Genomic DNA, 54318 nt, shown 5'->3' on the forward strand with positions numbered 1-54318 from the left:
TTTCGAGATGGTCATTCATGCTTCCTTTCCGTGAAGCATGAACCGGATCAGTCATACACAGAAGACCTGACACTCTCGCCTAATCTTTCTCGTCAGAGAGGGGCAGGAACGATCTTACATACCGCTTGCCTGGGCACTGAGTGCTCGGCATGAAGGTTGGGAGTCACTCACACGATCTATGAATTCAGGAAACGCCCGTGCGATGGCTGAAAGAGCCGGGCTCACCCGGATTTCCAGGGACGATCCCAAGCATGAACTGTTCTGGGAGGAGTCTGTTGCAGAATGTGTCGAACTTGCAAGACGTATATTGAAGCCACACCAGCAAAAGTTTTCCAAACATCTTGGGCGACCCAGACAGAGAGAAGACAACGATTACTATCTCCTGTCTTTGTCGACCGACTCGAGCTCAAATATCGCGGTGACGCCGGAGGAAGCCTTTTTGCAGCCCTGTTTCGAGGGCGCGCCGCACCAAGTCACGACAAATCGCTACGAACGAAAAGCAAAGCTGCGAGAAGATTTCATGGCCTTCTTCCGCTCAAAAGACGCCGGCAGACTGCTTTGCCAAGCCTGCTATCATGATTTCGAAGCAGCTTATGGCGCGATTGGTGGAGGTTTCATTCACATCCACCACAAGCACCCACTTGGCAACAAGCAGGCAGAGCACGAAGTGGACCCGACTCGTGATCTCGTCCCGGTCTGTCCAAACTGCCACGCGATGATCCATCGCGGGGGACAGAACCGCTCGATCGCCGAAATTCGCAAGTTGCTGGGGAAGGTCGAGTGAGAAACGTAGGGTGGGTATCCACCCCACCTATCCATCGTCCTGATGCACTTGGTGTCCACTAAAGGTCGGAAGCCCCTCACCCGAGCACGCACACGCCCCTGAGGGCCACTTCCCGAACAAATCCCAAAGTGTCCTCCAGAACCCCCTGACTTCATCGCCCCGCCAACCACGTCCACACGTCCCTCAATCCAGCTCCGTCCAGGGCCAGGGCTTCACCTCGCTCGCCCCGGTCTGATAGCGCGCCGCCTTGGCCATCCAGATCCCCAGGTCCGTGCCGAATTCCGCCAGCCTTTCGTTCGGCTCGTGCTTGTTGACCAGCAGGATGATCGCCTGCACCACGGTCGCCACCGTCAGCACCGTCTGCGCCAGGCTCAGCATCACCCAGATCAGCACCATGTAAAGCAGCCGCATCCCCATCGGCTCCGTCTCGACCTCTGGTTGCTCTCCGTGCAACCGCCCCTCGATCCTGTCGTCGTCGTTCGCGTCGTCGTTCGCCATGACACCCCCACTGTACCGGCACGTTGCGCAAAGCCTAACCACGCCGCGCCCTGCCGCCAAGGGACAAGGATCACCCTTGCCAAACCCGCCGCCCATCGGGTCAGATCGCGGCCATGTCCCAGCCCGAAAGCCCGCACATGCCAATCCCCTTTTTCGACGGCCACAATGATTTCCTCTTGCGGCTGATGAAATCCCCCGCGCCCAGAGAGGACACCTGGCTGGGCACCTCAGCCGGGCACATGGACCTCACCCGCATGAAACAGGCCGGGTTCGCGGGCGGTCTCTTCGCGATCTTCGTGCCGCCGGTGCCGGATGGATCGCCGCCGCCGGACTTCAGGAAACTCATGGCCGAGCCGCCCTATGCGCTGCCCCTGCCCGCCCTGATGGACGACAAGACCGCCCAACCCACGGCGCTGGAGATGGCGGGCCTGCTGCACTGGATGGCGCGTGCCGCGCCCGATGACTTTGCCCTGTGCCGCGACACGCAGGAGATCCGCGTGGCAATGGACAGTGGCCACATCGCCGGCGTCATGCACATGGAGGGCGCCGAGGCCATCGGGCCCGATCTCGACGCGCTGTATCTCTTTCACGACATGGGGCTGCGCTCGCTGGGCCCGGTGTGGAGCCGCCCGACCATCTTTGGCCACGGGGTGCCGATGGCCTTTCCCGGCACGCCGGACACGGGCCCCGGCCTGACCGAAAGGGGTCGCGACCTGATCCGGCTCTGCAACGAGTTGAGCATCCTGATCGACCTGTCGCACATGAACGAGGCCGGGTTCGACGACATCGCCCGCCTGTCGACCGCGCCGCTGGTGGCCACGCATTCCAACGCCCACGCGCTCTGCGCCTCGCCCCGCAACCTGACAGACCGGCAGTTGCACGCGATCCGCGATACCGGCGGCATGGTGGGCTTCAACTATGCCACATTCTACATCAACGCCGATGGCAGCGCCGATCCCGGTACGCCTTGGGACATGATGCTGCGTCACCTGGACCACCTGATCAACACGCTGGGCGAGGATCACGTCGGGCTGGGGTCGGATTTCGACGGATGTGTCCTGCCCGACCTGATCGGCGACGTCACCGGCGTGCCCAAGCTCCTCAGTGCCATGTCGGCACATGGCTACGACGACGCCCTGCTCGCCAAGCTGGCCCGAGACAACTGGCTGGCCTGCCTGGAGCGGACCATAGGCTGACTCACTTCAGTTGGCTGTCTTTCGAGCCGCGCCGGTTGATGCCCCCACGCTGTGCCGACCGGTCGTCGCGTTCGCTGGCACAGTCGATGCACAGCTTGACGCCCGGGATCGCGAGGCGGCGCTTTTCGGGGATCTCCTCGCCGCAGTCGGCGCATTCCTTCAGGCTTTCGCCCTGCGGTCCGCGGCGCTGCTTCATGCGTTCCAGTTCCTCGGCGATGCTGGCCTCGATCTGTTCACTGACCGCGCCGTCCCGGCTCCATCCACCTGCCATGTCACACCTCTTTGCCGCCAAAGGCCCCATCGCATCAATCCAGCACAAAAGCCCCGACCGGCGCAAGACGGGGATGCGGTGTCGATCACGGCCTTGACCGCCCCGCCCCTGCGCTATCTCCAGTGCAAAAGGAGTGCCCCGTAATGATCCGCCTCGCCGCCCTGATCCTGTCCGCCGTCCTCACCCTGCCCGCCTGGGCCGCCCAGGGCTTTACCTTTGCCAGTATCGACGGTGGCACCCTGTCGATGGACGATTGGCAAAACCGTCCCGTACTGGTGGTCAACACCGCCTCGCGCTGTGGGTTTACCCCGCAATACGATGGTTTGCAGGCGCTCTATGACCGCTATCGCGACCAAGGCCTGATCGTCCTGGCCGTGCCCTCGGACGACTTCCGGCAGGAGCTGTCCTCGGCAGAAAAGGTCAAGGAGTTCTGCGAGGTGACCTTCGGCCTCGACATGCCGATGACAGACATCACCCATGTGCGGGGCGCGCAGGCACATCCCTTCTACCGCTGGATCGCGGATCAGACCGGGTTCAGCCCCGCCTGGAATTTCAACAAGATCCTGATCGGCGCCGATGGCACGGTCCGCGCCACCTTTGGGTCGACGACCCGACCGATGTCGGCAAAGATGACACGCGCCATCGAAGAGGCGCTGAAATGAAACACGCCCCGGCCATCGACCGGGGCGCATCTATTCTAGCAAGGCCAAGCCCGGGGATCAGGCGCTCAGCAGCGCGTAGATCTCGTCCTTGAGAGCGGCGCGTTGCTTGCGCAGCTGCTCCTCCGCCAGTTGCTCCATCGGTTCGATGTTGGTTTCGGCCCGGTGCACCTGACGATTGACCTCGTGGTACTCATCCGCAAGCTTGGCAAAATGCGCGTTGGACTGTTTCAGCGCGTGCATCTTGTCGGCAAGCTCCGGAAATTCCTCCGTCAGTTCATGCGGCGTGTGGGACATTGGCGTCTCCTTTATTTGTGTCCGACCACCAAGTTGCACAGCCAGCGGGCACAAACTTTGACGCGGATCAAACCTGATCGCCGCATGCGCTTTTTACCGACGCACCCCTGTCAGCGCAGCGCCCGGCGCCAGCCAGCGGCCTGGGCTTCCTGCTCGGAGCAGAACCAGCGTTCGCCCTTGTCCATGCTTATCCTCGTGGCCTCGTACCAGGACTGCCCGGGGACATGATAGATCCGCGCCCCGGCGTTGGACGAGATGTTGCCCTTGATCGTGCAGCCTTCGGGCGCAGAGGCCAGCCGCTGGGCAGAGTGGCCCCTGCGGGTATCGGCGCGGAAGGCGGCGGGGGATTTCACGCCCGTCGCATGCAGCCCGGCCTTGCGCCGCGCAGCAATCCGTTCCTGTGGCACATAGGCTTCGGAATACCGCTCATAGGCAAAGGCAAGACCGCTTTCCACCAGCGTTTCGCCAAGATCCTTGCCATCGACCCGGCAGCGCGCCACGACGCGGCCATAGCGATCGCGGTCCACCTCGACGCAGGCGGCGATGCGGCCTTGGTAGCGGGCGCGGACCTCGCCGCTGACCCAGGAGCCGCAGCCCCACATCGGTGCCCCACCTCCGCCGCATCTCTGGCCGTTCTCGGGCGCGTCGATGCCGTGCAGGCGAATACTGGTCTGGCCGATGGCAACCGTGTCGCCGTCGATCACCCGCAACGGGCCGCTGAGATCGGCAGAGGCGGCAGTTGCGGAAGCCACAAGAACAAGAGCGAAACAAAATCTTAACATTCCGTTAAGATCGGCACGCTCCTGTCCTGTTTCAAGCCAAAAGTTAACGAAAGGTTAACCGCGGATGAGGGCGGTTAACATGTCCTAACGCTGCGCGCTCTCCCAGTCCGGGTGCACCCAGGGCTGCGCGTTGTCCGGTGGCAGGCGGCGGCCCAGCACATGGTCGGCGATCTTTTCGCCCACCATGATCGAGGGCGCATTGAGATTGCCGTTGGTGATGCGCGGAAAGATCGAACTGTCCGCCACCCTTAGCCCCTCCACCCCGATCACACGGCCTTCGGGATCGACCACGGCGCGCGGATCGTCGGCCCGGCCCATGCGGCAGGTGCCGCAGGGATGATAGGCACTTTCCGCATGTTCACGGATCACCGCGTCAAGATCCTCGTCCGTCTCGGCCCCGGTGCCCGGCTGCAGTTCCTTGCCACGATAGGGGGCAAAGGCCTCTTGTCCAAAGATTTCGCGCGTCAGGCGGATGCAGCGGCGGAAATCCTGCCAGTCTTCCTCCGTGCTCATGTAGTTGAAGAAGATGCGCGGCGCGTCCTCGGGATCTTTTGACCGCAGCGTGACCTCCCCGCGCGAGGGCGAACGCATCGGCCCCACATGGGCCTGGAACCCGTGCCCCTCGGGCGCCACCTGCCCGTCATAACGTACGGCTATGGGGAGGAAATGATACTGGATGTCCGGGTATGGCACGCCCGCCTGCGAGCGGATAAAGCCGCAGCTTTCGAACTGGTTCGAGGCCCCCGGCCCGCTGCGCGCGAACAGCCATTGCGCCCCGACCCAGGCCTTGCCCGCAAGGTTCCAGTATTTCGCAAGGCTCACCGGCTGCGTCGCCGACATCTGGATATAGAGCTCAAGATGGTCCTGCAGGTTCTGGCCCACGCCGGGCCGGTCTGCCCGCACCTCGATGCCCTGATCCGCCAGCTGCGCCGCAGGTCCGATCCCCGACAGCATGAGCAGCTTTGGTGAGTTGATGGCGCTGGCCGCAAGGATCACCTCGGCCCGCGCGCGGATCACCTCAACCTTGCCGCCGCGCGTGACCTCGACCCCCGTGGCGCGCCCCTCATCGAACACCACGCGACGGGCCAGCGCGCGCACCAGCTCCGCCCCTTGTTTCAGCGCAGGCCGCAAATAGGCTTTGGCCGCCGACCAGCGTTCGCCCTGCCAGACGGTCATGTCGAAAGCGCCGAACCCCTCTTGCTGCTCGCCGTTGTAATCGCCGGTGACAGGATAGCCCGCCTGCCGTCCGGCCTCGACAAAGGCTTGCACCAGCGGGTTGTCCCGCTGCCCGCGCGTGACATGCAGCGGCCCCCCCTGTCCGCGCCAGGCCGGATCACCGCCATGCCCGCCGTCGTGCCAATCCTCCATGCGCTTGAAATAGGGCAGCACATCCGCATAGCCCCAGCCATCACAGCCTTCGTCGCGCCAATGGTCATAGTCCAGCGCGTGACCGCGCACGTAGATCATGCCGTTGATGCTCGACGATCCGCCGATCACCTTGCCGCGCGGACAGACCAGCCGCCGCCCGCCCAGGTGCGGCTCCGGCTCTGTCTGGTAGCCCCAGTCATAACGCGCCATGTTCATCGGGTAGCTGAGCGCCCCCGGCATGTTGATGAAAGGCCCCCAGTCGCTGCCGCCGTGTTCGATGACGATCACCGACTTGCCCGCCTCTGTCAGCCGCCCCGCCACGGCACATCCGCCAGACCCGGCGCCGACGATCACGTAATCCGCTTCCATATCCCTCACCGCTGGTGATTTTGCAGGGGACAGGTGCGCGGCGCCCACTGGACAGACGCACCGCCCCTCCCCTTATTCCGGAACGCCCGCCACTGGCCGGCACATGTCTTTCGCCGCATGACCGCGCGCGCGGTCCATGAGCGACCTCTCGAAAGTCCGACCCGATGCATGAGACGCGTTTTCCCTCTGGCGGGCCGCAGGCCGACAGGCGTGCCGGCCTGACCTTCCCGACGGGAGGACAGGCGACATCACGCCCCCCTTGGAAAGCGTTTGCTGTCTTCCAGCACGTTCAGGTCCATGTGGTTGCGCATGTAGCGTTCGCTGGCTTTTTGCAGCGGCTGGAAATCCCAGGGGTAGTAGCCGCCCTGCCGCAGCGCCTCGTAGACCACCCAACGCCGCGCCTGGCTTTGCCGCACCTCGGCGTCAAAGCGCCCGAGGTCCCAGCGCCGCGCCGCCGCCGTGCGGAATTCCTCCATGATCTCTGCCTGTTCCGGTGCCCCTGCCAGGTTCACCAGTTCATGCGGATCGGCCTCCAGGTCGAACAGTTGCTCGGGGTCCAGCGTGCAATCGGTGTATTTCCACTTGCCCCGCCGCAGGCAGACCAGCGGCGCATAAGAGGCCTCGGCCGCGTATTCCATTGCCACCGGCGAGACACGTTCGCCGCCGCGCATCACCGGCACAAGGCTCTCGCCCTCGGTCCAGGGCATGACCTCGGACATGTCCACGCCCGCCAGGTCACAAAGCGTCGGGCAGACGTCGATGTTCGACACCGGGGCCGCGACCTGCGCCCCCTCCATACCGGGGACAGAGATCATCATCGGCACCCGGGCCGAGCCTTCGTAGAAGCTCATCTTGAACCAAAGGCCCCGCTCACCCAGCATGTCGCCGTGATCGCTGACAAAGACCACGATAGCCTCTTGCCGCGTGTCCTCCAGCACCTGCAAAAGCTGCCCGATCTTCTCGTCCAGGTAAGAGATATTGGCAAAATAGGCCTGCCGCGACCGGCGGATGTTCTCTTCGGTGATGTCGTAGCTGCGCCAGTCGTTGGCGTCGAAGATGCGTTTCGAATGCGGGTCGTGATCCTCGTAGTCCATTGCCGGGACCTGCGGCTGCAGGTGCTCGCAATCCTCGTAGAGATCCCAGAACCGCTTGCGCGCCACGTAAGGATCGTGCGGGTGGGTAAAGCTGACGGTCAGGCACCAGGGCCGGTCGTCATTGCCACGCGCTAGGTCATAGAGCTTGGCCGAGGCGTTGTAGGCAACCTCGTCATCGTATTCCATCTGGTTCGAGGTCTCGGCCACGCCCGCGCCCGTCACCGACCCCATGTTGTGATACCACCAGTCGATGCGCTCGCCCGGCTTGCGATAGTCCGGCGTCCAGCCGAAATCGGCGGGGTAGATGTCGGTGGTCAGCCGTTCCTCGAACCCGTGCAGCTGGTCGGGGCCGACAAAATGCATCTTGCCGCTGAGGCACGTCTGATAGCCCGCCCGGCGCAGGTGGTGCGCATAGGTGGGAATATCCGACGCGAACTCGGCCGCATTGTCGTAGACGCGGGTCATGCTGGGCAGTTGCCCGGACATGAAACTGGCCCGCCCAGGCGCGCAAAGCGGGCTGGCGGTATAGGCGTTGGAAAACCGTACCGATCGCTCTGCCAGCGCGCGCAGGTTGGGCACATGCAGCCAGTCCGCCGGCCCATCGGGAAACAGGGTGCCGTTCAGCTGGTCGACCATCAGGATCAGGATATTCGGCTTGGTCATCGGGTCCTCGTCAGGGCATGGGCGATTTCGGTCACGTTCTGCGCGGCCCCCGCAACGCCGCGCCCGGACAGGGCCGCACGCAGGTAAACGCCGTCGATCAGCGCCGCGATACGTTCGGCCACCTGTTCCGGCTGGTCCGTCCGCCCGCGCAGGGCGTGCACCAGGTTCGAATGCAGGCGGCGCTGGTAGACCTGTAACAGGCGCGCGGCCTCGGGTTCGCGCAAGGCCAGGACGTAGAAGTTCAGCCAGGCGGACACGGTCTCGGGCCGGAAAAAGCTCTCGGCAAAATTGGCCGCGATCAGCGCCTCCAGCCGGCGGTCCGGCGGGGCCTTGGCCAGCGCGGCGCGCACTTCGCCGCCGTATTCGGTCAGAATATGGCGCATGGCGGCGAGGAAGATCTGCACCTTGCCGCCGAAATAGTGATGCGCCAGCGCGCTGGACATGCCCGCGCGCCGTGCAATGCGCGACACGGTCACGTCGAGGCTGCCGGCCTCGCCGACCTCGGCCACCGTCGCCGCCAAGAGCGCTGCGCGTCTTATGGGTTCCTGTCCGATCTTGGGCATGGCGGCAGGATGGTTTTTATTGACTGGCGAGTCAATCAAGAATGCCCGCCATCCTTCCCCGTCTTCCGGCAACGAAAACGGGCCGACCCCCGCAAGGGGTTCGGCCCGATCCAAGCTGCGCCTTAGGTCGCCGGGGTCAGTCCACGCGGGAATAGGTCAGGATATTGCCCCGCCCCGGATTGATCAGTTCCAGCTGGTCCGCCGTGACCTCGCCCAGGTGCACGCACCAGCTGTCCTGCGTTTCCAGCTCTGTCCGGGTCCAGCCGACGCCTTCGAACGGGGCATCGGGACAGGTGCCGCCCAGCGTCATCCACTGATGTCCCGAGAATTCGCCATTGTAGTAGTCATAGACATCCGCGCCCCGGATCGTCATGCGCGAGGCGGGGTCGTCCAGAGACTGCCACTCACCCTGCATCAGGTGGCGTTCCTCGGAGAAAAAATCGCCGTCAAAGACCTCTGTCACCCGGCCCAAGGCGATCTCGACCGTGATGTCGCCGTAGGCGATCATGTCGCCTTCGAGTTCGACCGCCAGCGGCATGGGCCAGTGTTGCAGGTCATCCAGCAGGGCATCCGCCGTGCCCGCGCCATAATAGGCGTGATAGCGCCAGCCCTCGACCTCGAAACTGCAATAATCCAGCCCGTCGATCAGCTCGCAGCCGGTGAATATGCCATTCTGGGTAAAAGGCTCGCCCAGGCTGCCGCGGGCAAAGGGATGCAGGCTTTCCAGCGGCCTGTCCTCGTCGGACAGATCCGCACCGGCCTTCGGCGCCTCGGGCGTGGGTCCGCCCCCGGTCAGGGTCAGCGTGAAATCCGCAGCGCCGCCCGTATCCACCTTGCGAAACCGCGTCTTGTCATATCCACGCGCGGCACAGTCCTTGTCGCCGGCGATGGTGAACGCCGTCGGCTTACTGCAAAAAGAGAACGGCCCATCGAAATCGCCGCCCGGCGTCGTCGCACGATAATAGAAATAGCGCCGCCCAAGGTCGCGGCCCATGACCGTCTTGCACTCTCCGGCGGACAGCTGCCACCAGCCTTCCGAGGTCCAGACCCCGCCCGGGGCCTCGTATCCGATGGCCACGCTCTGCCGCAGGTCCGTATCGTTGCAGACCTCAAGGCCCGCCTGCGCCGCCACCGGCAGCGCCCCAAGCGCCAGCCCCGTGGCGCCCGAAATCCATCCGTTCATGCCTGTCCTCCCGTTTTTACGGGGCACATCAGGCACATGCGCCCGACGATCTGTCGAGCCTTTTCGCCGGGGATCAGAGTTTGAGCGTGCCCAGCAGCCGGTTCTGCGGCAAGCGTGCCACTTCGACACCGCCGTCGGTGCGCCGCAGGTTGTAGCCGTATCCGCGCATCCGGAACCGCCATTCAGCCTCGGACAGGACCTTTTCCCGCTCGCTCATCAGGAAATCCTGAATCTCATCCATGTTCTCGGTCATCTTTCCCTCCGCAAACATTCCTTTCACTCCTCAAATGCTGCCTCTGATTGCTTGAAGCTTGGTTAAGGAATGCGGCGCGATTACGCCTGGAAGGCGGAGATTTGACGAAATGTCGACAATACCCCGGGAAATCAGTTCTTTGTTTCCGACACCAGCGGTGTGATCCGGCGTTTCAACACGGCCTCACGCCAGGTGATAAAGACGACGGCGGCCAGAATCAGCGACCCGCCCGCGATCACCCAGGGGTCGACCGGCTCCCCAAACAGGATCGCGCCCAACGCGACCGCCCAGACCAGCTGCAGGAAAGTCACCGGTTGCGTCACCGTCACCGGCGCCGCGGCAAAGGCCAGTGTCATGGTGTAATGCCCGGCGGTGGCAAACAGCGCCACGCCCAGCAGGATCAACAGCTCCAACCATGTCGGCCAGACCCAGACCGCGATGGCGAGCGGCGCCAGCCCGATGGTCACCCCCACCGACAACAGCCCCACGACCACCGCCGCGCTGACCTCACCCGACAGGATCTTGGCCAAGAGGTAGGATCCGGCAAAGAAAAGCGCCGTGGCCAGCATGGCGAAATGCCCCGGGTCCAGCTCGCGGAAGCCAGGCCGCAGGATCATCACCGCCCCCAGCAGCGCCGCCACGATGGCCAGAACGCGCCGCAGAGCGAGGCGTTCTCCGAGGAAGAACACCGCAAGGACCGTGACATAGACCGGGTTGAGATAGTTCATCGCCGTCACCTCGGCGATGGGAATGCGCGTCATGGCGTAGAACCACAACACCACCCCGCCGGTGTGAAACAGCGCGCGCAACGAAAACAGCCGCCACAGGCGCGGCGTCAGGCGCACCCGCATCACTTGCCGGGCCATCGGCAGCAGGAAGACCAACCCCAGGACATAGCGCAGAAAGGCGGATTCCTGCGCCGGAATGCGCTGCCCCAGCGATTTGACCAATGCCGTGACCGCAACAAAACACAGCCCCGTCACCACCATCCAGAAAACACCCCGCGCCGGGGTCTGCACCTTGTCAACCATGCCCTTGGATTAGACCATTGGACGGCGGGCACAAGGGGGGGTCACATCCAGAGCAGCTTGGCCGCGATGGCCCACATGGTCAGGCCGACGACAAGATCCAGCACCCGCCAGGCCCGCGGCCGCGCGAATATCGGCGCCAGCGCCCGCGCCCCGTATCCCAGCGAAAAGAAGAACACGAAAGAGGCCGTCATCGCGCCGATGGCAAAGGCCAACCGCGCCTCATACTGGGCCGAGACCGCCCCAAGCAGCACCACCGTGTCCAGGTAGACATGCGGATTGAGCCAGGTCAGTGCCAGGCAGGTCAGCACCGCCGCCCGCAGGCTTTGCGCGCCCTCCCCGGCGGCCAGCGCCTCGCCTCCTTTCCAGGCGGCGTACAGCGTCTTGGCCCCGTACCAGATCAGGAAGGCGGCGCCAAAGACCCGCATCCCCCATTCCAGCCCCGGGACCGCCGTGGCCAGTGCGCCGAACCCGGCCACGCCGGCGGCGATCAGCGCCGCGTCCGACAATGCGCAGACCAGCACCACCGGCAGCACATGCATCCTCCGCAGCCCCTGCCGCAGGACAAAGGCATTCTGCGCCCCGATCGCCAGGATCAGACTGAATCCCAGCGCAAACCCCGCAATCGCCGCTTCCATACCCGTGCTCCTCGTAACCGGACCCGCCTGATGGCGTGAATTTCCGTCCGGATCAATACCGGGCGCACGCGGCATTGACCGCCCCCGCGAAATCCCGAAAATCTCACCCCGAAGGAGAAGGCGCATGTGCTGGAGCGAAACCGCAACCTATTCGATGGCCGCCCTTGGCGCGGCCGCGACCTTCGTCACATGGCGCAAGGGGGAACCGGTCGGAATCTGGGGCACGCTGGGCTTTTTCACCGCAATGGAAGGGCTGCAGGCCTGGGGCTACGGCGTGATCGACCAGTGCGGCGCGCCGGGCAACACCACGGTCACGGTGCTGTCCTACCTGCACATCGTGCTGCAACCCATTGTCGTCAATCTTTTCTGCCTGACCCTGGTTGGACCTGCCGTGGACGCCCGCACAAGGCGCTGGGTGCTGGGGCTGGCCTCGCTGACCTCGCTGACGCTGCTGGCGCGCCTGATCCCGGCTCCCTGGCTGGGGGCCTGCCCGCCCGGGGTGCCGCTCTGCGGGCCAGAGTTCTGCACGATCTCCGGCAACTGGCACCTGGGCTGGACGATGCCGCTCAACAATTTCCTCAGCCTGTCGCACTGGTTCGGCGGGATCGGGCAATTCCCGGACTACCTGTTGGCCTGCCTGCTGCTGCCCTGTCTCTACGGCGCTTGGCGGTTCGCGCTGCTCAACGGGCTGGTGGGGCCGCTGCTCGCCTCGGGTCTGACCAGCAACCCCAACGAGATGCCGGCGATCTGGTGTCTCTTCTCGGTCATGCTGGTGCTGATCGGGATCAGCCCGCTGATCCGCAGCCGGGTCTTTCCACCCGCCACCCCGGCCTGACCCCGCTCAGCGCGGGCGTCGCCCCGGCGGATGAAAGAGGTACTCCGCCAGGAGTCCCAGCTTGAACGGCAGCCGGCCCTTGCGCTCGACCAGCTGTTTGAGCGTCATGCGCCGCCGCCGCACGATGGCCCGGGCGATGCGGAATTCCATCCGCCGCTTGCGCTCCAGCACCGAGGCGGGCAGCAATCGCTTGATACCCTTCCAGAGCCAGCCCAGCTGGAAGAATGCCAGCGCCTTGAAGAGCATCTTTTCGACGCTCTTCGACAGCATCTTGACGGTTGCGCTGGCCGCCGCCACCAGCCACAGCGGCAATTGCACCGAAAAGAGGACCAGCCAGAGCCCCATCGACGTGACCGACAGTGCCAGCGTGGCAAAGAGGATCACCAGCCAGGCCACCGCACGTTCAACACGGCTCAGCCCGTTGAACCACTCCATCAGCCGCGCATAGCGTTGCTGCACGATCTGCAGATAGCCCTTCACCAGAAACTGGATGCGGCGCAGGATCGCCTTTCCCAGCATCAGCGGCACGACAGAGGTGGTGATCCATTTCTTGATCAGCTCGACGCGGAAGAACATCGCGCCCTGGGCCTTGAGCCAGCTCAAGATCACCGGCAGGTCGAGCCCGGCCAGCTTTTTCAGCAGGACCTTGGCCTGAGACAGCATCAGACCCAGCGCGATCAGGACCTCATGGCCGAAATACCAGGTCGCCGCGCCCGAAAGCGCAACAACAACCCCGAGAAGTATGAGCGCCCGGAAAAGCATACCAAGGCTTAGGCGGTTTTGCGGCAGCGCCGCAAGGCGGGATACCCGCCCCCACGAATGCATCCTGTCCCGGTCCTCCGCCCCCAGGCGTCGGAAAGGCCCTTGTTGGCACAGAGTTTTTGTCAGGGACCTTCTGCCTGACAGCGGCTATTCATGGCGCGTGCAGCGAAAGTGCAGAACAAGGCCAACTTGGACATCGCGGCACACATGATTTTACGGTGACCTATGACGATGATCCAAGACCTAGAGAAAATAGTGACAACGGTCCTGCCGGCCGACCCCAGCTTTCGAGTGATCGGACGCGAAGAGTTGGAGCGTCACATCAACGAAGCCCGGCAGAGTGCACTCGCTGACTCGAAGGATGACTTCCTGCTTTCCTTGATGCGCCTTCTGGCTTTGCCGGGGAACGGTCATACGCGCCTGATCCCAAACGATGCCATCTTGGTTCTCCCTCTAAGGTTCGCAACCATCGGCACCACCGTACGCCTGCTCGACGCCACGTCAGGAATCTCTGATGCGATTGGGGGCGATTTGATATCCATCAATGGTGTTCCCGTAGGCGAAATCGAAGCCGCCGCAGAGAAACTTCTGGCGGGGACGCGGCAACGAAAACGCGTCATCGGGCCAATCCTGTTCGCATGGCCAGGTGCCTTGCGGCACCTGGGAGTTTCTTCAGGCGGCGACGCAATCGAATACCGGATACGGAGTGAGACGGGACAGATCAGCGAACTTCTTCTGGATCCCGCGAACGGGGTGCCCGGTTCCACGCTCTACCCACGCGGCGAGCATGGAAAAGCCGACGCATCCTGGACTCCCAAATCCTTTCTGAAGATCAAAGACTTCGGTCAACCCGGGGTACTATTGGTCCTTCCGAGCTTTTTCGATCCCGGCGAAACGGCCCTTCCCGATGCGGTTGCCGAGGCGACAGACCTCGTAAGATCGCGCCCCGACACCCCCCTGGTTATTGACGTTCGCGGAAATACCGGCGGCGACTTTCTTAAGACCATGTCTCTGATCGACGCGATCTCTGGGGGCGCGGAGGGCCGGCGGGTCGGTTTGCTCATCGATAAATTCACCTTCTCCGCCGCTATCGTCTTCACCGCCATTTTGAAGCACCGTCTCGGAGAACGGCTCGTTCTTATCGGAGACGAGATGGGGGACGGGCTGACATTCTTTGCGGAAGGCGGAACAATCGACCTCTCGTCCAGCGGAGCGGCCGTGCGATATTCTACCGCCTTTCATGATTGGGCCGGTGGTCGTACCGACGAGACCACTCCGGCCGAAATCGCGGAGAGACTTGTCCCGACCGGAACACTGGAGCTGGACCGTGTCTGGGCCGCGCAATCGGACGATGTCGAAACGCTGGACCGGTTCTGCCGGGAGGTTCTGGACAGTCTGAACACATAGACGAACGGGAGCAAAGTCCCACCTTGCGGATAGTCACCAGCTCGTCGGCGACGGTCCGGTGGGGGGGCATCGGTCAAGTCCCAAGGCGTTTCCGACACCGGCAGACCGGGCCGCTTGGCCGGCCCGGGCCTTGCGTGGACCTTCGCGCAGAAAAGACATCCGCAGCCCTACGCCGACAATCTCAACGCAGGGCGAATAGCCTCAGTAGCCCATTGACCTGAAACAATGGTCAACCCGTTCACGCGTGGACAGGCCGAACACACCAATGAGCCGCCCGCCATGACGGGCGGCCTGTCCGCCACGGGGCCGAGGATCAGGCCTCTTCCAGCTGCGCCATGACTTCGTCGGAGGCCTCGAAGTTGGTGGTCACGCGCTGGACGTCGTCGTCATCCTCCAGCGCCTCGACCAGCCGCATCAGCGACTGCATGCCGTCCAGGTCCAGTTCAGTGGTGGTCGTGGGCTTCCAGACCAGCTTGGTCGATTCCGACTCGCCCAGGTCGGCCTCAAGCGCGGTCGAGACATCGTTCAGGTCGGTGTCCGCGCAGTAGATCACATGCCCGTCTTCCGAGCTTTCCACGTCCTCGGCGCCCGCCTCGATCGCCGCCATCATGACGTCATCCGCGTCGCCCGCATCCGCCGGGTAGACGATCTCGCCCTTGCGCTCGAACATGAACCCGACCGATCCGGTCTCACCCAGGTTGCCGCCGTTCTTGGTAAAGGTCGACCGCACGGTCGAGGCGGTGCGGTTGCGGTTGTCTGTCATCGCTTCGACGATCACCGCCACGCCGTTGGGGCCGTAACCCTCATAGCGGATTTCCTCGTAATCCTCGGCATCGCCGCCCGTCGCCTTCTTGATGGCGCGTTCGATGTTGTCCTTGGGCATCGACTGGCCCTTGGCCTCTTTCACGGCAAGACGCAGGCGCGGGTTCTTGTCGGGATCGGGATCGCCCATCTTGGCGGCGATGGTGATCTCCTTCGAGAGTTTCGAGAAGATCTTGGCCCGGATCTTGTCCTGACGGCCCTTGCGGTGCTGGATGTTTGCCCATTTGGAATGGCCGGCCATGTCGCGTTGCCTCTTTTCGGGTGTTTGTAATATCCGCGTCTCTATAAGTCACGCCCGCCCCCCTTGCCAAGTCCGCGCGCCAAGTCCGCGCGCATGTCGCGTTGCGCGCCGCCCGCCCCTGGGGTAGCGCAAGTATATGAGCCGATTCCTCCTCCTCCAGTTGCGCCCCGAACCCGAGGCCAGCGACTCCGAGTACCGCGCCGTCCTGGACAAGTCCGGCCTGAACGCCGATCGCGTCCACCGGATGCGCCTGGAACAGGAGGATCTGCCGCGCGACCTGGACCCCGGCGACTATGCCGGAGTGATCGTCGGCGGCGGCCCGGGCTGCGTCAGCGACAGGCCCGGTGACAAGGACCCGGTCGAACGCCGCATCGAAGAGGCAATCCTGCGGCTGATGCCCCGCATCACCGCCGAGGACATTCCCTTCATGGGCTGCTGCTATGGCATCGGCATCCTGGCCCATCACCTGGGCGCCGAGGTGGCCAAGGGCCGCTTCAACGAGCCGGTCGGCGCGGTGACCTGCTACACCACGCCCGAGGGCGCAAAGGACCCGCTGACCGCCGGCCTGCCAGACCAGTTCGACGCCTTCGTCGGCCACAAGGAAGCGGTGCAGAACCTGCCCAAGGGCGCGGTGCACCTGGTCTCGTCCGGTCCATGCCCCTACCAGATGATCCGATACGGGCAGAACGTCTACGCGACGCAGTTCCACCCCGAGGCCGATGCCGCCGAATTCGAAACCCGCATCCGCATCTATCGCCACAAGGGCTATTTCGCGCCCGAGACAGCGGATGAACTGATCGAGATGTGCCGCGCGGCGGACGTCACCGAGCCCCCTCGCCTGCTCGAAGGCTTTGTCGAACGCTACGGCTGAGCGACCCGGCTCAGAGCGGCCAGAACCAGGGGATCAGCAGCGCCGAGAGCACACCGACGCTCAGGTTCAGCGGCAGCCCGACCTTGAAGAAATCCGAGAACTTGTAGCCCCCCGGACCATAGACCAGCGTGTTGGTCTGGTAGCCGATGGGCGTGGCGAAACTGCACGAGGCCGCCACCATGACCGCCACCACCAAGGGGCGCGGATCGACCCCGATGGCGCTGGCCAGGCCGATGGCGATGGGGGTCACCACGACGGCCACGGCATTGTTCGACACGGTTTCCGTCAGCACACTGGTCAGAACGTAAACCGACCAGATCACCAGGGGCGCCGGCAGTTTGGCCATAAGCGGCGCCACCGCGCCCACGATCAGTTCGACCGCGCCCGACGCCTGCAATGCCGCGCCGATGGCCAGCATGGCAAAGATCAGCGCCAGCAACTGCCCTTCGACAAAGGAAAACGCCTCGTCCGCGTCGATGCAGCGGGTCAGCAGCACCACGGCCACCGCAACCACCGCCAATGCCAGGATCGGCGCCACGCCCAGCGCCGACAGCGCGACGATTCCGCCCAGCGCGCCCAGCGCCACGGGCGCATGGCCGCGCCGGAACGCCCGGGCCGAGGGATGCGCCACATCGACAAGGTCCATCTCGTCCGCCAGCCGCTTGATGTCCTCGGCGTTGCCTTCCAGCAGCAGCGTATCGCCCACGCGCACCACAAGGTCGTCCAGCTGCCGCCCGATGTTCTGGTTCCGCCGGTGTACCGCCAGCGGATAAACCCCGAACCGGCGCCGCAGGCGCAGCGCGCCCAGCGAGCGCCCCACCATCTTGCAGCCGGGCGTGATCAGCACCTCGACGGTCGAGGTCTCCTTGGATGAGACCTGGTCGACGCGTTTCAATTCCTTGTTGCGCTGCAGCGACAGCAGTTCGGTCATCTGCGTGCGCAGCACCACCCGGTCGCCCAGTTGCAGCTCGACACCCTGCAGATTGCGCCGCAGCGATTCATCGCCCCGGATCACGTCGATCAGCCGCACGCCGTCGCGCTTGAACAGCTGGACACCCAGCACCTCGCGCCCGATCAGGTTCGAATCCGGCGGGATCACCGCTTCGGTAAAGAACTTCATCCGCGAGCGATCCGACAACATCCCCGCCATCGAGCTCCGCTCGGGCAGCAGGAAGCGCCCCACGAAGTAAAGATAGATCATCCCCCAGGCCACCAGGATGATCGCCAGCGGCGTCACCTCGAAGATGGTAAAGGGCTTCAGCCCCTGGGTGCGCGCCACCCCGTCCACCAGCAGGTTGGTCGAGGTCCCGATCAGTGTCAGCGTGCCGCCCAGGATCGCCGCATAGCTCAACGGAATCAGCAGCTTGGACGGCGCAATGCCCATCGTCTTGGCGATCTGCACAAAGATCGGCAGCATCACCACCACCACAGGTGTATTGTTCATGAAGGCCGAGGCGACGATCACCACAAGGAGGATGCCGCCAATGGCCCGCTTTGGCCGCAACGCCACCTGCTCTTGCGCATATCCCGTGAAGGCATCCAGCGCCCCGGTGCGCACCAGCGCCCCCATCACCAGGAACATGGCCGCGATGGTCCAGGGGGCCGGGTTCGACAGCACGTCCAGCGCCGAGTCATAGGGCAGCACACCCAGCACCAGCAGCACCGCGACACCGCCAATGGCCGTGACCTCGGTCGGATAGGTTTCCCGGACAAAGAGAACGAACATTCCGATCACCACGGCAAGTGTCATCACCGCCTGGCTTGTCTGGCTCAGCTCGATCCCGATCATGTATTGCTCAGCCTATCGCCCGCACTCAACCGGACGCATTCTGACCGCTTGGTGACACAGGCACAAGCGGTTTACGCTGCGGCTGCACAAGAGCCATGCCCGCCATCATCAGCGCCAGCGCCACCCAGACCCAGCCCGAGTAGCCCTCGTCCAGAAAGAGCATCGCCCAGCAGATGCCGAACAAAGTGACAAGATAGCTCACCTGGGCAGCAAAGACCGCGCCCGCCCGGCCCACCAGCCAGACATAGGCCGAATAGGCAAAACCGTGCAGGATCGCACTGGCGATCACCGCCTTGTCCGGCCCGGTCAGCGGCAAGGCGGGCGTGATGAACTGCCCGCTGGCCAGCGCCAAAGGCAGGCTCAACACGACGCCGAGGATCGAGGCCCCGGCCAGCACCTGCACCGCGTCCATCCCCTGAGTGCCCCATTTCGACACCATGTTGCCTTCCAGCGCGTAACAGGCCGAGGAAATCAGCGCGACCGCGATCCAGACCGCCTGTGTGCCCGCCGGCAGGCTCGCCTCGGGCAGCACCAGGAGCGCGACACCGCCCAGCCCCAGCAACAGGCCCAGGACGCGCCGCGGCTCGGGCCGGTCGATCCCCAGCACCAGGGCAATCGGAAGGGCGAACATCGGCACGGAACTCAACAGGATCGACAACACTCCCGACGGCAGATGGATCGCCGCCTGGTAAGAAGCGATGCCCGGCACCACGGTCCCCACGACGGCGATGAACAGGTACAGCCGCAAGGCAGGCCCGTGCAGCGGCAGGCGCTTGCCCTTGAGCACCGTCAATGCCCCCAGCAGAAGCCCCACCAGCGCAGTCTGCCAGAAGATCAGGCCGAAATGGCGATAGCCCTCCGAGACGGCCACTTTCATCAGAGGTTGCGTCGCCCCCCAGGCCGCGCCCGTCACCACCAGCATGGCAAAGGGCAGCAGGCGGTTCATGCGGGACCGGCAGGCGCCAGCCGCCCGCCCTGGCGGACCATATGCACGGACACCGCCTTGCCGGTCATGTCGTCGGTCTCGACATAGACCCCCGACAGGGTCGCCTCGCCCAGCGCCGGGTTGAACCGCCCCTTGGCCATGCCGTTGACAAAGCGGCGCAGCGGCTCGGCCGGTTCCATCCCGATCACAGAATTATAGTCACCGCACATGCCCGCATCCGACTGGAACGCAGTGCCGCCCGGCAGGATCTGCGTGTCCGAGGTCGGCACATGGGTATGGGTGCCGACCACAAGGCTGGCCCGCCCGTCGCAGAAATGGCCCATGCCCATCTTCTCGGAGGTGGCCTCGCAATGCATGTCGACGACGATGGCCTGCGCCTGCCCGCCCAGCGGATGCCGTTTCAGAGTCTCGTCCACCGCCGTGAAGGGGCTGTCGTAGTTGCGGCTCATGAAGACCTGCCCCAGCGCCTGCACCACAAGCACCTTGCGCCCGCGGGCGTCCTTGTACAGCGCCGCGCCGCGCCCCGGGGCCTGGCGGGCAAAGTTCAGCGGCCGGACGATCCGCGTCTCGCCCTCGATATGGGTCAGCATCTCTTTCTGGTCGAAGGCATGATCGCCCAGGGTGATGACATCGGCCCCGGCCTCGAAGATCGCCTTGGCATGCTCCCCGGACAATCCATGCCCGTTGGTCGCGTTCTCGCCGTTCACGATGACGAAATCCAGCCGCCAGTCCTTGCGCAGGGAGGGCAGCCGCTCCGTGATCGCCTGCCGCCCGGCGCGGCCCATCACGTCACCTAGAAAGAGTATCTTCATGGCCGACATGGGTAATTCGCGCAGGCAGGAAAGTTAAGCCCGAATCGTCGTCCCGACGCCACCGCTTGGGGGGCTCTGCCCCCCGGCTCTGCGAGCCTCCCCCCGGAGGTATTTTGAGCCCAAAGAAACCGACACCGCGCTCCATGTTTCTTTGGGCTCTTAAATACCTCCCGGGGTGAATTGGTCCCGAAGGACCAAGAGGGGGCAGCGCCCCCTTTCGCCGCGATCAGCGGCAGTCCATCACCACCGTCAGCATTTCCGGGCTGTAAGGATCGCTGGCATAGCGGTCGAGGCCGCCGCCCGCCGTCAGGTCCACCACCATCACATGCGTCCAGTCACCCGAGGGCAGGACGATTTCCGGCCCCTCGCCGCAATCGCGCAGCCCGCCGACGATGTAATCCCAGCCGATGCGATGATTGGAAAACCCCTCCGCCGAGGCCACGGGGCGCAGCGCGCCCTCCTCCACCCGCCAGATGCGAAGCGTCTTTGCCAGGTGCGGGCGGTCGACATAGGCGATCTCGATGGCGCCGTCCCCGTCCAGGTCCGCCGCGCCCACCGGCGCCAGCCAGCGAAAGCGCTGCCCGATAAAGGGCGTCGCGGCCAGTGGACGCAAGTCGTCGCCTGCGACCTCCCAGATTGCCAGCCGGGCGCCGCGGTCCGCGTGGCTCTCGACTGTCACCACCTCCGGCGCTCCGTCCCCGGTCACGTCCCAGAGCCTCGGCGCGATATCCTCGAAAACCAGCGGCGCCGTCCAGCGGCGGCGCAGCACGCGCCCATCCGACAGCGTCACCGCCAGCGTGTCATACTCGATCTCGTCTCCCAGCACGCCATGCGGATAACGCGTCACCTCGCCTTCGTAGCGGGCGGCAACCGCCTCTTGCGCTACGGCCGGGGCAAGACCCGCCAGCCACAGGCACAGCGTCATCCACGCGCCGCGGGCGGGCGCGTGCCAGGGGCGCCACGGCAGTCGCGGCGCCCGGGCAGACATTCAGATCTGCTTCTCGGGCATCTGCACCACCAGCCCGTCCAGCGCATCGCTGACCCGCAGCTGGCAGGTCAGGCGCGACCGCTTGGCATCGGGCTCATAGGCGAAGTCCAGCATGTCCTCTTCCATGTCTTCCCGCGCCGGCAGCTTTTCGACCCACTCCTCGGCCACGTAGACATGGCAGGTCGAACAGGCGCAGGCGCCGCCGCAATCCGCCTCGATGCCGGGAATGTTGTTGTCGCGCGCGCCTTCCATCACGGTCAGCCCGGTGGTCACGTCCACGACATGTTCGGTGCCGTTGTGCTCGATATAGGTGATCTTTGCCATTTCACCGCTCCGTCTTGATCCGACCCCTACCTAGTGGGGACGCCCCTGCCCCGCCAGTCCCATTTGCGTCAGCACATGGATGGAATCCGATTTTTTTGCCTTGCGGCCCCTCCCGTGCTGCACCTGCCGATGACAATTGCGGCGGGAGGGCTTGGTCACCCCCGCCACATGTTCTACATTCGTTCACATGACCTGGCCACAGCCCCCCTCCTGCCTGATCGCCAGCCGCCTGGGCGAGCCCCCCAACGGCGCCCGCGTCACCGTGGCCGGGCTGGTGATCCTGCGCCAGCGGCCGGGCACCGCCAAGGGGGTGATCTTCATCACGCTCGAGGACGAGACCGGCGTGGTCAACGTCATCGTCTGGCGCAAGCTCTACGAACGTTTCCGCCGCGCGGTGATCGCGGGCCGCATGTTGCGTGTCACCGGCCGCGTCCAGCGCGAAAACGGCGTCACCCACGTGATTTCCGAAGAGATCGAGGACATCTCGCCCCTGCTCGACCGGCTGCTGGACTCAGCATGAGGCGTAACATCGCGCGCCGGGACGCCCACCTCTAGGCAGACCGGGGCAAACCGGCTATCCTGCCGCAAAGAAAAGGCACACCAGAGGCCCGAGCAGTCATGTCCCGTTTTCCCCGGCCCCGGGCCGCGCCGATCGCCGCGCTGCTCCTGCTGGCCGCCTGCGATACGCCCCAGTCCGTCAGCCGCGAGGCGCAAGGCCCCGATGCCGCGCCGCCCCTTGCCGAACATCTCGACGACGGCACCTGCCAGGCCCGCGATGTACGCCCGGCCGTCTATGAACATGTCATGGGCGAGGTTCAGGTGGTCCAGGCCGAGATCGCCGAGGACGGCACCGTGATCCGCCCGCCGATCTACCGCAAGGCACCGGTGCCCAAAGTGGTGCGCGAACGCGCCGAGATCACCTTCGAGGCCCCCTGCCCCGAGGAGATGACACCCGAGTTCATCTCCTCTGTGCAACGGGCGCTTGCGGCGCGCGGCTATTTCTCGGGCAATGTCTCCGGTAAGATGGACGCGCCGACCACGGCGGCGCTGCGCACCTACCAGTCCGAACGCGGGCTGGAAAGCGCGCAACTCTCGCTGGAAACCGCCCGCGCGCTGGGGCTGGTGGCAGTCGAACTGCCCGAAAGCTGACCGCGCGGCACCAGGAAAGGACACCGGACATGAGCAGCATCGGCATCGTCGGAGGCTCGGGCATGCTGGGCAGCGCCATCGCGCAGGCCTGGCTGGACAGCGACGCCGTGGCGCCCGGCGACCTCTGGATCGCCAACCGCAGCGGCGCGCGGGGCGACCTGCCCGCCGAGGTCACCGTCACCGACGACCCAGCCGCGCTGGCCGCGGCCTGCGACACGATCCTGATCAGCATCCCGCCCGCCGCGGTGCCGGATCTGCGCCTGCCCGCAGAGGACAGGCTGATCCTCTCGGTCATGGCCGCCGTCACCATCGAGGACCTGCAGCGCCTGACCGGCAGCGCCCGCGTCATCCGCGCCATGTCCAGCCCCGCCGCCGCGCGGCGGCTGGCCTATTCGCCCTGGGTGGCCGCACCCGGCGCCAGCGAGGACGACCGCATGGTCGCCCGCCGCCTGCTCTCGGCCTGCGGCACAGAGGACGCGCTGGAAGACGAGGCGCTGCTCGATCATTTCACCGCCCTCACCGGGCCGGTGCCCGGTTTCGTCGCCTGGTTTGCCGCGGCGATGTCCGAACACGCGGTGGCACAGGGCATCCCGCCCCGGGCCGCCGACCGCGCCATCCGGCAGCTGTTTCGCGCCAGCGGCGAGATGCTCGCCGAGGATCCGCCCGAGGCCGCCGACCATGTCCGCCAGATGCTCGACTACGCGGGCACCACCGCCGCCGGATTGCAGGTGCTGGAGGACAGTCCGCTGAGCGGACTGATCTCCGAGGCGCTGAACGCCGCCGCGCAAAAGGCCCGCGACATGCGCCCCTGAGCGCGGACCGGCGGGCTTGACGAACCGGGGGCAAGCCTCTATCGGCACGGTCAGGCCGCTGACGCCTGCCGCCCGCTGACATCTGTCCTGGTAAAGTTCGGCATTGCACTGTCCTTGATCTCCTCCACGCATATCGCGCGGATGGCAACGCGGGTCTCCATCCTGAAAATCGCGCGATCCTTGCACGAGGATGACAGGGCATGCCCGCTCCCCCGACCAATTCCTTCCTTGAGGCCCCGCTGGGCCTGACCTACGCCAAGACGGCCCTTCCCATCATCTTTGTCATGGGCATGAACGGGCTTCTGGCTGTTGCCGATGCGCTTTTCCTTGGCCATTTCGTCGGCCCCGAAGCCCTGGCCGCCGTCACGCTGATGTTCCCGATCTACATGCTGATCGTCGCCCTTGCGACGCTGGTTTCAAGCGGCATGTCCAGCCTTCTGGCGCGCCATCTGGGCGGCAACCGCCTCGACGAGGCGCGGGCCGTCTTTGCCGGGGCGCATGGCCTGGCCTTGCTGGTGGGGGTGCTGCTTGCCCTGCTGTTCGTCCTGTTCGGCCCCGCGCTGACCCGGCTGGCGGCGGCGGGGTCCGAAGACCTCGCGCACCTGGGGCTGACCTACCTGCGCATCACGGTGGTGTTCTCTCCCCTGCTCTTTGTCCTCTCGGTGAACTCGGACAGTCTGCGCAACGAAGGGCGCGTGGGGTTCATGGCCGCCATGAGCCTTCTGGTCTCGCTGGCCAATATCGGGTTCAACTACGTCCTGATCGCGCAGCTGCACCTGGGCGTCGCCGGGTCCGCCTATGGGACGGCTCTGGCGCAGGCACTGGCGCTGGCGATCATCGTGGCCTTCCGGCTGCGCGGCAGGACAGAGCTGCCCCTGTCGGCGCTTACCCGCAGGCGCCTCGCGCGGTCCTGGGGGCGGATACTGGCCCTTGGGGCGCCGCAGAGCCTGAACTTCATCGGCCTCTCGCTGGGCTCGGCGGCGATCATCGCCGCGCTGCAGATGGTGGATGCCCCCTCCTATGATGACACGGTGTCGGCCTATGGGATCATCACGCGGGTGATGACCTTTGCCTACCTGCCGCTCCTGGGGCTGTCACATGCGATGCAGACGATCACCGGCAACAATTACGGCGCCGCACTCTGGCACCGGTCCAACGCCAGCCTGCGCCTTGCGCTCTTTGCGGCCTTTGCCTACTGCGCCGCGGTCCAGGTCATCGTGACCACAAACGCCGCCCGGATCGGCCGGACCTTCGTGGACGACCCCGCCACCATTGCCGAAGTTGCCCGCATCCTGCCGATCATGACGCTGTTCTTCGCCCTGTCGGGGCCGCTGATGATGATCGCCATGCATTTCCAGGCTATCGGCGATGCCCGGCGCGCCGGCCTCTTGGGGCTGGCCAAACCCTATCTCTTCGCGCTGCCGCTGACCTTTTTGGTGTCTTTCTGGTATGGAGAGACAGGCGTATGGGCCGCGGGCCCGATGGCGGAACTGTGCCTGCTTGCGCTGACCATCTTCGTCCTCACCAGGACCGCGCGGCAAAAATCGCTCGGATGGGGGCTGTTCCAAACGGTTCAGGGGAAAGCCGCATGACCCGGAAACTGCCCACCATCACCGAAGCCAAGGCAGAGGCCAGGCGCCTGCGGCAGAAGTTGAGCGACCAGGGCACGCAGACAGGGAATGCGCAGTCCCTGGAACTCGTGGCCCAGCGCTATGGGTTCCGGGACTGGAACGCCCTGCACGCCAGCATCCGCGACCTGCCGCCAGAGGCATGGGTGCCGGGCCAAAGGGTCCGGGGCCGCTACCTTGCACAGCCTTTCGAGGCCAGGATCGTCTCGGCCCGGCCGCTTCGCCCCGGATGGTTCCGGCTTGCGCTGGAGCTGGACGAGGCGGTCGACGTGGTGCGCTTTGACAGTTTCTCCAACCATCGCAAACATGTGCAATGCGTCGTCGGGCCGTCCGGCACCTCTCGGGAAAAGACCTCGGACGGCACGCCCCACGTAGTCCTCGAAATGTAGAGCTGGCCAAGCGCGCGCCCGGCCCGATGTTGGTGCCGCAGACCTGCCCGCCTGTAAAGAAAAATGCCCCCGCAGATCACTGCGGGGGCATTCCTGTTTCAATCGGGGGGTCGGAGGGATCAGTTCGCCGCCAGACCCAGGGCGACAAAGCCCGGGTTACCGCCGCTGCGCACCAGCAGCAGGATCGACTTGCGGCCCTCGTCGCGGGCTTCGCCGATGCGGGTTTCCAGGTCTTCGATGCTGGTCACCTTCTGCTGGCCCGCCTCGGTGATGACATCACCGGCGCGCAGGCCCTTTTCATAGGCTTCCGAGGCCGGATCGACATCCATGATCGCCAGGCCCTGCATTCCTGCGGGCAGGTCCAGCTCGCCCCGGATCGCATCGGTCAGCGGGGTGAGCGACAGGCCAAGGGTCTCTACCTTGGCCGGCGGCTCGTCCGGGGTCGAAGGCGCGGCGGCGGGCACGGCGGTCTGCGCCTCTTCGCGGCGGCCCAGCGTCACCTTCAGGGTCTGGGTCTCGCCGTCGCGGTTGACGACCACGCGCACGGTCTTGCCCACCGGCGTATTGGCGACAACGCGCACCAGCTGGCGGGTATCGACAACCTCGATCCCGTCGAAGGACATGATCACGTCACCGGCAGCCACACCGGCCTCTTTCGCCGGACCTTCGGGCACGTCGGACACCAGCGCGCCCTTGGCTTCGGCCAGCCCCTTGGCCTCGGCGATGTCATCGTTCACGTCCTGGATGCGCACACCCAGCCAGCCACGGCGGGTCTCGCCGAATTCCTGCAGCTGCTCGACCACGTTGACCACCACGTTCGAGGCCATCGAGAAACCGATGCCGATGGACCCGCCATTGGGCGACAGGATCGCGGTGTTCACGCCGATCACCTCGCCGTCCATGTTGAACAGCGGCCCGCCCGAGTTGCCGCGGTTGATGGCGGCATCGGTCTGGATGTAATCGTCATAGGTGCCCGAGAGCGCCCGGTTGCGGGCCGAGACGATGCCCGCCGAGACCGAGAACCCCTGACCCAGCGGGTTGCCCATCGCCATGACCCAGTCGCCGACGCGCATGGTGTTGCTGTCACCAAAGGGCACGGCGGTCAGCGGACGGTCCGCCTCGACCTTGAGCAGGGCGATGTCGGTGTTGGGGTCGGTGCCGACCAGCGTCGCCGGCAGCTCGAAACCTTCGAAGAATTCGATGGTGATTTCGTCGGCGCCTTCGATGACGTGGTTGTTGGTGACGATGAACCCGTCTTCGGAAATCACGAAGCCGGAGCCGAGCGCCGAAGAGCGGCGCGGACGGCTGGGACCGCCACGGTCCTGAAAGTCACGAAAGAAATCTTCGAAGGGAGAGCCTTCGGGCACGATGCCGCGCGGGCCGGACCGACCGGCAACGGTCGTCGAGGTGGTGATATTGACCACGGCGGGGCTAATCCGTTCAGCCAGGTCGGCAAAGCTTTCCGGAGCGCCGCGGGCCGACGCCATGAGGGATTGCGAAACGATCAGGAACATCGACAGCGTCGCCAGCCAGAACAGCCTCAGCGGTGTCTTGTTGTCCTGCGTCAGAGCGAGGGATTGCGGTTTCAATGGGGTCTCCTTGTCTCTGCCAGTCAGCAGACGCGCAGGCCACGCGCTGCCGCCTGCCTCCTATTCAACAGTGTGACAAACATAGGTGCGCAGGCGCAACACCAAAGGGCTGAAACGCCCGTTCACCGGGTTGTGACAATACCCAAGGGAACCAAGATCGGCGCTTTTCCGCTCTGCAGCGGGGTCGATGGGGGCTTTTGCGGGTTGAGGGGCGGGTCGAGGGACTGCTGAAGCTGCCCGTCCAAAGCGGTCACAAATTGCGAGCGCGGCAGAGGCCCGCCAACGGCACAGGACCTTTTGGTTTCCACTATTCTGCACAGGCCAGCCTTCGGAAAACGAGGCGTGACATGTCTGACCTATCTGTCAAAGCCACGCGCTGATGACGCGTCTGGCCCCAACCGCAGTCCGACGGCAAGCCACAGGGTGATGGTCGGCGCATGGTGCGCGGGATGATCTTCATGAAGCGCACCAGACGACCTTGGCGGGATGCGCCCTACGCCTTTAGCCCACCCGGTTGGAGGCGACCGTGGCGACGACGCCAGAACAACTGTGTCAGCTGCCCCTTCGATCCATTCAGCCTTTTCGATGATGTTCAATTCGGTTGTGGCCTCCCCTGATTTGCGCATCAAGGCCGCCCCGATGCGTCAGGCTGGCGGCGACCGCGGGCTTTCGCTGCGGTTCGGATCACGGTCCAGCCGTCGGGACGGCGCGGATCAATGCAATCGCCGCGGATGCAGACAGCCCAGAATTTTGACCTCGTCCGCACACAAAGCGGTTCGGCGGTGCAGCAGGTTTCACCATACTGCTCGCAAATGTGGAGCTTTCAAACCGACGATTTGCCTCGCCGAGGCCGACGCATCGGGATCGGCGCTCTTCAAATCAAACCTCAAACGCCGCCCCTTGCAAGGGACGCGTTCTGACAACACGCAAGGTACTCGATGATCTTGTTCACCGGATTATTCGATCCTGGTCTTGGCGAACCAATCACAGCTTTCGGAATGCCGTCAGGCGCTTGCGCTCATATCTGTCTGGCGGCCCGTCGAAGCCAACCGGCGAATGTCTTGACGCCGTGCTTGTTGCGCGACAGCGGATTGAGCAGGAGGCAATAGGCAAATCCGCGCAGCTCTGGACCGGGGATTTGCCGGTAACGGCCTGACCTCAGACCTTCATCCACCAGCGCACTGCTGGACAACAGCAGCCCCAACCCCTGATCCAGCGCGTTGAAAGCCGCGCTTTCATCGCTGAAACGGGTTATGCGATCCGAGGGGAATGGTTCCCCGGCTTTGGTGAACCATTCTTCCCAGGTCGGGCCGCCCATGTCCGCATTGCGCCAACGGAACCCCAGCAGCCGACCGTCCTGCACGCAGCTGTCCGCATGCTCAGCCAGGCTGACGGGGATGTAGCGATCCGAAAGCAAAACCTCGGCCTCTTCGTTCGAGGAGGCTTGCGGACCATATCGGATCGCCAGGTCCAGCCGTCCAGCCCGCAAGTCCATCACGTCGTCATTGGTTTCGACCTCGACCCTGACATCCCCGTGGTTCTCAAAGAAGTCTCCAAGGCGGGGGACCAGCCAGCGTTCCGCAAAAGCATGTGTGGTCGTGACCCGCACCAGCGATTGCTCGACGTCCTTGTCGAGCATTGCAAAGGCCTCGCCCAGGGTATCGAAAGCTGTCTGCAGCTTGGGGAACAAGTCCTGCCCGGCGGGCGTGAGGGCGATCTGGCGGGGGCGGCGCTCGACCAGCTGGAACCCGAGGTAGGCTTCCAGGTGCCTGATCTGGTGGCTGATGGCGGTCGCGGTGACGCCGAGTTCCTCCCCTGCATCCGCAAAACTCAGCCTCCGGGCGACCGCTTCGAAAGCGCGAATTGCGTTTAACGGGGGGAGTTTACGCATGGTATCGCCCAGCTGCGCAAAGAAATCTCAGCATGCCCTGAAGAATGGTCATTTGTTTTTTTGCCTCCTCCTCCGGAAGCTTGTGGAATGAAAAGGGAGGAAAAAATGACACCCGAGATTATCACCACACGCCGTCGGTTGATCAAGGGGGGGCTTGCGGCTGCTGCCGTCCTCGCCACCCCGGGCATCCTGCGCGCGCAGGGGCGCCGCGACCTGTCGATGCTCACTTGGGCAGGCCATGCCGACCCCGATGTGATCGGCGCATTCGAAGAGGCGCATAACGTTCGCATCCGCGCCAAGCAGTATGTCGGCGGCGACCAGATGCTTGCGCAAATCGCGCAGTCTCCGGCCGGAACCTACGACGTGATCCTGTCGGATGCGGAATACGTGGTCCAGCTGAAGCAGGCAGGCTTTATCGAGCCGCTGGCGCCGGAGGACTACCCGTTCGATGACTTCTTTCCGGAGTTCCAGAATTTCCGCGGTCATTGGTTCGGCGGTCATCCCTATGCCGTCTTCCTGCGGTTCGGGTTCCTCGGGCTGTCCCATCACCGCGCCGCGATAAGCGAAGCGGACGCTCGCAGCTACCGCTGCATGTGGGACCGCCAGCATGAGGGGCGGATCGGCCATTTCGACTGGCATCTGCCCAACCTGGGAACCTTGAGCCTCGTCAACGGCAACGCCACCCCCTTTGACCTCGATGACAAACACTGGGGGGAACTGACCGAAACGATGATGTCGCTGCGGCCCCAGGTGCGGGGTTTCTACGACTACGGCGGCATGTTGTCGGCGCTGCGCTCTGGCGAGGTTGCCGCGATCCCCGGTATCGGCGACTGGATCACCGGTGTGCTGGCCCGCGACGGTGCCGATGTCGCCACGACCATCCCAGAGGAAGGCGGTCTGCAATGGACCGAGTCCCTGTCGATCGGCGCGCGATCCGCGAACCAGGATCTTGCCCGGAAATTCATCCAATACATGCTGTCACCCGAAGGACAGGTAAAGACCGCCACGCTCAAGGCCTATCCGGCCATGATCCCCACGCGGTCGGGTTGGGCCAGGTTGAACGAGGAAAAGCCGGGCGAGGCCCGGCGCCAGAACATGGTGCTGAACGGGCCGAACGCGCTGGATGAGATCCGCGCCGGGCGCATCCAGCTGCGGGAGCTTCCGGTTCAGCAGGCGCTGGAAACCTGGAACGACGCCTGGACCCGCTACAAGAACGCCTGAGGCGCGGTCCGGCCCCGGCGCAGCCGCCGGGGCCGCAGCCCTATCGGAGATACCGACATGACGTCCCCTGCAATTCCGGCCCGCACTTCGGTGCGCCGGTTCCACTTCCTGTCCAACCGTGCCTGGCAGGCGCTTTGGATTCTGCCGCTGCCTGCCTGGCTGCTGCTGTTTTTTGCCGTGCCGCTGGGTTTGCTGGTGGCGATTTCCTTCTGGTCGGTGGTGAACTACCGGCTGACGCCGGACGCCACGCTGTCGGCCTGGCGCTATGTTCTGGGCCTGGATTTCCTCTGGGCCAGTTTCTGGCGCAGCTACGGGCTGTCGATGGCCAGTGCGGCGGCAGTGTCTTTGCTGGCCTTTCCGGCGTCCTACGCGATGGCCTTTGTTGCCGCTCCGCGTCAGCGACTGATCTTTCTGGGGCTTGCGATTGCCCCGTTTTTCACAAGCTATCTCGTCCGCATCTATTCCTGGCAGGTCTTCCTGACAGAGGGCGGGGTGATCTCTTCTGTCGTTCAGGCATTGGGCGGCAAGGGAGAAAGCCTCCTCAACACCTATTTCGCGCTGTTCCTCGGCCATGCGACACTGGCCCTGCCGGTGGTGCTGATCCTGCAAACCATCGCGCTTGCCAATGTTGACCGGACCGGGATCTCGGCCGCCGCCAACCTTGGCGCCCGGCCCGGAGCGATCCTGTTCCGTGTGATCCTGCCCGCCGCCCGGCCCGGTCTGACGCTGGGGCTGCTGTTTGCCTTTCTGCTCTCCTATGCCGAGTTCGTCAGCGCGGCCTATCTGGGCGGCGGCACCTTCCAGACACTGCCGATCCTGGTGACGGATCTTGTCCGGGCCGGTCAGCAATGGCCGCGCGCCGCCGTGGTCTCGTTGCTGATGATCGCCAGCCTGCTGGCCACGGCCTTTGTCACCGTCCTCTGGGCCTACCGCGAGAAAGGATAAGACATGCCTCCGCATCTGAAACACGCCATACCAAAAGCCTTCTGGATTGCCGGGCTCGCGGTGGTTTTCCTTCTGCTCTATGCGCCGATCCTTTCGGCGGTCCTGTTCTCCTTCAGCGCCGACCGGTTCCCAAGCCTCAACATGTCCGGGTTCAGCACCAAATGGTATGCGCAGGTCCTGACCGACCGCGCGATGCTGGACGCCCTTGGCAACAGCCTGACGGTTGCCGGGATCACGGCGCTGATTGCCACGGAGCTTGGGTTCTCCGCGGCCTATGCGGATTACCGTTTCCGGTTCTTTGGCCAGAGAGCCGTGCTGGCGCTGGCCTTGCTGCCACCGACGGTGCCGCTGGTCATTCTTGGCCTTGCCATGCTGGCCTTTTTCTCCCGCATCGGCATTGCCGGCTCGCTTGCTGCCGTGGTCGCCGCGCATGTCGTGATTGCCGCGCCCTTTGCTATGGCGGTCTGCCGGCTGCGGCTGGCGCAGCTGGACGCGGCCTTGGAAATCGCCGCGCAGAACCTCGGCGCCAGGCCGCTCTCCGCGCTCTTCCGCATCGTGCTGCCGCATTCGCTGCCGGCCATTCTCGCCGCCTTTCTCATCACCTTTGCCGTTTCTTTCGACGAATACGTGATTGCCTGGTTCACGGGCGGGTTGAACCAGACCATTCCCGTTGCGGTTCTGACCACGCTTCAGGGACAGGTCGATCCAACCATCCATGTCATCGGCACAATGAGTTTTTCCGTCACGCTCACCCTGGTTCTGATCGCGCTTGCCGTGGTCCTGAGCCAGAGCGGCGGCGCCATGTCCAAGGAGAAGACATCATGACCAACCCTCATCTGAAACTGGACGGGCTTGCCAAGTCCTATGGCCGCTTCACCGCCGTCGAAGGGTTTTCGCTGGATATTTCCGAAGGGGAGTTCATCGCCATCATGGGGCCGTCGGGCTGTGGCAAGACCACGACCCTGCGCATGCTTGCCGGTCTTGAAACTGCGGACCGTGGCCAGATCACCCTTGCGGGCAAGCGGATAGACCAACTGCCGGTCTGGGAGCGGGAAACGCCCCTGGTCTGGCAAAACCTGGCGTTGTTCCCATTCATGACCGTGCGGGAAAACGTCGAGTTCGGACTGCAGATGCGCGGAGTATCCCGAACCGAGCGCCGACGCCGTGCCGACGACTGGCTGGAAAAACTGGGCATTTCCGCCTACGCAGAGCGCAATGTTGCGCGTCTGTCGGGCGGCCAGCGTCAGCGCGTCGCCCTGGCCCGCAGCCTTGTGCTGGAACCCAAAGTGCTGCTCCTGGACGAGCCGCTGTCGGCCCTCGACGCCCATATGGCAATCAAGATGCAGGGCGAACTGAAAAAGCTCCAGCGTGAGCTGGGGATCACCTTTGTCTATGTCACCCACAGCCATTCAGAGGCGTTTTCGCTCGCGGATCGGGTCGTCATCATGAACGCCGGCCGGGTGGAGCAGATCGGCAGCCCGCAGGACATCTTTCTGCGGCCCCGCAGCAAGTTCGTCGCGCAGTTTGTCGGCGGGATCAGCCTGCTGGACGGCAGGATAACCGGCGCCGCCGATGGCAAACGCTTTCTGGAAACGCGCGATGGCAAGGTCCGGCTTGACCACGATTGCGGTCTGGCGGACGGCGACACCGCTGACCTGGCAGTGCGGGCGGACAGGATATCCGTGACGGTTGAACCGGGCTGGGGCGAGAACGAAATCGCCTGCACGCTGGTCTCGGAGGAGTTCGCCGGAGCGGTTGTCAATTTGCACCTTGAGACCGCCTCTGGCCACAGCCTTGTGGCGCAGCTTCAACAGCGGGACCTCGAACAGTTGAATGCGGCCTGCGGGACGCGCGTCTTTGCGTCCTGGCATCCCGGGGACGGTGTCCTGCTCGACAGCGCGCAGCACCCGGGCCACGGCACCAGGGCAAGGGCGGCATGAGGTCTGCTCTCGAAAACACCCGGGCAGCACTGCAGCGGGCCAGCGGAGAGAGGGAGGTGTTCCTCTCCCTCCTGCCAGAGCGTGCGCAGACGGAAGCCAGCCAAAGAGATGGGCGCCCGCAGAAATCGGGGCCGCTGGACGGGGCCACGGTGTCCTGGAAAGACATGATCGCGATCAAGGGCATCACGGCAACCGCAGGGTCCCTGCTCTGGCGGGACGATACGCCCGCCGAGGCGGATGCGGAGGTTGTGCGGCGCGCCAGCCAGGCGGGGCTGGTCAGCATAGGCGTCACCAATCAAACGGAACTGGCGTTTTCCGGGATCGGCTACAACCCACATTTCGGAACGCCAACCACAGAGGGGCGGGTGCCGGGCGGCTCGTCCTCGGGCGCCGCCGCCTCTGTTGCGCGCGGGATCACCCGCCTGGCGGTCGGCACCGATACGGCTGGCTCCTGCCGGGTGCCCGCTGCGTTTCAGGGTGTGGTGGGCTTTCGGCCCACGCGCGGACGGTATCCGATGAGCGGCGTGAGGCCGCTCGCGCCCAGTTATGACACCGTTGGCAGCTTTGCGCGGTCGGTTGCCGATATCATCGAGCTGGATGCCATTCTGTCGGGCGACACGGCCAGCCCGGACGCGGCCAGCGGTCTGTCGGTTGCCATCGACCTGCTGGACGAGGGCGGTGTTGCCGCGCCGATTTCCCTCCGCTGCAAGGAGGCGGTGACCGCTCTCGAACGGGCGGGCATCTTGATCGCCTACACCAAACGGTCACCTCTGGCTGAGGCGCTGAGGCTGATCAGCGCGGGCGGCTGGCCCGGAGCTTTCGAGGCGGTCCGAACCTATGGACACCTGCTCGAAACTAGGGACGCCCACCGCCTCGATCCCTTTGTTGCGGCCCGGCTTCGCGCCTCTGCCGGGCTGGATTCAAAGCGGATAGCAGAGGTCCAGCACCGAGCCCGCGACCTGCGCGAAACCATCCGCGTGGCCGATACGTGTTACATTCTGCCCACCGTCGGTATCGAGGCGCCAAGGCTCGCGCCGCTGCTGGAAAACCCCGATGAATTTGCCGCGGCAAATACTGCCGCGCTTCGCCTGACCATGCCAGCCAGTCTTCTGGATTTGCCGGCCATTTCCCTGCCGGTCGGGAAAACCTGTGATGGCTGCTGGGTGGGGATACAGTTGGTCGGTCCACCCGGCGGTGACCGCAGGCTGCTTGCGACCGCGGCAAAGGTCGAAACGCTTTTGATGGAAAAGGAGACTCTGACATGATCCGCAATCCGATCCAATGGCCGGGTGCGGCCCGCTGTGCCTGTGCGATCACCTTCGATGTGGATGCCGACAGCCTGATCCACATCGCCCGTCCGGACGACGGGCACCGCCGCCTCTATCCGATCAGCATGGGCCGCTACGGCCCGAATGCCGGTGTGCCGCGTATCCTTGAAACCTACCGGCGCCTGGGGCTCAAACAGTCCTTTTTCATGCCCGGATGGGTGATGGAGCAATACCCCGGGACGGTCGAGGCGATCCTTGCAGGCGGGCATGAGATCGGCCACCACGGATATCTGCACGAAGACCCTGCCGGACAAAGCGCCGATGAACAGACCTATTGGTTCGAACGCGCGCTTGAGGTTCACCACCGGCTGACCGGCAGGACCCCGCGCGGCTATCGCGCCCCGGTCTACAATGTCACCCCAGAGGTGCTGTCGCTCGCCGTGCAACACGGACTGACCTATGAAAGCTCAATGATGGCAGATGATCTGCCTTACCGGATCGACACCGCGTCCGGGTCCCTGTTCGAGTTGCCGGTGCATTGGGGCAGCGATGACTGGCCGCCTTTCGCCCATTTTGACGAGATCGGCTACAAGATGCCGGTGATGTCCCCGCACCGGGGGTTGGAGGCGTCCTTTGAGGAATTCGAGGCGCAATACGAGGCCGGAGGGCTCTGGATCGGCATCTGGCATCCCTTCCTGACCGGGCGGCTGGCCCGCTGGCGGGTGGTGGAGCGGTGGCTTGAAGATGTGCTGGCACGGGGTGACGTGTGGTTCGCACCGCTGGAAGAGATCGCGGCCCACGTTGCACAGCAGGAAGCCGAGGGGGCCTGGCAGCCGCACCGCGAACCTGCCGTGCCCTACGATCATCCCGCCCTGAAGGAGAGTTGAAGATGAACACCCCCTGTCCCCCTTTCGACGCCGCCCGGCCCGATGGCGAAAACCCGAGCGCGCATCAGACGCTTGAACAGGATGGCCGGCTCTGCCCGGGCAAAACCTATACGATCCCCGCCCGTCAGGGGCGGGCCATGCGCCTGCGAAAGGGCGAGGTCTTGTCGGTCATCAATCGCGACGGCAGCCAGATCGGCGATTTCTGGGCCTTTGCCGACGGCGATTGCAACGAATATCTGTCGATGGAACATTTGCGCCCCACATTGCGGCGCATCTCTCCGCGCCCCGGCGATGCGCTGGTGACCAACCGCCGCCGCCCGATCCTGACAATGGTCGAGGACAGCTCTCCCGGCGTTCACGACACGCTTGTCGCGTCTTGTGATATTCACCGGTACGCCCAACTTGGCCATCAGGGCTATCACGACAATTGCACCGACAACCTGCGCATGGCGTTGGCGGCCATTGGCCTGCGCCCGACATCGGTGCCTTGCCCGCTGAACCTCTGGATGAACACGCCGGTTGTCGAAGGTGGCGCGATGGAGTGGCGGCCCCCCGTCTCTGCCAAAGGGGATCATGTGCTGTTCCGCGCTGAAATGGATGCTGTGGTGGTGATTTCCTGCTGTCCGATGGATCTTTTGCCAATCAATGGTGAGGATGCGCAGCCAAGGTCGCTGGACGTCCTGCTGCACAGAGAGCAGGCGTGAGGGCGCCTGCAGAACTTGGAGACGCGGATGTCGATCCGCGCCCCCTTTCCCCGCTTCAAAGACGTGCTTCAGGCCGCCTGCGCCGCCGCCCCGGCCAGTGTCATGGCCAGGGCGCGGGTGCGCGCCTCTGCCGTTTCGACAGACGCCCGGTGCCGGTCGTCCTTGAACTCCTGGTATTCGATGGCGATGGTTTCGATGTCGCTTGGCGCGACACCGAAGTAATGCGCACAGGCCGCCAACCCGGGGTCCAGCGCGTTGAGATGAGCCCGCACGCCACCCCGAGCAAAGCCGAATTCACCGCGCGACGACAGCACCACCAGCCGCTTTCCCGCCAGGATCGGCTCGATTGGCCTGTCGCCGCGCGCAAGGTCAAAGGAAAAGGTCCTGCCGATGCGTGCCACCTGGTCGATCCAGCCTTTCAGGGCGGTCGGCATCCCGTAATTGTACATCGGCGCCCCCATGACGAGGATATCCGCCACGGCCACCTCCTCGATCAGCTCGTCGGACAGGGCCAGGCGCGCGTTCATCCACGGCTCACGGTCCTCGGGCGGGGTAAAGGCGGCATGGATGAAGTGATGGTCGATCGCGGGAATGGGGGTCAGCCCGACATCGCGGGTGATCACCTGGGTTGTCGGCGCTTCGGCCAGAAAGGTCCGGGTAAACAGCCCGGTCAGATGTCGTGTCAGAGAGCGTTCTTCAAGCTGGGCGCTTGCATCAATCCGCAACAGGGTCGGCATGGGTTATCTCCTATGTTTTGCACTGCACCTTGCCTACCAAGCGCCCAACCCTCTGGCGAAAGCGAATTTTTCATGGCCCGGGTGAATCGGATTCATCCCGGTTTCACCCCGACGGGAAAGGATGGATCCGATGCGGCGTCTGCCTCCGCTCCACGCGCTCCGCGCTTTTGAAGCCGCCGCCCGGCATCTGCATTTTGCGCGCGCCGCGGCCGAGCTTCACCTGACGCCGACCGCGATCAGTCACCAGATCCGCCAGCTAGAAGAGACCTTGGGGGTCAGGCTCTTTCACCGCTATCCGCGCCCTATCCGCCTGTCCGCGGAAGGCGCGGCATTGTACCCGGTTCTGCGCGAGAGTTTCGACCGTATGAGCAGCGCCATCGCCGGGATTTCGCAGCCAGACAGGGACCGCCCGTTGACGGTTTCCGTCACGGTGGCTTTTGCCAGCCTCTGGCTCATGCGGCGTCTGCCGACATTGCGCAGTCAGACCGGGTTGACCCTGCAGGTCGAGGCCGACAATCGGCCGGTCGGCCTTTCCGGCAGCGATGTCGACTTTGCGGTGCGCTACGCCGCCCAGGCAGAGCCGGAAGACCAATGGTTGCCGCTGTTTGAGGATAGCCTGATCCCGCTCTGCGCGCCGGACCTGCTACGCCGGACTTCGGTCAACGACGACGCCGGTATTCTGCGCCTGCCGCTGATCCAGTACCGCTGGAATTGCGGTGCGGAAGCCTCGCCCAGTTGGCAGCGCTGGTCGTGCGTAGCCGGGCTTGGAGGGGTGAAGCCAGAGGTCACACAGCACTTTTCCGAAGAAATCAATGCCATCGACTCGGCGCTTGCAGGTCAGGGCGTTGTCCTGGCGTCCAGCGTATTGGCCGGTGCCGCTGTCGCAGAAGGGCACCTGGTGCGTCTGTCCAAGACAGAATTGCCCGGCAGAACCTTTTGGGCGGTAAGCCGCGGCGATCATCCGCGTTTTGCCGACGTGGCGCAGTTTGCGTCCTGGGCGCGTGCTTCCGCGTAAGTCCGCGCCCTGTGTGAGGTTTGGATTTTCTACCTGCCGCCCGATCTGGCATCAGGCCGTATCGTCTGTCGGAAAAGCCCGCTTGTGCCGCCCCTCGACTGGGCGCTCCTTGCCCGTTTCCAGATCGCAGGGCGCCTTCGCGATCTTACGCGCGTCAACCTCGCCATCGGCAGCGAGCTTTTCGGTTGCGACCTCGGCCGTCTGGCACTCACGGACATGCACGCCCCTGGCCCGGCCCCGGCAGCAAAGGTCAGTTTCCCGGCTGCCTCGCGCTGGATTGGAAAGCCGCCGCGCGTCGCAGGCAGTTGGACAGGGCGTCGACGTCGAACGGGGCTTTGCGGAGCGCCACAAGCGCCTCGGCGCCACCTGCGGCGGTCTCGACAGAATGGCCGAGCGCGCGAACCTCTATCCGCATCTTCGAACGGTTGAGCGCATTGTCATCGACAACCAAAACACGGGCTTCATCGACATCGAGGCGCGTGTCGCGCTCCTCAGACATCCGACAGGTCCAGCCGGGCGAGCAAGACGCGGGCGTTTTCCTCTGCCGCCGCGATCTTGTCCAGCTCTCCCCGGTCGATGTCCGCCCCCTGCCTGGCGCGGCGTTCAAGCGCCTCACACAGATCCGCCAGGTCCTCGGCGCCGAAATCGCGGGCATTGTATTTCAATTCATGCGCCGTGATCCGCAGCGTTTCCAGGTCGCCGCGCGCATGCGCACCGATCAGACGCTGGACCAGTTCCGGCGCCATCGAAAGATATTCACTGCGGAGTTCATCCAGATCGTCGCGGCCGCCACCGATTGCAACCAGCAGACGCTGCAGGGGCGATCTGGATATCTGGCGACACATCGTGTCAGCCGAGAGGATCGAAGGTATCTATCAAGTCTGAATGAGGCCCGGTCATGGTGCGGGCGGGCGTGATGTCTGGTGGCCTTTCGACAAGGCAAAACTGCCGTCCGATCCGGGCGAAGGTCCGGAGACCGCCCATCCCGGCCCCGGTCAAAGGCCCGGAGCCGTCACCGCGCCCAGGCGCTCAGAACAACCCGCCCCGGGCAAGCCACAAGACAATCAACCCGGTGACAAGCGTCAGCCCGCCCAGCAGGCGGCGCTGTTCCAGGCTCATCTCGCGGAGCGCCTCAAGCAGGCGCTCCACAAGCTGAGGGGCCAGTGCATAGACCAGCCCCTCGATCACGAGGACCATTCCGATCCCCATCAGGATGTCCGACCCGCTCAATTGTCGACGGGTGCGGTGTCAGCCTCGGGGGCCTCCGGCGCGGGCGCCGGGTCGGCCGGTTCCGGGGCCGGTGTGGTGGGCGCCGGGCCTTCGGGGGCCGGGTCCTCGGCCGCTTCCGGCGCGGGCGCGTCAGGCGCCACCGGGCTCGCCGCAGGCGACGGCAGCGTCGGTGCCAGGAACGGATCGCCAGAGGCCACTTCGCTTTTGAAGTAGTTGAAGAACTGGCTGTCCGGCGTCATCACCATGGTCGAATTGTTGCCCTTCAAAGAGACCTCATAGGCCTGCAGCGACCGGTAGAAGGCAAAGAACTCGGGGTCCGCACCGTAAGCCTCGGCAAAGATCCGGTTCCGCTCGGCGTCGGCCTCGCCTCGGATCACGCTGGCGTCACGATCTGCCTCGGACAGCGTCTCGACCACGGTCCTGTCGGCAAGCGCCCGCACGCGGGCCGCCGCCTCGTTACCGCGGGCGCGTTCGTCCGCCGCCTCGCGCTCACGCTCTGCCCGCATCCGGTCGAATGTGGCGTCAAGGTTCTGCGATGGCAGGTTGGTCTGTTTCAGCCGCACGTCAACGACGTCCAGCCCCAGCGAAAGCGCCTCGGCCCGGGCGCTGTCGCGGATCCGGTTCATCAGCTCACGCCGGTCCTCCGACAGGATCCGGTCGGATGTGACCTGGTCGGCACCCAGAACTTCGCGGATCTGCGCGTTCAGAATGCCGCTCAGTCGGTCCTCTGCGGTGCGCAGACCGCCCACACCGACAGCCTGCCGGAACTGGACCACATCCGCGATCCGGTAGCGGGCGAAGGCATCGACCACCAGGCGGCGGTCATCCGAGGGCGTGACCTCGATGGTCTGGGTGTCCAGCGACAGGATACGGTCGTCATAGCGGACAACGTCCTGGATCAGCGGGATCTTGAAGGCCAGGCCCGGCTCTTCCTTGACGGCCTTGATCTGGCCGAACTGCAGCACCAGGGCCTTTTCCCGTTCATCGACCACGAAGATCGACGACAGGAACACCACGATGGCGATCACGAAGACCGGCAGGAGATAGGTTACCTTGCGCATCACTGGTCACCTCCGCTGTTGCGGCGCAGCTCGTTGAGCGGCAGGTAGGGCACCACGCCGCCACCGGCACCGCCGCCGCTGGTCACGGTATTGTCGAGGATCATCTTGTCCACGTCGCCCAGCACCTTTTCCATCGTCTCGATGTAAAGACGGCGGCGCGTCACTTCGGGCGCCAGCGCGTATTCCTCCTGGACAGAGGTAAAGCGCGCGGCCTCACCAACCGCCTGGTTGACCACCTGGGCGCGATAGCCCTCTGCCTCTTCGCGGATCTCTGCCGCCTTGCCTCGGGCCTCGGCCACGACGCGGTTGGCATAGGCATCGGCCTGGCGTTCCAGCCGGTCACGTTCCTGTTCCGCCGCCTGCACGGCGCGGAAGGCGTCGATGACCTCGCGCGGCGGATCGGCGGTGTCGAGGTTGATCCGCACCACGCTGATGCCGGATTCATACTCGTCCAGAGTCGCCTGGATCTGCTCGCGCGCGCCGTCGGCGATCGCGCCACGGTCGCGGTTGAGGATTGGCGCCAGGTTCGACGCGGCGATGATCTCGCGCATGACGGATTCAGATACCGCCTGCACGGTCAGCTGCGGATCGGCGATGTTGAACAAGAGTTTCGCCGGGTCCGAGATGTTCCAGACCACCTGGAAATCGATGTCGACGATGTTCGCATCCGTGGTCAGCATCAGACCGTCGTTGCCGCCACGGCCGCCGCCGATCGTCTCGGTCCGTTCCGAGGTCACGTTGACCACCTCGTAGGTGACAAAGGGCCAGGGGGCAAAGTTGAGGCCCGGGTTGCCAACGGCGAATTCACGCCCCAGCAAAAGCTCGACCGATTTTTCCTCGGGCCGCACGGTGTAGAAGCTGCCAAAGGCCCAGAGGCCCAGCAGGATCGCAACACCGATGGCCACGGTGCCGCGGGTCACCCCGGGTCCACCCGAGCCGCCACCGCTGCCGGAGCCATTGTTGCCATTGCCGCCGCCGCGACCGCCCATCAGGACGCGCAGCCGCTCCTGGCCCTTTTTCATCAACTCGTCGATTTCGGGCATCTGGTTGTCGTCGGGGCGGCGGCCACCGCCGCCACCGCCATTTGGCGGACGATGGCCGTTGCCACCTCCGCCCTGGTTGCCACCGCCGCCCCCCCAGGGGCCGCCGCTGTTACCTGCCATGAACTTCGGTCCTTCCTCGTCTGTCGGATTGCCTTGTAACCTGTGCGCCCCGGCTGCGAATTCAAGCACTCCGCATCGGATTGCGCATGGTCACGATCTCTTCGGACATGGTCGGATGCACCGCCACCGTCCGGTCAAAGTCTTCCTTGGTCGCGCCCATCTTGATCGCGATGCCCGCCAGCTGGATCATCTCGCCCGCCCCGGGCGCGACGATGTGACAGCCCAATACCTTGCGCGTCGCCTTGGACACGATCAGCTTCATCAGCACCCGGTCGGGCTTGTCGGCAAAGGCGGTCTGCATCGGCCGGAACGAGGTACAGTAGACCTCGATCTCCTCCTGGTCGCGCGCCGCTTCCTCGCTCAGGCCCACGGTGCCCATCTCCGGCTGGGTAAAGACGGCCGAGGGGATCAGCTCGTGGTCGACCGGCGTCGGGTTGCCCTTGAACACGGTTTCGACAAAGGCCATGCCCTCGCGGATCGCCACCGGCGTCAGGTTCACCCGGTCGGTCACGTCGCCGATGGCATAGACCGACGGCACCTTGGTCTGGCTGTAGTCGTCCACCTCGATGGCGCCATTGCGGGTCAGCCCGATGCCCAGCTCCTCCAGCCCCATGTCCGCCGTGTTGGGCGCGCGCCCCGTGGCAAAAAGCACCGCGTCGAAGTCGCGGATATTGCCGTTGGTCGCCTTGACCCGGATCGGTCCGCTACCCGGCGCATCTTCATGGCTGCCCCCGAACTGGCTTAGCTCGACCGGCTGGTCCATGTCCTGCCCCTCGGGGCTGTCGGCGCGGTGCATCTCAACGATATTGGTCCCGGTGTGCAGGTCGATGCCGCGTTCCTTCATCGCATCCGCGATCAACCCGCGCGCCTCCTCGTCAAAGCCGCGCAGGATCTGCGCCCCGCGATAATACTGCGTCACCTCGACACCCAGCCCGTGCAGGATGCAGGCGAATTCGCAAGCGATATAGCCGCCGCCCACGATCAGGATCGACCGCGGCAGTGTCTCCATGTGGAACAAGTCGTCCGAGACCATGCCCAGATGCGCGTTTTGCATGTCGGGCCGGACCGGGCGTCCGCCGCTGGCGATCAGGATATGTTTCGCCGTCTTCACCTCGCCGTTGGAAAGCTCGACCGTATGCGCATCCTTCAGCCGCGCGCGGGCGTCAAAGCTTTCTACGTCCGACCCGGACAGCAGCTTGCGATAGACGCCCTCCAGCCGGTCCAGTTCCGTCTTCATCTGGGTATGGAAGCGCGCCCAGTCAAAGGCGCCATCCGCGATGTCCCAGCCATAGGCGCGCGCCTCGGCGGGCATGTGGGAATACTCGCTGGCAAAGACCATAAGCTTCTTGGGCACGCAGCCCCGGATCACGCAGGTGCCGCCATAGCGATCCATCTCGGCCAGGGCCACCTTCGCGCCCGCCTCGCCCGCGGCCACCCGGGCCGCGCGCACGCCACCCGATCCGCCGCCGATGACAAACAGATCATAATCGAAATCGCTCATCCATCGCTCCTGCATTACCGCGGGCCAAGGTATTTCACATGGACTCCGCGATGACCAGAGCAACGCGCCCCCCAGGCCATGCACGCCCCCTGCGCGCGCCCCGCCTCTTGACCCCCGCGCCTGCCCGGCCCGGCGCATGGCTTCTTTGGGCATCGAAATACCTCCGGGGGTGAAGGCCGCAGGCCGAGGGGGCAGCGCCCCCTGCCACCGGTCGCCGACAGGTGCGGCACCCTGTCATTTGCCCGTCAGCCGCCACAGGCGTAGCCCTTTGCCCATGAAACCCAAGCTGCTGACCACCCTGCCCGGCTACACCCGGGCCGAATTGACGCGCGACGTGCTGGCGGGCGTGACCGTCGCGATGGTCGCCCTGCCGCTCAGTCTGGCCATCGCCATCGCCTCCGGGGCCGATCCCGCCAGCGGGCTGATCACCGCCATCATCGGCGGCTTCCTGGTCTCGGCGCTGGGGGGCAGCCGGGTGCAGATCGGCGGCCCCACCGGCGCCTTCATCGTCGTTGTCTTCGCCACCATCGCCCAGCATGGCTATGACGGGCTGGTGCTGGCAACGCTCATGGCCGGGGTGATCCTGCTGGTCGCGGGCGCCCTGCGCGCCGGGCGGCTGATCGCCCTGGTGCCGGAACCGGTCATCAACGGCTTTACCATCGGCATCGCCATCATCATCGCCACCAGCCAGTTGAAGGACCTCTTCGGCCTGAGCATGGCAGAGGTCCCGGCGGAATTCCTGCCCAAGCTCGCCGCGTTCTGGGCCGCGCGCGAGACGATGAGCGGGGCCGCGCTGGCCTCGGGCCTGGCGACGATGGTCCTCATCGTCGGGCTGCGCCGGCTCTGGCCGCGCTTTCCCGGGCTGATCCTCGCGGTGGGCGCGGTCTCGGCTGCGGTCGCGCTCTTCGCCCTGCCGGTCGACAGCATCTCCAGCCGCTTCGGCGCCCTGCCCCGGGGCCTGCCCGCCCCCGCCTTGCCAGAGATCACCCTGGCCAGGGTCACGGAACTTCTGCCCTCGGCCTTCGTCATCGCCTTCCTCGCGGGGATCGAATCGCTGCTCTCGGCAATGGTTGCCGACCGCATGATCGAGGGCCGCCACCGCCCCAATGCCGAGATGCTCGCACAGGGTGCCGCCAATATCGGTTCGTCGCTCTTTGCCGGGCTGCCGGTGACGGGCGCCATCGCCCGCACCGCCACCAACGTCCGCGCCGGGGGCCGCACTCCGGTGGCCGGACTGGTCCATGCGCTGACCATCCTTGTGGTGATGTTCCTCGCCGCCCCGCTGGCGGGCGGCATGGCCATGCCGGCGCTGGCAGGGCTCCTGATCCTGACCGCCTGGAACATGTCCGAACCGCACAAGTGGCGCAGCTACCTGTCCGAGCGTCCCTCGGACATCGTCCTGCTGCTGCTGACGCTGGTACTGACGGTTCTGACGGATCTGACCGTGGCCATCGCCGTAGGGGTCGGCCTCGGCCTCGCGCTGCGGCTGGCGCGGCGCGACGTGCCCCCTGCCGACTGGCACCCGAGGGACCGCTGAGGCGCCGCTGTCCCGGGCTTGCCCCGGGACCTCTCTGCACCGGGGTTAACAAAACCCTGCCGCGTTGTACGAAATGCTGAAAACGCTGTACGTTTTGTACAAAACGTTCAGACCGAACGGTTCAGTTTCCGCCTGCGCGGCCCGCGTCAGATGTCGTGAAAGATGTTGTCGTCCTCGACAAAATCCAGCTGGCTTTCGCTCACCGTACCGGCGTTGATGTCACGGGTTTCCACCCGCCCGTCGCCGTAACCGATGATCACCTTGTCGCAGATGTCGATGAACAGCCCGTTCTCCACCACGCCGGGGATCTGGTTCAGCACCATCGCCAGTTGCCGGGCATTGCCGATCCGCCCCAGATGCAGGTCCAGGATGTGGTTGCCCTCGTCGGAGAAGAAGGGTCTTTCGCCGTTCATCCGCAGCGTCGTCTGCCGCCCCATGACATCCATCGACACCAGAGTTTCCTCGATCAGCGCCTGGGTCGTCTGCCAGCCAAACGGGATCACCTCGACCGGCAGCGGGAAATTTCCCAGCCTTTCCACCTCTTTGGCGGCATCGGCGATGACCACCATCTGGTCGCTGGCCGTGGCCACGATCTTTTCCTGCAACAGCGCGCCACCGCCGCCCTTGATCAGGTTCAGGTCGCCGTCGAACTCATCCGCGCCGTCGATGGTCAGGTCCAGCCAGCGCGCCTCGTCCAGCGAGACCACCTCGATCCCCACGTCGCGCGCCAGATCCGCGGTCCGGCTCGAGGTCGGCACGCCGCGAAAGCGCAGCCCCTCCTCGCGCACCAGCTCCCCCAGGCAGCGCACCAGCCAGGCGGCGGTCGATCCCGTGCCCAGCCCGACCCGCATTCCCGACTCCACCAGTGCCGCCGCCTGTTTCGCCGCGGCGAACTTGGCCTTGTCGATCGGGGACAGCTCTCCGGTCATGGGTCTCTCCTTGGGCTGGTGGGCGTGACGGCACCGTTATAGGCGCCGCCGCCCGTCCGGGCGAGGCAAAACTGCCAGGCCCTTTAACGGGCTCCGGCCTGTCGGCGCATTTACAGCCGCACGCGCACCGGGTCGAAGCCCAGTATGAAGTTCTTGCCATTGCCAGCGCCGCGCGGCAGCGGCTTGCAACGCGCCTTGACCGTGGACAGATCGCTCTTGCGCGGTGCGCGGGCAAAAAAGCTGAGGTCGGTCATGACCTTGGTCTTGCCAACCTTGACCCAGCCCTTGCGAAAGACGGCCTTGGTCTTGCGATGGGCAAAGCTGGTCGAGGCGCTGCTGGCTCCGCAGACATAGGCCACGCCCCGGATATCCAGCACGGCCCAGGCGAATTCGACCTTGCCGAGAGCTGTGTCCCAGTTCAGCTCATTGACCAGAAAGGCGTTGGTGACCGGGACTTCGACCAGCCCCTGCTGGGCGGCGGCAGGCAGCGCGCCGGCCAGCACCAGGGTAACGGCGGCCAGGGTGGATTTGAATGAGCGAACCATTGCGACTCTCCAATATAAAAGAACATTCAACCAAAGGGTTAAGCCCCGCCCTTGGCGGGCGCAAGCCTATCCGGCCCGATGTCCTCTCTGCGTGGCAATCCGGGCCCAGCGCTATTGCGCGGCCAGCACGCCCTCGGCCCGGGGATCCCCCGAGGGCCTGCCGTCGGGCGACCCGCCGGGCTGTTCTTCCGATACCACCAGCCGCGCGCCGTCCAGATCGCTGGCAATCGCCGGCGGGATGGCCACCAGCATCTCGGGGCTGCGCAGCAGCGCCAGCGAGACCGGGGCGCCTGCCTCTGGCAGCAGCCAGAGTTCCAGAACCCGCCCGTCCCCCGCACCGCCTTGCTGGAGGGTGACGGTCAGCACACCCGTCGCGGGCGCAAACCGCGCGCTCAAGGCCAATTCGCCCTCTGGTCCCATCAGGTCCGCGCCCAATGCCGGCGCTTGCGGTTCCAGAAGGCCCGATGTCAGCACCGCCCAGACAATCACTGCCCCCGCCAGCGCGCCCACAAGGTAAGGCAGCACCTGACGCCAGACCGGACGGCGCTCTTCGGCGCCAAAGACCTGCCCCTCGATCCGGCGCAACACCTGCGGCGGTGGCGTTTCGGCGGGGATCATGTCCGTGAAACTGGCGAAATACTCCGTCCAGGCCGCCACGTCCTGTTGCAGGTCCGTATCGACGGCCAGTTGCGCCTCGAAAGCGGCAATCTCCGCCTTGGGCATCAGGCCCAGCGAGTATTCCGCCGCCCCCGCCTCGGCACCGCCGGGCAGTTCCGTATCCAGCCGAGCGTTCATCGGCTCAGACACTCCCGCAGCTGGACGAGGTCGGTCCGCACCGCAGCGCGCAAAGCGTTCTTTGAGGTCCCGGCGCTCTTGGAAAGGTCATCGTAGGTGGCACCGTAAAGATAGGCATGGCGCAGCATGTCGGCCCGGGCGCGCGGCAATTTCCGCAGACAGGTCTCCAGCGCGCGGGCCTCCTCGCGCATTCCGGCCAGATCTTCGATGTCCGGGCGCGTGGCATAAAGACGCTCCGTGATATCCAGCGGCCCGGCGATCCGGCCCGCCGCCCGTTCTGCGCCCAGTCGCGCAATGGCCGCATCGCGGGTGATCGTCACCAGCCAGGTCTCGGGCGCGGCCAGGGCGCCGCGATACTGGCCCGCATCCTTCCAGACCCCCAAAAAGACCTGTTCCAAGATGTCCTGCGCCAACATCTCGTCCCGCAGGATACGCAGGGCCAGACCATATAGCCGAGGCGCCATTGCGGCGTAGAGCCTGCGAAAAGCACCACGGTCACCACCTGCCACCTGGCCCAGGAGGGTCTCGATTTCGTCCCGCGATGTCATAGGAATCGTCTCACCACTTCCTCTTGCCACTCCTGAAGATATGTTGCACCTAACGCGAAGCATTCGAGCTTTGACAGAGGGACGTGGGAACAATGGCGGACGGCACGATCGATATCAACGCGAAACCGACCGAGGAAATCTCTGTCCGTGAAGTCTTTGGCATCGATACGGACATGATCGTACACGGTTTTCCCGACCGGACCGACCGTGTTCCGGACCTCGATTCCACCTACAAGTTCGACCCCGACACGACGCTGGCGATCCTTGCGGGGTTCCGCAACAACCGCCGCGTGATGATCCAGGGCTACCACGGCACCGGCAAATCGACTCACATCGAGCAGGTCGCGGCACGGCTGAACTGGCCCGCAGTGCGCGTGAACCTCGACAGCCACATCAGCCGGATCGACCTGATCGGCAAGGACGCGATCAAGCTGGTGGACGGCAAGCAGGTCACGCAGTTCCAGGAAGGCATCCTGCCCTGGGCCCTGCGCAACCCCACGGCCATCGTCTTTGACGAATACGACGCGGGCCGCGCCGACGTGATGTTCGTGATCCAGCGGGTTCTGGAAACCGACGGCAAGCTGACGCTGCTGGACCAGAACGAGGTCATCACCCCGCACAAGTATTTCCGCATCTTCGCGACGTCGAACACCGTGGGTCTGGGTGACACCACCGGCCTGTATCACGGCACCCAGCAGATCAACCAGGGCCAGATGGACCGCTGGTCGCTGGTTGCGACGCTGAACTATCTCTCGATCGACGCGGAAACCAGCATCGTTCTCAGCAAGGCGCCACACTACAACACCGAGAGTGGCCGCAAGACCATCCGCCAGATGGTGACCGTGGCCGACTTTACCCGCCGCGCCTTCATGAACGGCGAATTGTCGACCGTCATGAGCCCGCGGACCGTGATCGCCTGGGCCACCAACGCCGAGATCTTCCGCAACGTCGGCTATGCCTTCCGCGTGTCCTTCCTGAACAAGTGCGACGAGCTGGAACGCCAGACCGTGGCCGAGTTCTACCAGCGCTGCTTCGACGAGGAACTGCCCGAAAGCGCGGCCAGCCTCAGCCTGGTCTGAGCCGCCGACACAGGCCAAACTCATGGGAAATGCCATCCGCCAGCGGGTGGCATTTTTCTTTTTGCAGCCGCGTCATGCTCAGCGCCCTCTTGCCGCCGGTCTTGTCCCGGGAAACACTGGGCGAACGCATTCCCGACAGGAGCTTGCCATGCATCTTGGACTGATCGGCGGCATCGGCGTCGCCGCCACCGTCGTCTACTATCAACGCCTGACCAACGCCGTTGGCGGGGCCTGCGACCTAACCATCGACCATGCCGACGTCCAGACCCTGATCCGCAACAATCTCGCCGACAAGCGCGCCGAACAGGCGCAGGTCTATGCCCGCCATATCGACCGTCTGGCACGGGCGGGCTGCGACGCGGTGGCGATCACCTCTCTGGGCGGGCATTTCTGCTATGACGAAACCGCCGCTCTGTCCCCTCTTCCGCTGATTTCTGCCGTTGCCCCGCTCGATGCGCATTTCCGGGAACAGGGACTGAAGCGTATCGGCCTGCTGGGCACCCGCGTTGTCATGCGCACCCGACTGTACGGCCAGCTCGAGCGGACAGAGGCCGTGGCGCTGGACGACGAGACCGAGGAACTGGGCCAGCTATACCAGGACATGGCGGTTGCAGGGGTCTGCACCCCCGCGCAACGGCGGGTCTTTCTCGACGCTGGCCGCCGCATGGTCGAGGATCAGGGCGCCGAGGCCATCGTCCTTGCCGGGACCGACCTCAACCTGGCTTTCGATGGGCAGGACCCAGGGTATCGGGTGATCGACGCGCTTGACGTGCATGTGGCCGAACTGGCCGACCTGCTGACCGGACGCAAGACCCTCTCCGCCTGAAGCCCCCGTTGCGCCAGTGGCGCGCGGTCTCGAAAACTCTTCTTAAATCTCTGCTTGCTACCGTTCCCTGCATGAACGGTTTGCGAACATATTTCGCGACGCTTCTCCTGGCTTTCGGATCGGCGCTGCAGGCGGCGGACACCGCCTCCCCCTCGGATGAGGCCCTGATGCTGGCCGCCTGCCAGGCGCGTTATACCGCCGTTCTGGAACATGCCTGGCTGATGCAGGGCGACACAGAGGCTGCCGCCATGCGGCGCGATCTCTTTGCTGCCATGCTGGACGCGGCGCTGCACGACGCGCCGGACCAGCACCGGATCAAGCGGCACTTGATCAGCTTTCGCATTTCCCAGAAACACGCCGCCAGCGGGCTGCTCGACACCGCGCGGTTCGGCACCGATCGGCGCCGCAGCCGGATCGCCCTTGGCATGATCTCGCAACAACTCTCTGCCTGCGATCGCCTGGTGATCGGACGGATGCTGCTTGGCGCGTGACAGGACGCCCCCCCTGCGCCACCAAAAGTTTTCATTTCGCCCTATTTTTGTGCGTAAATTCTGCTACGAATCTCAAATCATGGGCGGTATGAAAACATTCATGGGCCTCTTCGGCCTCTCCTGCATCCTCGCCACGCCCCTGGCGGCTCTGACCGACGTGCCACGGGAAAGAACAAAGGTTTTCGCAGTCTGCCTGGGCCGCGCCTCGGCGGAAATGGAGCACCGCTGGCTGGTTGGCGGCGGGGCAGAGGTCGAGCAGGACCGCCGCGCGATGTTCGAAATACTGCTGGACACGGTCGCGCCCCGATCTGGCCTGCCGGGCCCGCAGATCCTCGACATGCGCATCCGGGCCAAGATGGCGCAGGCGCATTTGCTTCAGATCGCCACGTTCCACACAGATCCCGAGCGCAAGCGCCGGGCCGCCGCAGCGGCACGCCAGGCCATGCGACCCTGCTCTGCCCTGCTGCTTGGCTGAACCGACCTAGAAATAATCCGGGCAGAGGCCGTCAGTGCCTTGGGCAAAGCGGGTGACGAAATCGCGATAGGCCGGGTCCTTGATCCGCACCACGAAGGCGTCCATCGTCTCTTTCATCTCAGCTTTCAGCGCGTCGCGCCGGGCCTTGTCTTTGGCAGCCCGCAGATCCCGCGCCAGGCGGTCGCGCCGGATGCCGTCGCCGATGGTCCGCCGCACGAAACGCTCCAGCGACGGCAAGCCGCCCTCTCCCAGCGCGTCGAACAAAGGCCCGTGCCCCTCGGTGATCTGGTGGGCGAGGCAATCCATGTAGCGGGCCTGGCTCAACTCGAAGGACAGAACCGTGGCCAGCGCCAGCTCTGCCGCCTCGGGCGCAATGCGGGTATAAGTGCGTTTGTAGGCACGCGGATCACGCGTGGTCGGATCGCGCAGCGCACCGTCCAGCACCAGCACATCCGCCGACCTCCCCAGCGAAAACGGCAGTTCGAAATGGTTGAGCTGCGCCTTGACCATCAGGTCATAGGATCGCGGATCCTCGAAGCGCAGCGTGCCATAGCGCAGCGACTCACCGAAATCGGCCACCTTGAACCGGCCGTCACCATCACGTTCCAGCGTGGCCTCGGCGGCAACACCGACATATTGTCCCTCATCGGACCAGAGCGGCGAATGCGGCAAGGTCAGCGCCCGCATCCAGTATTGCGTCACCCTGACCGTGTCCGGGTCGTCACCCGGGGCAAAGGACAGCACCTCTTGCCCCGGTACGGTGATGCCCAGCAGGTAAGGCAGCACCAGGTCGCCCAGCCAGGCCCCGTGCAGTTGCGACAGATCCGTCACCGGCGCCGCCTCGGCCTCCGCCACCGTGTTCAGCGCGAACATCTCCAGCGCCTGGCGGCTGCAACCAAGCGGGCCTTCCGGGTCCTCCGACACGGCGCCGACGGGTGGCGGCACATGCAGCGCAGCCTGCATTTCGGCACAGGTGACATCGGCCCGCCCGGCGGCGGGCAACAGGCAGACCAGAAGGGCAAGAAACCAGCGCGGCATGATCGAAATCCTCTTGGGTCGGGAATGGGTCAGGGAATGCGTCGATCCTACCCCACGAAGCGGCCCGGACCAAGCCCGCGCCCCCTTGCGGGCGACGCCCAAAGGACGGATAACAAGCGCCATGAACAAGCCCAGCGACAACCCCGCCGATCCGTTCAAGAAGGCCCTTGCCGAAGCCACCAAGGTGATGGCCGACGACCCGGAGCTTTCGGTCAGCTACTCGGTCGATCCCGCCGGTGTCTCCGGCGAAGCGATGCGCCTGCCGCAGGTCTCGCGCCGGATGACGCGGGACGAGGTGCTGCTGGCACGCGGCACGGCGGATGCGCTGGCGCTGTACCACCGCTATCACGATGCGGGCACCCACTCGCGCTACCTGCCGCAGGGCGACATGGCGCGCGAGCTTTACGAGGCGATGGAAACCGCCCGCTGCGAGGCGATGGGCGCGCGCGACATGCCCGGCACCGCCGGCAATATCGACGCCAAGATCGCCTCCGAGGCGACACGGCGCGGCTATGGCCAGATCCGCGAGGCCGCCGAGGCCCCCCTGCCCCAGGCCGCCAACTACCTGATCCGCCACCTTGCCACGGGCCGCGAGCTGCCGCCCGACGCGACCAACGTCATGGAACTGTGGCGCGGCTTCATGGAGGATCACGCCGGCGAAACGCTGGACCGGCTGGACGAGACGCTGGCCGATCAGTCGGCCTTTGCCAAGTTCGCGCGCCAGATGATCACCGACCTGGGCTATGGCGACCAGCTGGGCGATGACCCCGACCTCGACGACCAGTCCGAGGAAGAGGGTGTCGACGACCAGCAGGACGACCAGCAGGAGCCCGATTCGACCGGCGAGGATGACGAGGACGGCGAAGAATCCGAAGCCTCGCCCGAACAATCCCAGGAAGAGACGCAGGACCCCAGCCAGGCTCAGGTCACGATGGATGACATGGCCGATCAGGAACTGGGCGAAGAGGCCGAGATGCCCGAGGGAGAGGCCCCCATGGAGCCGCCCGCCCCTCAGCCGATCTCGGAGGCGGACCCCGACTACCGCGTCTATTCCACCGACCACGACGAGGAAATCTCGGCCGAGGAGCTGGCCGAACCGATCGAGTTGGAACGCCTGCGCGCCTATCTCGACCAGCAGCTTGAACCGCTCAAGGGCGCGGTGTCGCGGCTGGCCAACAAGCTGCAGCGTCGCCTGCAGGCGCAGCAGAACCGGTCCTGGGAATTCGACCGCGAAGAAGGCATCCTGGACGCCGGACGCCTTGCCCGCGTCGTGGCCAACCCGACCACGCCGCTGTCGTTCAAGGTCGAAAAGGACATGGAGTTCCGCGACACGGTCGTGACGCTCCTGCTGGACAACTCCGGCTCGATGCGCGGGCGCCCGATTTCCATCGCCGCGATCTGCGCCGACGTTCTGGCGCGCACCCTGGAACGCTGCTCGGTCAAGGTTGAGATCCTGGGCTTTACCACCCGTGCGTGGAAAGGCGGTCTGGCGCGTGAGGACTGGCTGAACGCGGGCCGCGAACAGCAGCCCGGCCGCCTGAACGACCTCCGCCACATCATCTACAAGCACGCCGACGCGCCCTGGCGGCGCACGCGCGACAATCTTGGCCTGATGATGAAAGAGGGCCTGCTGAAGGAAAACATCGACGGTGAGGCGCTGGAATGGGCGCACCGCCGCATGTCGGGCCGCCCCGAGGCGCGCAAGATCCTGATGGTGATCTCGGATGGTGCGCCGGTGGACGACTCGACGCTTTCGGTGAACCCGGCCAACTACCTGGAAAAGCACCTGCGCGACGTGATCGCGATGGTCGAGCGCAAGCGCCAGGTGGAATTACTGGCCATCGGCATCGGCCACGACGTGACGCGTTACTACGAACGCGCCGTGACCATCACCGATGTCGAACAGCTGGCAGGCGCGATGACCGAACAACTGGCCGCGCTCTTTGACAGCGACCCGCGGGCGCGCGCCCGCTTTGCCGGGATCAAACGCGCGGTCTGAGCGCCACGCTCCTGTTTCTTTGGGCGAAAAATACTCCGGGGAGCGCGAGGGGCTGGCCCCTCGCCCCCGCCCGTGGGCCAGGCGCGCCCGCCGGGGGACAGCGCCGCGCCTTCACGTCTCTTGTGGCCCGGCACGGCAGCCCTGCCCCCTCAGCGGCAGGCGATCACTCCGCCGCCTCTCCGGGGCCGGACGACAAGAGCGTCGCATTCGCCGGGCTACTGCCCGAAACCGCGAATTGCATGGCCCCGATGCGCCAGTGGTCCGCCCTGCGCCGCAACAGGACCAACCCGACATAGGGGGCGTCGGTCAAGAGGTGTCCGTCGCGGACATAGCGGGTTTCATAGCTTGCCCTCACCGTATCGGCATCCTCGAACTCCGCCTCCAGGCAGCGCCGCGCCATATGGGTGATCCGGAGCTCGCGCAGCCTGGAGATGAAGCCGACACAGATCGCCCGCATTTCGTCCTCGGTCCTGGCGGTGACGTCGCCCTCAAGGCTGACCAGAACGCAGGGCAGATCGCACCACTCCATCGTTGCCGACAGGTCGCCGGCCACAGTGACCTCGCCCTGCCGGTCCAGGACATCCTGCGCGATCCGGCGCGCCAGGTCGGAGTTCATGACATCCATTATCCCACAAGCAAGGTCACTTCGGCACGAACCTACCACAAGCGCCCAGAAATCATAAGATTTCGCTAAGCCATGATCTTGCGGCAGGCTGGCCTTTGGCTACTCTGCGCGCAAAGGAGGCACCCATGTTCCAGAGCTTTACAGAGACGGCTTCGCCCGACCAGGGGCCGCCCCGCCTTGCCGCCCTGCGCGAAAAACTGGCCGAGGCAGGGCTTGACGGCTTTCTCGTACCGCGCGCCGACGCGCATCAGGGAGAATACGTCGCCCCCCGGGACGACCGCCTGGCCTGGCTGACCGGCTTTACCGGCTCGGCGGGCTGGTGCGTGGCGCTGCGCGAGCGCGCCGCCGTCTTTGTCGACAGCCGCTATCGCGTGCAGGTCAAGGCACAGGTGGCCGGCGACTTCGACAAGATCGACTGGCCGGAAACCTCGCTGGCCGACTGGATCGGCGCGGCCCTGCCCAAGGGCAAGCTGGGCTTCGACCCCTGGCTGCTGAGCGTCGAGCAGCACCGCACCCTGTCGGGCAAGCTGCCCGAGGTCACGCTGGACCCCGTCGGAAACCTCGTCGACGCCATCTGGCCCGACCAGCCCGAACCACCGCAGGGCGCGGTCTTTGCCCAGCCGCTGGAGCTGGCCGGTGAAGCGCATGAGGACAAGATTGCCCGCCTTGCCGGGGAGATGACCGCCAAGGCCGCCGTCATCACCCTGCCCGACAGTATCGCCTGGCTGTTGAACATTCGCGGCAGCGACATCCCCCGCAACCCGGTCCCGCATGGCTTTGCCGTTCTGCACGCCGACGGGCGCGTGACGCTCTACATGGACGCGGCCAAGCTGGCCGGGCTGGGCGACCACCTGGGCG

At 65.1% G+C, this 54318-nt stretch carries 59 protein-coding genes (1 of these 59 only partly in view); 26 read left to right on the forward strand and 33 right to left on the reverse strand.

From position 1 onward, the window contains the following. Positions 1–202: 202 nt before the first annotated feature. Positions 203–784 carry an HNH endonuclease gene (locus tag KZZ07_RS21705; RefSeq protein WP_219517112.1) on the forward strand — a complete coding sequence of 194 codons (582 nt, stop codon included), beginning with the start codon at positions 203–205 and terminating at the stop codon, positions 782–784. 183 nt (positions 785–967) lie between these two features. Here KZZ07_RS21705 and KZZ07_RS21710 read toward each other — a convergent pair whose 3' ends face one another. Continuing rightward, positions 968–1282 (reverse strand): DUF4389 domain-containing protein, encoded by a 315-nt coding sequence (locus KZZ07_RS21710; RefSeq protein WP_219517115.1) that lies wholly within the window; start codon positions 1280–1282, stop codon positions 968–970. A gap of 113 nt (positions 1283–1395) precedes the next feature. On the opposite strand from KZZ07_RS21710, the gene KZZ07_RS21715 reads away from it, so the two are divergent. Then, on the forward strand, positions 1396–2478 hold the full coding sequence (locus KZZ07_RS21715; RefSeq protein ID WP_255564510.1) for a dipeptidase: 1083 nt from the start codon (positions 1396–1398) through the stop codon (positions 2476–2478). A gap of 1 nt (position 2479) precedes the next feature. Here the strand turns inward: KZZ07_RS21715 and KZZ07_RS21720 are convergent, their stop codons facing one another. Next, positions 2480–2749, reverse strand: coding sequence for a DksA/TraR family C4-type zinc finger protein (locus tag KZZ07_RS21720; RefSeq protein ID WP_219517117.1), 270 nt, complete (start codon positions 2747–2749; stop codon positions 2480–2482). A 143-nt stretch (positions 2750–2892) separates the two neighbouring features. On the opposite strand from KZZ07_RS21720, the gene KZZ07_RS21725 reads away from it, so the two are divergent. Then, positions 2893–3411: a glutathione peroxidase gene (locus KZZ07_RS21725; protein ID WP_219517119.1), complete on the forward strand. Its 519-nt coding sequence runs from the start codon at positions 2893–2895 to the stop codon at positions 3409–3411. 57 nt (positions 3412–3468) lie between these two features. Here KZZ07_RS21725 and KZZ07_RS21730 read toward each other — a convergent pair whose 3' ends face one another. The 9 genes from KZZ07_RS21730 to KZZ07_RS21770 all read right to left on the reverse strand — a co-directional run bounded on the left by KZZ07_RS21730 (position 3469) and on the right by KZZ07_RS21770 (position 11646). Continuing rightward, positions 3469–3705 carry an HP1242/YdcH family protein gene (locus KZZ07_RS21730; protein ID WP_219517121.1) on the reverse strand — a complete coding sequence of 79 codons (237 nt, stop codon included), beginning with the start codon at positions 3703–3705 and terminating at the stop codon, positions 3469–3471. Positions 3706–3815: 110 nt separating this feature from the next. Continuing rightward, complete coding sequence (locus tag KZZ07_RS21735; RefSeq protein WP_370631220.1) at positions 3816–4457, reverse strand: thermonuclease family protein; 642 nt, start codon at positions 4455–4457, stop codon at positions 3816–3818. A gap of 114 nt (positions 4458–4571) precedes the next feature. Further along, positions 4572–6224, reverse strand: a complete 1653-nt coding sequence (betA, locus tag KZZ07_RS21740; protein ID WP_219517123.1) for a choline dehydrogenase — start codon at positions 6222–6224, stop codon at positions 4572–4574. Positions 6225–6472: 248 nt separating this feature from the next. Next, complete coding sequence (gene betC, locus KZZ07_RS21745) at positions 6473–7981, reverse strand: choline-sulfatase (RefSeq protein WP_219517125.1); 1509 nt, start codon at positions 7979–7981, stop codon at positions 6473–6475. Further along, positions 7978–8544 (reverse strand): choline-binding transcriptional repressor BetI, encoded by a 567-nt coding sequence (gene betI / locus KZZ07_RS21750; protein WP_219517127.1) that lies wholly within the window; start codon positions 8542–8544, stop codon positions 7978–7980. Before betI ends, betC begins: the two co-directional genes overlap by 4 nt. A gap of 136 nt (positions 8545–8680) precedes the next feature. Next, positions 8681–9727 carry a DUF1036 domain-containing protein gene (locus KZZ07_RS21755; protein WP_219517130.1) on the reverse strand — a complete coding sequence of 349 codons (1047 nt, stop codon included), beginning with the start codon at positions 9725–9727 and terminating at the stop codon, positions 8681–8683. A 73-nt stretch (positions 9728–9800) separates the two neighbouring features. After that, positions 9801–9980, reverse strand: a complete 180-nt coding sequence (locus tag KZZ07_RS21760) for a hypothetical protein (RefSeq protein ID WP_370631221.1) — start codon at positions 9978–9980, stop codon at positions 9801–9803. A 131-nt stretch (positions 9981–10111) separates the two neighbouring features. Next, the gene (locus tag KZZ07_RS21765) at positions 10112–11011 is read right to left on the reverse strand and encodes a DMT family transporter (RefSeq protein WP_255564511.1); all 900 of its coding nucleotides are present in this window, start codon (positions 11009–11011) and stop codon (positions 10112–10114) included. A gap of 41 nt (positions 11012–11052) precedes the next feature. After that, on the reverse strand, positions 11053–11646 hold the full coding sequence (locus KZZ07_RS21770) for a LysE/ArgO family amino acid transporter (RefSeq protein ID WP_219517135.1): 594 nt from the start codon (positions 11644–11646) through the stop codon (positions 11053–11055). A 124-nt stretch (positions 11647–11770) separates the two neighbouring features. Between KZZ07_RS21770 and KZZ07_RS21775 the strand changes: the two genes are divergently transcribed. Continuing rightward, entirely contained in the window at positions 11771–12481 is a 711-nt protein-coding gene (locus KZZ07_RS21775) for a DUF5765 domain-containing protein (protein WP_219517137.1), read from the forward strand. A 6-nt stretch (positions 12482–12487) separates the two neighbouring features. Here the strand turns inward: KZZ07_RS21775 and KZZ07_RS21780 are convergent, their stop codons facing one another. Then, positions 12488–13243 (reverse strand): hypothetical protein, encoded by a 756-nt coding sequence (locus KZZ07_RS21780; RefSeq protein WP_219517139.1) that lies wholly within the window; start codon positions 13241–13243, stop codon positions 12488–12490. 255 nt (positions 13244–13498) lie between these two features. Between KZZ07_RS21780 and KZZ07_RS21785 the strand changes: the two genes are divergently transcribed. Next, positions 13499–14650 (forward strand): peptidase S41, encoded by a 1152-nt coding sequence (locus KZZ07_RS21785; protein ID WP_370631222.1) that lies wholly within the window; start codon positions 13499–13501, stop codon positions 14648–14650. Positions 14651–14963: 313 nt separating this feature from the next. Here the strand turns inward: KZZ07_RS21785 and KZZ07_RS21790 are convergent, their stop codons facing one another. Continuing rightward, the gene (locus KZZ07_RS21790; RefSeq protein ID WP_219517143.1) at positions 14964–15713 is read right to left on the reverse strand and encodes a YebC/PmpR family DNA-binding transcriptional regulator; all 750 of its coding nucleotides are present in this window, start codon (positions 15711–15713) and stop codon (positions 14964–14966) included. Between the two features lie 136 nt (positions 15714–15849). On the opposite strand from KZZ07_RS21790, the gene KZZ07_RS21795 reads away from it, so the two are divergent. After that, a complete protein-coding gene (locus tag KZZ07_RS21795) occupies positions 15850–16584 on the forward strand; it encodes a glutamine amidotransferase (protein ID WP_219517145.1) in 735 nt (244 codons plus the stop codon). 10 nt (positions 16585–16594) lie between these two features. Here the strand turns inward: KZZ07_RS21795 and KZZ07_RS21800 are convergent, their stop codons facing one another. The 5 genes from KZZ07_RS21800 to KZZ07_RS21820 all read right to left on the reverse strand — a co-directional run bounded on the left by KZZ07_RS21800 (position 16595) and on the right by KZZ07_RS21820 (position 21443). Further along, positions 16595–18373 (reverse strand): SLC13 family permease, encoded by a 1779-nt coding sequence (locus KZZ07_RS21800; RefSeq protein ID WP_219517151.1) that lies wholly within the window; start codon positions 18371–18373, stop codon positions 16595–16597. A 25-nt stretch (positions 18374–18398) separates the two neighbouring features. Continuing rightward, positions 18399–19319, reverse strand: coding sequence for a DMT family transporter (locus tag KZZ07_RS21805; RefSeq protein WP_219517153.1), 921 nt, complete (start codon positions 19317–19319; stop codon positions 18399–18401). After that, positions 19316–20131: a TIGR00282 family metallophosphoesterase gene (locus KZZ07_RS21810; protein WP_219517312.1), complete on the reverse strand. Its 816-nt coding sequence runs from the start codon at positions 20129–20131 to the stop codon at positions 19316–19318. The genes KZZ07_RS21805 and KZZ07_RS21810 overlap by 4 nt, the downstream gene beginning before the upstream one ends. Positions 20132–20357: 226 nt before the next feature. Further along, positions 20358–21119 (reverse strand): FG-GAP repeat domain-containing protein, encoded by a 762-nt coding sequence (locus tag KZZ07_RS21815; protein ID WP_370631223.1) that lies wholly within the window; start codon positions 21117–21119, stop codon positions 20358–20360. Beyond that, complete coding sequence (locus tag KZZ07_RS21820) at positions 21120–21443, reverse strand: 2Fe-2S iron-sulfur cluster-binding protein (protein ID WP_219517162.1); 324 nt, start codon at positions 21441–21443, stop codon at positions 21120–21122. A 187-nt stretch (positions 21444–21630) separates the two neighbouring features. On the opposite strand from KZZ07_RS21820, the gene KZZ07_RS21825 reads away from it, so the two are divergent. From KZZ07_RS21825 to KZZ07_RS21845, 5 genes are all read left to right on the forward strand, one after another. Further along, positions 21631–21963 (forward strand): OB-fold nucleic acid binding domain-containing protein, encoded by a 333-nt coding sequence (locus KZZ07_RS21825; protein WP_219517164.1) that lies wholly within the window; start codon positions 21631–21633, stop codon positions 21961–21963. Between the two features lie 98 nt (positions 21964–22061). Next, entirely contained in the window at positions 22062–22592 is a 531-nt protein-coding gene (locus KZZ07_RS21830; protein ID WP_219517166.1) for a peptidoglycan-binding domain-containing protein, read from the forward strand. A gap of 29 nt (positions 22593–22621) precedes the next feature. After that, the gene (locus KZZ07_RS21835; protein ID WP_219517168.1) at positions 22622–23404 is read left to right on the forward strand and encodes a pyrroline-5-carboxylate reductase family protein; all 783 of its coding nucleotides are present in this window, start codon (positions 22622–22624) and stop codon (positions 23402–23404) included. A gap of 200 nt (positions 23405–23604) precedes the next feature. After that, positions 23605–24996 (forward strand): MATE family efflux transporter, encoded by a 1392-nt coding sequence (locus KZZ07_RS21840; protein WP_219517169.1) that lies wholly within the window; start codon positions 23605–23607, stop codon positions 24994–24996. Then, the gene (locus KZZ07_RS21845; RefSeq protein WP_219517171.1) at positions 24993–25421 is read left to right on the forward strand and encodes a glyoxalase superfamily protein; all 429 of its coding nucleotides are present in this window, start codon (positions 24993–24995) and stop codon (positions 25419–25421) included. The genes KZZ07_RS21840 and KZZ07_RS21845 overlap by 4 nt, the downstream gene beginning before the upstream one ends. A 119-nt stretch (positions 25422–25540) precedes the next feature. Here KZZ07_RS21845 and KZZ07_RS21850 read toward each other — a convergent pair whose 3' ends face one another. Both KZZ07_RS21850 and KZZ07_RS21855 read right to left on the reverse strand, forming a co-directional pair. Next, positions 25541–27010: a DegQ family serine endoprotease gene (locus KZZ07_RS21850; protein WP_219517173.1), complete on the reverse strand. Its 1470-nt coding sequence runs from the start codon at positions 27008–27010 to the stop codon at positions 25541–25543. 1018 nt (positions 27011–28028) lie between these two features. Continuing rightward, on the reverse strand, positions 28029–28901 hold the full coding sequence (locus KZZ07_RS21855) for a LysR substrate-binding domain-containing protein (protein WP_219517176.1): 873 nt from the start codon (positions 28899–28901) through the stop codon (positions 28029–28031). A gap of 105 nt (positions 28902–29006) precedes the next feature. Between KZZ07_RS21855 and KZZ07_RS21860 the strand changes: the two genes are divergently transcribed. Genes KZZ07_RS21860 through KZZ07_RS21890 form a run of 7 tightly spaced genes read left to right on the forward strand, consistent with a single transcriptional unit; the run spans position 29007 to position 35866 of the window. Beyond that, positions 29007–30122, forward strand: coding sequence for a polyamine ABC transporter substrate-binding protein (locus KZZ07_RS21860; RefSeq protein WP_219517178.1), 1116 nt, complete (start codon positions 29007–29009; stop codon positions 30120–30122). A gap of 57 nt (positions 30123–30179) precedes the next feature. Continuing rightward, positions 30180–31067 carry an ABC transporter permease gene (locus KZZ07_RS21865; RefSeq protein ID WP_219517188.1) on the forward strand — a complete coding sequence of 296 codons (888 nt, stop codon included), beginning with the start codon at positions 30180–30182 and terminating at the stop codon, positions 31065–31067. A 3-nt stretch (positions 31068–31070) separates the two neighbouring features. Continuing rightward, a complete protein-coding gene (locus tag KZZ07_RS21870; RefSeq protein ID WP_219517190.1) occupies positions 31071–31892 on the forward strand; it encodes an ABC transporter permease in 822 nt (273 codons plus the stop codon). Next, entirely contained in the window at positions 31889–33007 is a 1119-nt protein-coding gene (locus KZZ07_RS21875) for an ABC transporter ATP-binding protein (protein ID WP_219517192.1), read from the forward strand. Before KZZ07_RS21870 ends, KZZ07_RS21875 begins: the two co-directional genes overlap by 4 nt. After that, positions 33004–34272: an amidase family protein gene (locus tag KZZ07_RS21880; RefSeq protein WP_219517202.1), complete on the forward strand. Its 1269-nt coding sequence runs from the start codon at positions 33004–33006 to the stop codon at positions 34270–34272. The genes KZZ07_RS21875 and KZZ07_RS21880 overlap by 4 nt, the downstream gene beginning before the upstream one ends. Beyond that, entirely contained in the window at positions 34269–35162 is an 894-nt protein-coding gene (locus KZZ07_RS21885; protein WP_219517204.1) for a polysaccharide deacetylase family protein, read from the forward strand. Before KZZ07_RS21880 ends, KZZ07_RS21885 begins: the two co-directional genes overlap by 4 nt. Before the next feature lie 2 nt (positions 35163–35164). Beyond that, positions 35165–35866 (forward strand): DUF1989 domain-containing protein, encoded by a 702-nt coding sequence (locus KZZ07_RS21890; protein ID WP_219517207.1) that lies wholly within the window; start codon positions 35165–35167, stop codon positions 35864–35866. A 68-nt stretch (positions 35867–35934) separates the two neighbouring features. Here KZZ07_RS21890 and KZZ07_RS21895 read toward each other — a convergent pair whose 3' ends face one another. Then, complete coding sequence (locus tag KZZ07_RS21895; RefSeq protein WP_219517216.1) at positions 35935–36603, reverse strand: FMN-dependent NADH-azoreductase; 669 nt, start codon at positions 36601–36603, stop codon at positions 35935–35937. Between the two features lie 130 nt (positions 36604–36733). On the opposite strand from KZZ07_RS21895, the gene KZZ07_RS21900 reads away from it, so the two are divergent. After that, positions 36734–37618 carry a LysR family transcriptional regulator gene (locus KZZ07_RS21900; RefSeq protein WP_219517218.1) on the forward strand — a complete coding sequence of 295 codons (885 nt, stop codon included), beginning with the start codon at positions 36734–36736 and terminating at the stop codon, positions 37616–37618. Between the two features lie 250 nt (positions 37619–37868). Here KZZ07_RS21900 and KZZ07_RS21905 read toward each other — a convergent pair whose 3' ends face one another. From KZZ07_RS21905 to KZZ07_RS21930, 6 genes are all read right to left on the reverse strand, one after another. Next, positions 37869–38117 carry a response regulator gene (locus KZZ07_RS21905; RefSeq protein WP_219517220.1) on the reverse strand — a complete coding sequence of 83 codons (249 nt, stop codon included), beginning with the start codon at positions 38115–38117 and terminating at the stop codon, positions 37869–37871. Next, positions 38110–38463 (reverse strand): Hpt domain-containing protein, encoded by a 354-nt coding sequence (locus KZZ07_RS21910; protein WP_219517228.1) that lies wholly within the window; start codon positions 38461–38463, stop codon positions 38110–38112. Before KZZ07_RS21910 ends, KZZ07_RS21905 begins: the two co-directional genes overlap by 8 nt. A gap of 184 nt (positions 38464–38647) precedes the next feature. Then, on the reverse strand, positions 38648–38827 hold the full coding sequence (locus tag KZZ07_RS21915) for a DUF2065 domain-containing protein (RefSeq protein WP_052244320.1): 180 nt from the start codon (positions 38825–38827) through the stop codon (positions 38648–38650). 17 nt (positions 38828–38844) lie between these two features. Continuing rightward, positions 38845–39909 carry a protease modulator HflC gene (hflC, locus tag KZZ07_RS21920; protein ID WP_219517230.1) on the reverse strand — a complete coding sequence of 355 codons (1065 nt, stop codon included), beginning with the start codon at positions 39907–39909 and terminating at the stop codon, positions 38845–38847. Next, positions 39909–41072: an FtsH protease activity modulator HflK gene (gene hflK, locus KZZ07_RS21925; protein WP_219517232.1), complete on the reverse strand. Its 1164-nt coding sequence runs from the start codon at positions 41070–41072 to the stop codon at positions 39909–39911. Before hflK ends, hflC begins: the two co-directional genes overlap by 1 nt. 61 nt (positions 41073–41133) lie before the next feature. Beyond that, entirely contained in the window at positions 41134–42573 is a 1440-nt protein-coding gene (locus KZZ07_RS21930; RefSeq protein WP_219517234.1) for an FAD-dependent oxidoreductase, read from the reverse strand. Positions 42574–42847: 274 nt separating this feature from the next. On the opposite strand from KZZ07_RS21930, the gene KZZ07_RS21935 reads away from it, so the two are divergent. Next, the gene (locus KZZ07_RS21935) at positions 42848–44110 is read left to right on the forward strand and encodes a SulP family inorganic anion transporter (protein WP_219517236.1); all 1263 of its coding nucleotides are present in this window, start codon (positions 42848–42850) and stop codon (positions 44108–44110) included. Positions 44111–44256: 146 nt separating this feature from the next. On the opposite strand, the gene rpiA is transcribed toward KZZ07_RS21935, so the two are convergent. The 4 genes from rpiA to KZZ07_RS21955 form a co-directional block, all read right to left on the reverse strand. After that, a complete protein-coding gene (gene rpiA / locus KZZ07_RS21940) occupies positions 44257–45039 on the reverse strand; it encodes a ribose-5-phosphate isomerase RpiA (RefSeq protein WP_219517238.1) in 783 nt (260 codons plus the stop codon). Positions 45040–45149: 110 nt separating this feature from the next. After that, positions 45150–45584 (reverse strand): hypothetical protein, encoded by a 435-nt coding sequence (locus KZZ07_RS21945; RefSeq protein ID WP_219517241.1) that lies wholly within the window; start codon positions 45582–45584, stop codon positions 45150–45152. Between the two features lie 111 nt (positions 45585–45695). Beyond that, positions 45696–46379, reverse strand: a complete 684-nt coding sequence (locus KZZ07_RS21950; protein WP_219517243.1) for an anti-sigma factor — start codon at positions 46377–46379, stop codon at positions 45696–45698. After that, the gene (locus tag KZZ07_RS21955) at positions 46376–46927 is read right to left on the reverse strand and encodes a sigma-70 family RNA polymerase sigma factor (RefSeq protein WP_219517245.1); all 552 of its coding nucleotides are present in this window, start codon (positions 46925–46927) and stop codon (positions 46376–46378) included. Before KZZ07_RS21955 ends, KZZ07_RS21950 begins: the two co-directional genes overlap by 4 nt. 92 nt (positions 46928–47019) lie before the next feature. Here KZZ07_RS21955 and cobS point away from each other — a divergent pair, with 92 nt between their 5' ends. The 4 genes from cobS to KZZ07_RS21975 all read left to right on the forward strand — a co-directional run bounded on the left by cobS (position 47020) and on the right by KZZ07_RS21975 (position 49798). After that, a complete protein-coding gene (gene cobS, locus KZZ07_RS21960) occupies positions 47020–48006 on the forward strand; it encodes a cobaltochelatase subunit CobS (RefSeq protein WP_219517249.1) in 987 nt (328 codons plus the stop codon). Positions 48007–48154: 148 nt separating this feature from the next. Beyond that, on the forward strand, positions 48155–48832 hold the full coding sequence (locus KZZ07_RS21965) for an aspartate/glutamate racemase family protein (protein ID WP_219517258.1): 678 nt from the start codon (positions 48155–48157) through the stop codon (positions 48830–48832). A gap of 80 nt (positions 48833–48912) precedes the next feature. Further along, a complete protein-coding gene (locus KZZ07_RS21970; RefSeq protein WP_219517261.1) occupies positions 48913–49323 on the forward strand; it encodes a hypothetical protein in 411 nt (136 codons plus the stop codon). 100 nt (positions 49324–49423) lie between these two features. Beyond that, a complete protein-coding gene (locus tag KZZ07_RS21975; RefSeq protein ID WP_219517263.1) occupies positions 49424–49798 on the forward strand; it encodes a hypothetical protein in 375 nt (124 codons plus the stop codon). Positions 49799–49804: 6 nt separating this feature from the next. Here the strand turns inward: KZZ07_RS21975 and KZZ07_RS21980 are convergent, their stop codons facing one another. Next, the gene (locus KZZ07_RS21980) at positions 49805–50836 is read right to left on the reverse strand and encodes a hypothetical protein (RefSeq protein ID WP_219517265.1); all 1032 of its coding nucleotides are present in this window, start codon (positions 50834–50836) and stop codon (positions 49805–49807) included. Between the two features lie 121 nt (positions 50837–50957). On the opposite strand from KZZ07_RS21980, the gene cobT reads away from it, so the two are divergent. Beyond that, on the forward strand, positions 50958–52835 hold the full coding sequence (gene cobT / locus KZZ07_RS21985; RefSeq protein WP_219517267.1) for a cobaltochelatase subunit CobT: 1878 nt from the start codon (positions 50958–50960) through the stop codon (positions 52833–52835). Between the two features lie 163 nt (positions 52836–52998). Here the strand turns inward: cobT and KZZ07_RS21990 are convergent, their stop codons facing one another. Then, positions 52999–53451 carry a hypothetical protein gene (locus tag KZZ07_RS21990; protein WP_219517269.1) on the reverse strand — a complete coding sequence of 151 codons (453 nt, stop codon included), beginning with the start codon at positions 53449–53451 and terminating at the stop codon, positions 52999–53001. Positions 53452–53585: 134 nt separating this feature from the next. Between KZZ07_RS21990 and KZZ07_RS21995 the strand changes: the two genes are divergently transcribed. Continuing rightward, on the forward strand, positions 53586–54318 hold the 5' end (the start) of the coding sequence (locus KZZ07_RS21995) for an aminopeptidase P family protein (protein WP_219517271.1). The gene runs 1034 nt beyond the window's last position; 733 of the gene's 1767 nt are visible here — the first part of the coding sequence; its start codon is at positions 53586–53588; the stop codon falls past the right edge of the window.

This window comes from Mameliella sp. CS4, from assembly GCF_019392335.1.
Taxonomy (GTDB): domain Bacteria; phylum Pseudomonadota; class Alphaproteobacteria; order Rhodobacterales; family Rhodobacteraceae; genus Antarctobacter.

Coding starts and splice junctions, on each gene's coding strand:
- KZZ07_RS21760 (WP_370631221.1), bottom strand. CDS start 9,980: ATGACCGAGAACATGGATGAGATTCAGGATTTCCTGATGAGCGAGCGG.
- KZZ07_RS21935 (WP_219517236.1), top strand. CDS start 42,848: ATGAAACCCAAGCTGCTGACCACCCTGCCCGGCTACACCCGGGCCGAA.
- betC (WP_219517125.1), bottom strand. CDS start 7,981: ATGACCAAGCCGAATATCCTGATCCTGATGGTCGACCAGCTGAACGGC.
- KZZ07_RS21820 (WP_219517162.1), bottom strand. CDS start 21,443: ATGGCAAAGATCACCTATATCGAGCACAACGGCACCGAACATGTCGTG.
- KZZ07_RS21810 (WP_219517312.1), bottom strand. CDS start 20,131: ATGAAGATACTCTTTCTAGGTGACGTGATGGGCCGCGCCGGGCGGCAG.
- cobT (WP_219517267.1), top strand. CDS start 50,958: ATGAACAAGCCCAGCGACAACCCCGCCGATCCGTTCAAGAAGGCCCTT.
- hflK (WP_219517232.1), bottom strand. CDS start 41,072: ATGGCAGGTAACAGCGGCGGCCCCTGGGGGGGCGGCGGTGGCAACCAG.
- KZZ07_RS21875 (WP_219517192.1), top strand. CDS start 31,889: ATGACCAACCCTCATCTGAAACTGGACGGGCTTGCCAAGTCCTATGGC.
- KZZ07_RS21765 (WP_255564511.1), bottom strand. CDS start 11,011: ATGGTTGACAAGGTGCAGACCCCGGCGCGGGGTGTTTTCTGGATGGTG.
- KZZ07_RS21915 (WP_052244320.1), bottom strand. CDS start 38,827: ATGGGGATCGGAATGGTCCTCGTGATCGAGGGGCTGGTCTATGCACTG.
- KZZ07_RS21825 (WP_219517164.1), top strand. CDS start 21,631: ATGACCTGGCCACAGCCCCCCTCCTGCCTGATCGCCAGCCGCCTGGGC.
- betI (WP_219517127.1), bottom strand. CDS start 8,544: ATGCCCAAGATCGGACAGGAACCCATAAGACGCGCAGCGCTCTTGGCG.
- KZZ07_RS21955 (WP_219517245.1), bottom strand. CDS start 46,927: ATGACATCGCGGGACGAAATCGAGACCCTCCTGGGCCAGGTGGCAGGT.
- cobS (WP_219517249.1), top strand. CDS start 47,020: ATGGCGGACGGCACGATCGATATCAACGCGAAACCGACCGAGGAAATC.
- KZZ07_RS21715 (WP_255564510.1), top strand. CDS start 1,396: ATGTCCCAGCCCGAAAGCCCGCACATGCCAATCCCCTTTTTCGACGGC.
- KZZ07_RS21865 (WP_219517188.1), top strand. CDS start 30,180: ATGACGTCCCCTGCAATTCCGGCCCGCACTTCGGTGCGCCGGTTCCAC.
- KZZ07_RS21840 (WP_219517169.1), top strand. CDS start 23,605: ATGCCCGCTCCCCCGACCAATTCCTTCCTTGAGGCCCCGCTGGGCCTG.
- KZZ07_RS21910 (WP_219517228.1), bottom strand. CDS start 38,463: ATGTGTCGCCAGATATCCAGATCGCCCCTGCAGCGTCTGCTGGTTGCA.
- KZZ07_RS21780 (WP_219517139.1), bottom strand. CDS start 13,243: ATGCTTTTCCGGGCGCTCATACTTCTCGGGGTTGTTGTTGCGCTTTCG.
- KZZ07_RS21860 (WP_219517178.1), top strand. CDS start 29,007: ATGACACCCGAGATTATCACCACACGCCGTCGGTTGATCAAGGGGGGG.
- KZZ07_RS21975 (WP_219517263.1), top strand. CDS start 49,424: ATGGGCCTCTTCGGCCTCTCCTGCATCCTCGCCACGCCCCTGGCGGCT.
- rpiA (WP_219517238.1), bottom strand. CDS start 45,039: ATGACCGGAGAGCTGTCCCCGATCGACAAGGCCAAGTTCGCCGCGGCG.
- KZZ07_RS21950 (WP_219517243.1), bottom strand. CDS start 46,379: ATGAACGCTCGGCTGGATACGGAACTGCCCGGCGGTGCCGAGGCGGGG.
- KZZ07_RS21770 (WP_219517135.1), bottom strand. CDS start 11,646: ATGGAAGCGGCGATTGCGGGGTTTGCGCTGGGATTCAGTCTGATCCTG.
- KZZ07_RS21885 (WP_219517204.1), top strand. CDS start 34,269: ATGATCCGCAATCCGATCCAATGGCCGGGTGCGGCCCGCTGTGCCTGT.
- KZZ07_RS21830 (WP_219517166.1), top strand. CDS start 22,062: ATGTCCCGTTTTCCCCGGCCCCGGGCCGCGCCGATCGCCGCGCTGCTC.
- KZZ07_RS21855 (WP_219517176.1), bottom strand. CDS start 28,901: ATGCGTAAACTCCCCCCGTTAAACGCAATTCGCGCTTTCGAAGCGGTC.
- KZZ07_RS21795 (WP_219517145.1), top strand. CDS start 15,850: ATGAGCCGATTCCTCCTCCTCCAGTTGCGCCCCGAACCCGAGGCCAGC.
- KZZ07_RS21790 (WP_219517143.1), bottom strand. CDS start 15,713: ATGGCCGGCCATTCCAAATGGGCAAACATCCAGCACCGCAAGGGCCGT.
- hflC (WP_219517230.1), bottom strand. CDS start 39,909: ATGCGCAAGGTAACCTATCTCCTGCCGGTCTTCGTGATCGCCATCGTG.
- KZZ07_RS21755 (WP_219517130.1), bottom strand. CDS start 9,727: ATGAACGGATGGATTTCGGGCGCCACGGGGCTGGCGCTTGGGGCGCTG.
- KZZ07_RS21905 (WP_219517220.1), bottom strand. CDS start 38,117: ATGTCTGAGGAGCGCGACACGCGCCTCGATGTCGATGAAGCCCGTGTT.
- KZZ07_RS21870 (WP_219517190.1), top strand. CDS start 31,071: ATGCCTCCGCATCTGAAACACGCCATACCAAAAGCCTTCTGGATTGCC.
- KZZ07_RS21980 (WP_219517265.1), bottom strand. CDS start 50,836: ATGCCGCGCTGGTTTCTTGCCCTTCTGGTCTGCCTGTTGCCCGCCGCC.
- KZZ07_RS21730 (WP_219517121.1), bottom strand. CDS start 3,705: ATGTCCCACACGCCGCATGAACTGACGGAGGAATTTCCGGAGCTTGCC.
- KZZ07_RS21890 (WP_219517207.1), top strand. CDS start 35,165: ATGAACACCCCCTGTCCCCCTTTCGACGCCGCCCGGCCCGATGGCGAA.
- KZZ07_RS21835 (WP_219517168.1), top strand. CDS start 22,622: ATGAGCAGCATCGGCATCGTCGGAGGCTCGGGCATGCTGGGCAGCGCC.
- KZZ07_RS21930 (WP_219517234.1), bottom strand. CDS start 42,573: ATGAGCGATTTCGATTATGATCTGTTTGTCATCGGCGGCGGATCGGGT.
- KZZ07_RS21965 (WP_219517258.1), top strand. CDS start 48,155: ATGCATCTTGGACTGATCGGCGGCATCGGCGTCGCCGCCACCGTCGTC.
- KZZ07_RS21815 (WP_370631223.1), bottom strand. CDS start 21,119: ATGTCTGCCCGGGCGCCGCGACTGCCGTGGCGCCCCTGGCACGCGCCC.
- KZZ07_RS21725 (WP_219517119.1), top strand. CDS start 2,893: ATGATCCGCCTCGCCGCCCTGATCCTGTCCGCCGTCCTCACCCTGCCC.
- KZZ07_RS21805 (WP_219517153.1), bottom strand. CDS start 19,319: ATGAACCGCCTGCTGCCCTTTGCCATGCTGGTGGTGACGGGCGCGGCC.
- KZZ07_RS21705 (WP_219517112.1), top strand. CDS start 203: ATGGCTGAAAGAGCCGGGCTCACCCGGATTTCCAGGGACGATCCCAAG.
- KZZ07_RS21900 (WP_219517218.1), top strand. CDS start 36,734: ATGCGGCGTCTGCCTCCGCTCCACGCGCTCCGCGCTTTTGAAGCCGCC.
- KZZ07_RS21720 (WP_219517117.1), bottom strand. CDS start 2,749: ATGGCAGGTGGATGGAGCCGGGACGGCGCGGTCAGTGAACAGATCGAG.
- KZZ07_RS21710 (WP_219517115.1), bottom strand. CDS start 1,282: ATGGCGAACGACGACGCGAACGACGACGACAGGATCGAGGGGCGGTTG.
- KZZ07_RS21800 (WP_219517151.1), bottom strand. CDS start 18,373: ATGATCGGGATCGAGCTGAGCCAGACAAGCCAGGCGGTGATGACACTT.
- KZZ07_RS21880 (WP_219517202.1), top strand. CDS start 33,004: ATGAGGTCTGCTCTCGAAAACACCCGGGCAGCACTGCAGCGGGCCAGC.
- KZZ07_RS21775 (WP_219517137.1), top strand. CDS start 11,771: ATGTGCTGGAGCGAAACCGCAACCTATTCGATGGCCGCCCTTGGCGCG.
- KZZ07_RS21845 (WP_219517171.1), top strand. CDS start 24,993: ATGACCCGGAAACTGCCCACCATCACCGAAGCCAAGGCAGAGGCCAGG.
- betA (WP_219517123.1), bottom strand. CDS start 6,224: ATGGAAGCGGATTACGTGATCGTCGGCGCCGGGTCTGGCGGATGTGCC.
- KZZ07_RS21945 (WP_219517241.1), bottom strand. CDS start 45,584: ATGGTTCGCTCATTCAAATCCACCCTGGCCGCCGTTACCCTGGTGCTG.
- KZZ07_RS21990 (WP_219517269.1), bottom strand. CDS start 53,451: ATGAACTCCGACCTGGCGCGCCGGATCGCGCAGGATGTCCTGGACCGG.
- KZZ07_RS21895 (WP_219517216.1), bottom strand. CDS start 36,603: ATGCCGACCCTGTTGCGGATTGATGCAAGCGCCCAGCTTGAAGAACGC.